This window comes from Burkholderia sp. ABCPW 111, from assembly GCF_000773065.1.
Taxonomy (GTDB): domain Bacteria; phylum Pseudomonadota; class Gammaproteobacteria; order Burkholderiales; family Burkholderiaceae; genus Burkholderia; species Burkholderia savannae.
In genome coordinates, this window is record NZ_JPWT01000065.1 from 1 (window position 1) to 57,047 (window position 57,047).

52 protein-coding genes, 1 tRNA gene and 2 pseudogenes (1 of these 55 running past the window's edge) are annotated in these 57,047 nt (G+C 66.3%); 28 read left to right on the forward strand and 27 right to left on the reverse strand.

The window, feature by feature from the left end; all coding sequences use genetic code 11:
- A pseudogene (locus X946_RS33745) lies at positions 1-103 on the forward strand (3-hydroxybutyrate dehydrogenase); the annotation flags it as partial.
- Positions 104-307: 204 nt separating this feature from the next.
- On the opposite strand, the gene X946_RS12950 reads toward X946_RS33745, so the two are convergent.
- Positions 308-1,507 carry an amino acid aminotransferase gene (locus X946_RS12950; RefSeq protein ID WP_038748148.1) on the reverse strand — a complete coding sequence of 400 codons (1,200 nt, stop codon included), beginning with the start codon at positions 1,505-1,507 and terminating at the stop codon, positions 308-310.
- A 290-nt stretch (positions 1,508-1,797) separates the two neighbouring features.
- Here X946_RS12950 and uvrB point away from each other — a divergent pair, with 290 nt between their 5' ends.
- From uvrB to X946_RS12980, 6 genes are all read left to right on the forward strand, one after another.
- Entirely contained in the window at positions 1,798-3,888 is a 2,091-nt protein-coding gene (gene uvrB, locus X946_RS12955) for an excinuclease ABC subunit UvrB (RefSeq protein ID WP_038748149.1), read from the forward strand.
- 222 nt (positions 3,889-4,110) lie between these two features.
- Positions 4,111-4,662 carry an iron transporter gene (locus X946_RS12960; RefSeq protein ID WP_038748151.1) on the forward strand — a complete coding sequence of 184 codons (552 nt, stop codon included), beginning with the start codon at positions 4,111-4,113 and terminating at the stop codon, positions 4,660-4,662.
- A 59-nt stretch (positions 4,663-4,721) separates the two neighbouring features.
- On the forward strand, positions 4,722-5,051 hold the full coding sequence (locus tag X946_RS12965) for a cupredoxin domain-containing protein (protein ID WP_038748152.1): 330 nt from the start codon (positions 4,722-4,724) through the stop codon (positions 5,049-5,051).
- A gap of 58 nt (positions 5,052-5,109) precedes the next feature.
- Complete coding sequence (locus tag X946_RS12970; RefSeq protein WP_038748154.1) at positions 5,110-5,952, forward strand: FTR1 family iron permease; 843 nt, start codon at positions 5,110-5,112, stop codon at positions 5,950-5,952.
- On the forward strand, positions 5,949-7,349 hold the full coding sequence (locus tag X946_RS12975; protein ID WP_038748156.1) for a 4Fe-4S binding protein: 1,401 nt from the start codon (positions 5,949-5,951) through the stop codon (positions 7,347-7,349). The genes X946_RS12970 and X946_RS12975 overlap by 4 nt, the downstream gene beginning before the upstream one ends.
- 59 nt (positions 7,350-7,408) lie before the next feature.
- Entirely contained in the window at positions 7,409-7,819 is a 411-nt protein-coding gene (locus tag X946_RS12980) for a GlcG/HbpS family heme-binding protein (protein ID WP_038748157.1), read from the forward strand.
- Positions 7,820-8,109: 290 nt separating this feature from the next.
- Here the strand turns inward: X946_RS12980 and hemP are convergent, their stop codons facing one another.
- Positions 8,110-8,292: a hemin uptake protein HemP gene (gene hemP / locus X946_RS12985; protein WP_394335885.1), complete on the reverse strand. Its 183-nt coding sequence runs from the start codon at positions 8,290-8,292 to the stop codon at positions 8,110-8,112.
- On the opposite strand from hemP, the gene X946_RS36835 reads away from it, so the two are divergent.
- On the forward strand, positions 8,240-8,419 hold the full coding sequence (locus X946_RS36835; RefSeq protein WP_394335884.1) for a hypothetical protein: 180 nt from the start codon (positions 8,240-8,242) through the stop codon (positions 8,417-8,419). The genes hemP and X946_RS36835 overlap by 53 nt on opposite strands.
- A 97-nt stretch (positions 8,420-8,516) precedes the next feature.
- On the opposite strand, the gene X946_RS12990 is transcribed toward X946_RS36835, so the two are convergent.
- Complete coding sequence (locus tag X946_RS12990) at positions 8,517-9,002, reverse strand: SRPBCC family protein (protein ID WP_038748161.1); 486 nt, start codon at positions 9,000-9,002, stop codon at positions 8,517-8,519.
- Positions 9,003-9,123: 121 nt separating this feature from the next.
- Positions 9,124-9,996: a pirin family protein gene (locus tag X946_RS12995; RefSeq protein ID WP_038748163.1), complete on the reverse strand. Its 873-nt coding sequence runs from the start codon at positions 9,994-9,996 to the stop codon at positions 9,124-9,126.
- 123 nt (positions 9,997-10,119) lie between these two features.
- On the opposite strand from X946_RS12995, the gene X946_RS13000 reads away from it, so the two are divergent.
- Positions 10,120-11,091, forward strand: a complete 972-nt coding sequence (locus X946_RS13000; RefSeq protein ID WP_038748165.1) for a LysR family transcriptional regulator — start codon at positions 10,120-10,122, stop codon at positions 11,089-11,091.
- Positions 11,092-11,469: 378 nt separating this feature from the next.
- Here X946_RS13000 and X946_RS13005 read toward each other — a convergent pair whose 3' ends face one another.
- From X946_RS13005 to X946_RS13045, 9 genes are all read right to left on the reverse strand, one after another.
- Complete coding sequence (locus X946_RS13005; RefSeq protein WP_038748166.1) at positions 11,470-11,898, reverse strand: ExbD/TolR family protein; 429 nt, start codon at positions 11,896-11,898, stop codon at positions 11,470-11,472.
- A 13-nt stretch (positions 11,899-11,911) separates the two neighbouring features.
- Complete coding sequence (locus X946_RS13010) at positions 11,912-12,643, reverse strand: MotA/TolQ/ExbB proton channel family protein (protein WP_038748168.1); 732 nt, start codon at positions 12,641-12,643, stop codon at positions 11,912-11,914.
- Positions 12,644-12,680: 37 nt separating this feature from the next.
- Positions 12,681-13,421 carry an energy transducer TonB gene (locus X946_RS13015; RefSeq protein WP_038748170.1) on the reverse strand — a complete coding sequence of 247 codons (741 nt, stop codon included), beginning with the start codon at positions 13,419-13,421 and terminating at the stop codon, positions 12,681-12,683.
- Between the two features lie 224 nt (positions 13,422-13,645).
- Complete coding sequence (locus X946_RS13020; RefSeq protein ID WP_038748172.1) at positions 13,646-13,885, reverse strand: (2Fe-2S)-binding protein; 240 nt, start codon at positions 13,883-13,885, stop codon at positions 13,646-13,648.
- Positions 13,886-14,018: 133 nt separating this feature from the next.
- Positions 14,019-14,891 (reverse strand): glutamate racemase, encoded by an 873-nt coding sequence (gene murI / locus X946_RS13025; protein ID WP_038748174.1) that lies wholly within the window; start codon positions 14,889-14,891, stop codon positions 14,019-14,021.
- 44 nt (positions 14,892-14,935) lie between these two features.
- Positions 14,936-15,412, reverse strand: coding sequence for a bacterioferritin (bfr, locus tag X946_RS13030; RefSeq protein ID WP_038748176.1), 477 nt, complete (start codon positions 15,410-15,412; stop codon positions 14,936-14,938).
- A gap of 154 nt (positions 15,413-15,566) precedes the next feature.
- Entirely contained in the window at positions 15,567-17,102 is a 1,536-nt protein-coding gene (locus X946_RS13035) for a fumarate hydratase (protein ID WP_038748178.1), read from the reverse strand.
- A gap of 39 nt (positions 17,103-17,141) precedes the next feature.
- Positions 17,142-17,750 carry a TIGR00645 family protein gene (locus X946_RS13040; RefSeq protein ID WP_038748180.1) on the reverse strand — a complete coding sequence of 203 codons (609 nt, stop codon included), beginning with the start codon at positions 17,748-17,750 and terminating at the stop codon, positions 17,142-17,144.
- Positions 17,751-17,994: 244 nt separating this feature from the next.
- Entirely contained in the window at positions 17,995-18,894 is a 900-nt protein-coding gene (locus tag X946_RS13045; protein WP_038748182.1) for a DMT family transporter, read from the reverse strand.
- A gap of 297 nt (positions 18,895-19,191) precedes the next feature.
- Between X946_RS13045 and acs the strand changes: the two genes are divergently transcribed.
- The 4 genes from acs (at position 19,192) to X946_RS13065 (ending at position 23,821) form a co-directional block, all read left to right on the forward strand.
- Positions 19,192-21,174, forward strand: a complete 1,983-nt coding sequence (acs, locus tag X946_RS13050; protein WP_038748184.1) for an acetate--CoA ligase — start codon at positions 19,192-19,194, stop codon at positions 21,172-21,174.
- A 161-nt stretch (positions 21,175-21,335) separates the two neighbouring features.
- On the forward strand, positions 21,336-21,662 hold the full coding sequence (locus X946_RS13055; RefSeq protein WP_038748186.1) for a DUF4212 domain-containing protein: 327 nt from the start codon (positions 21,336-21,338) through the stop codon (positions 21,660-21,662).
- Positions 21,656-23,671 (forward strand): VC_2705 family sodium/solute symporter, encoded by a 2,016-nt coding sequence (locus X946_RS13060; protein ID WP_038748188.1) that lies wholly within the window; start codon positions 21,656-21,658, stop codon positions 23,669-23,671. Before X946_RS13055 ends, X946_RS13060 begins: the two co-directional genes overlap by 7 nt.
- A gap of 60 nt (positions 23,672-23,731) precedes the next feature.
- Positions 23,732-23,821 (forward strand) — tRNA-Ser (locus tag X946_RS13065).
- A gap of 42 nt (positions 23,822-23,863) precedes the next feature.
- On the opposite strand, the gene X946_RS31075 is transcribed toward X946_RS13065, so the two are convergent.
- Positions 23,864-24,649, reverse strand: a complete 786-nt coding sequence (locus X946_RS31075; RefSeq protein ID WP_226383188.1) for a site-specific integrase — start codon at positions 24,647-24,649, stop codon at positions 23,864-23,866.
- 220 nt (positions 24,650-24,869) lie between these two features.
- Between X946_RS31075 and X946_RS13075 the strand changes: the two are divergent.
- A pseudogene (locus X946_RS13075) lies at positions 24,870-25,355 on the forward strand (integrase core domain-containing protein); the annotation flags it as partial.
- Positions 25,356-25,428: 73 nt separating this feature from the next.
- Here the strand turns inward: X946_RS13075 and X946_RS33755 are convergent.
- Positions 25,429-25,824 (reverse strand): hypothetical protein, encoded by a 396-nt coding sequence (locus X946_RS33755; protein ID WP_152611709.1) that lies wholly within the window; start codon positions 25,822-25,824, stop codon positions 25,429-25,431.
- Positions 25,811-26,767 (reverse strand): ClbS/DfsB family four-helix bundle protein, encoded by a 957-nt coding sequence (locus X946_RS36685; protein ID WP_326929479.1) that lies wholly within the window; start codon positions 26,765-26,767, stop codon positions 25,811-25,813. Before X946_RS36685 ends, X946_RS33755 begins: the two co-directional genes overlap by 14 nt.
- 228 nt (positions 26,768-26,995) lie before the next feature.
- Between X946_RS36685 and X946_RS13095 the strand changes: the two genes are divergently transcribed.
- Together X946_RS13095 and X946_RS13100 are read left to right on the forward strand one after the other, a co-directional pair.
- A complete protein-coding gene (locus X946_RS13095; protein WP_038748196.1) occupies positions 26,996-27,625 on the forward strand; it encodes an NAD-dependent dehydratase in 630 nt (209 codons plus the stop codon).
- A 512-nt stretch (positions 27,626-28,137) separates the two neighbouring features.
- Positions 28,138-28,743: a flavin reductase family protein gene (locus tag X946_RS13100; protein ID WP_038748198.1), complete on the forward strand. Its 606-nt coding sequence runs from the start codon at positions 28,138-28,140 to the stop codon at positions 28,741-28,743.
- 565 nt (positions 28,744-29,308) lie between these two features.
- On the opposite strand, the gene X946_RS13105 is transcribed toward X946_RS13100, so the two are convergent.
- Entirely contained in the window at positions 29,309-30,643 is a 1,335-nt protein-coding gene (locus X946_RS13105) for an aminotransferase-like domain-containing protein (RefSeq protein ID WP_038748200.1), read from the reverse strand.
- Between the two features lie 88 nt (positions 30,644-30,731).
- On the opposite strand from X946_RS13105, the gene X946_RS13110 reads away from it, so the two are divergent.
- Positions 30,732-31,349, forward strand: coding sequence for a DJ-1/PfpI family protein (locus tag X946_RS13110; RefSeq protein ID WP_038748202.1), 618 nt, complete (start codon positions 30,732-30,734; stop codon positions 31,347-31,349).
- A gap of 544 nt (positions 31,350-31,893) precedes the next feature.
- Positions 31,894-32,970 carry an acetyltransferase gene (locus tag X946_RS13115; protein ID WP_081989553.1) on the forward strand — a complete coding sequence of 359 codons (1,077 nt, stop codon included), beginning with the start codon at positions 31,894-31,896 and terminating at the stop codon, positions 32,968-32,970.
- A gap of 278 nt (positions 32,971-33,248) precedes the next feature.
- On the opposite strand, the gene X946_RS13125 is transcribed toward X946_RS13115, so the two are convergent.
- On the reverse strand, positions 33,249-34,352 hold the full coding sequence (locus X946_RS13125) for a serine hydrolase (protein WP_161788664.1): 1,104 nt from the start codon (positions 34,350-34,352) through the stop codon (positions 33,249-33,251).
- A gap of 336 nt (positions 34,353-34,688) precedes the next feature.
- Here X946_RS13125 and X946_RS13130 point away from each other — a divergent pair, with 336 nt between their 5' ends.
- Positions 34,689-35,816 (forward strand): acyltransferase family protein, encoded by a 1,128-nt coding sequence (locus tag X946_RS13130; RefSeq protein ID WP_038748253.1) that lies wholly within the window; start codon positions 34,689-34,691, stop codon positions 35,814-35,816.
- Here X946_RS13130 and X946_RS33775 read toward each other — a convergent pair.
- The gene (locus X946_RS33775; RefSeq protein ID WP_152611711.1) at positions 35,744-36,394 is read right to left on the reverse strand and encodes a hypothetical protein; all 651 of its coding nucleotides are present in this window, start codon (positions 36,392-36,394) and stop codon (positions 35,744-35,746) included. The genes X946_RS13130 and X946_RS33775 overlap by 73 nt on opposite strands.
- On the opposite strand from X946_RS33775, the gene polX reads away from it, so the two are divergent.
- The 9 genes from polX (at position 36,393) to X946_RS13175 (ending at position 46,144) form a co-directional block, all read left to right on the forward strand.
- Positions 36,393-38,237: a DNA polymerase/3'-5' exonuclease PolX gene (polX, locus tag X946_RS13135; protein WP_038748208.1), complete on the forward strand. Its 1,845-nt coding sequence runs from the start codon at positions 36,393-36,395 to the stop codon at positions 38,235-38,237. The genes X946_RS33775 and polX overlap by 2 nt on opposite strands.
- 330 nt (positions 38,238-38,567) lie before the next feature.
- Complete coding sequence (locus X946_RS13140; RefSeq protein ID WP_038748210.1) at positions 38,568-38,966, forward strand: hypothetical protein; 399 nt, start codon at positions 38,568-38,570, stop codon at positions 38,964-38,966.
- Positions 38,967-39,059: 93 nt separating this feature from the next.
- Entirely contained in the window at positions 39,060-39,404 is a 345-nt protein-coding gene (locus tag X946_RS13145; protein ID WP_038748212.1) for a hypothetical protein, read from the forward strand.
- Complete coding sequence (locus X946_RS13150; protein WP_038748214.1) at positions 39,401-41,002, forward strand: TolC family protein; 1,602 nt, start codon at positions 39,401-39,403, stop codon at positions 41,000-41,002. Before X946_RS13145 ends, X946_RS13150 begins: the two co-directional genes overlap by 4 nt.
- Positions 41,002-42,303 carry a copper oxidase gene (locus X946_RS13155; RefSeq protein WP_038748216.1) on the forward strand — a complete coding sequence of 434 codons (1,302 nt, stop codon included), beginning with the start codon at positions 41,002-41,004 and terminating at the stop codon, positions 42,301-42,303. The genes X946_RS13150 and X946_RS13155 overlap by 1 nt, the downstream gene beginning before the upstream one ends.
- Before the next feature lie 63 nt (positions 42,304-42,366).
- Positions 42,367-42,714, forward strand: coding sequence for a copper-binding protein (locus X946_RS13160; protein WP_038748218.1), 348 nt, complete (start codon positions 42,367-42,369; stop codon positions 42,712-42,714).
- Between the two features lie 49 nt (positions 42,715-42,763).
- Positions 42,764-43,150 carry a copper homeostasis periplasmic binding protein CopC gene (copC, locus tag X946_RS13165; protein ID WP_038748254.1) on the forward strand — a complete coding sequence of 129 codons (387 nt, stop codon included), beginning with the start codon at positions 42,764-42,766 and terminating at the stop codon, positions 43,148-43,150.
- Positions 43,150-44,097 carry a CopD family protein gene (locus X946_RS13170; protein ID WP_038748219.1) on the forward strand — a complete coding sequence of 316 codons (948 nt, stop codon included), beginning with the start codon at positions 43,150-43,152 and terminating at the stop codon, positions 44,095-44,097. The genes copC and X946_RS13170 overlap by 1 nt, the downstream gene beginning before the upstream one ends.
- Positions 44,098-44,389: 292 nt before the next feature.
- Positions 44,390-46,144, forward strand: a complete 1,755-nt coding sequence (locus X946_RS13175) for a methyl-accepting chemotaxis protein (protein WP_038748221.1) — start codon at positions 44,390-44,392, stop codon at positions 46,142-46,144.
- A 303-nt stretch (positions 46,145-46,447) separates the two neighbouring features.
- Here the strand turns inward: X946_RS13175 and X946_RS13180 are convergent, their stop codons facing one another.
- The 8 genes from X946_RS13180 to X946_RS13215 form a co-directional block, all read right to left on the reverse strand.
- Entirely contained in the window at positions 46,448-47,740 is a 1,293-nt protein-coding gene (locus X946_RS13180) for an NAD(P)/FAD-dependent oxidoreductase (RefSeq protein WP_038748222.1), read from the reverse strand.
- 402 nt (positions 47,741-48,142) lie between these two features.
- Positions 48,143-49,426 (reverse strand): FAD-dependent oxidoreductase, encoded by a 1,284-nt coding sequence (locus X946_RS13185; RefSeq protein WP_081989554.1) that lies wholly within the window; start codon positions 49,424-49,426, stop codon positions 48,143-48,145.
- A gap of 610 nt (positions 49,427-50,036) precedes the next feature.
- Positions 50,037-51,053, reverse strand: a complete 1,017-nt coding sequence (locus X946_RS13190; protein ID WP_038748224.1) for a Glu/Leu/Phe/Val dehydrogenase dimerization domain-containing protein — start codon at positions 51,051-51,053, stop codon at positions 50,037-50,039.
- 2 nt (positions 51,054-51,055) lie between these two features.
- Positions 51,056-53,953, reverse strand: coding sequence for a type I polyketide synthase (locus X946_RS13195; protein ID WP_081989555.1), 2,898 nt, complete (start codon positions 53,951-53,953; stop codon positions 51,056-51,058).
- Positions 53,954-53,965: 12 nt separating this feature from the next.
- Positions 53,966-54,541 (reverse strand): allene oxide cyclase barrel-like domain-containing protein, encoded by a 576-nt coding sequence (locus X946_RS13200; protein WP_038748225.1) that lies wholly within the window; start codon positions 54,539-54,541, stop codon positions 53,966-53,968.
- Positions 54,528-55,574 carry a pyridoxal-phosphate dependent enzyme gene (locus X946_RS13205; protein WP_038748227.1) on the reverse strand — a complete coding sequence of 349 codons (1,047 nt, stop codon included), beginning with the start codon at positions 55,572-55,574 and terminating at the stop codon, positions 54,528-54,530. Before X946_RS13205 ends, X946_RS13200 begins: the two co-directional genes overlap by 14 nt.
- A 45-nt stretch (positions 55,575-55,619) precedes the next feature.
- On the reverse strand, positions 55,620-56,384 hold the full coding sequence (locus X946_RS13210; RefSeq protein WP_038748228.1) for a thioesterase II family protein: 765 nt from the start codon (positions 56,382-56,384) through the stop codon (positions 55,620-55,622).
- Positions 56,381-57,047, reverse strand: the end of a protein-coding gene (locus X946_RS13215) for an AMP-binding protein (protein WP_038748230.1). The gene runs 956 nt beyond the window's last position; the window shows 667 of its 1,623 coding nt (coding positions 957-1,623); its start codon lies off the right edge, out of view; its stop codon occupies positions 56,381-56,383. The genes X946_RS13210 and X946_RS13215 overlap by 4 nt, the downstream gene beginning before the upstream one ends.

Sequence of the window (57,047 nt, forward strand, 5' to 3'; positions counted from 1 at the left end):
CGTCGAGGACGTCGCGAAGACGGTGCTGTTTCTGTCGGCGTTCCCGAGCGCGGCGCTCACCGGCCAGTCGTTTGTCGTCAGCCACGGCTGGTTCATGCAGTAAGCCGTGTCCGAAACGGCGAGTGTCGGGCCGCGGCTCGGCTTCGCGTCGTTTCGCCTTGGTTCTCGCGTTGGCGCCCGCCCGCGGTTGACGACGCGCGGCTCGCGCCGCACACGACCATAAAAAACGCGCTCCATCAGGAGCGCGTTTCTCATTCCGGCGGTGCAGCCCCGCAGCGGCTCAAAGGCCGCGGCGTCGGCGTCCGGCTTACTTGAGCACCGTGGCAATCGCGCTCGCGACGACGTCGAGGTTGCGCGTGTTGAGCGCCGCGACGCAGATCCGGCCCGTGCTCACGGCATAGATGCCGAACTCTTCGCGCAAACGGTCGACTTGCGCCGACGTCAGGCCCGAGTACGAGAACATGCCGCGCTGCGCGTTGATGAAGCCGAAGTCACGCTCGATGCCGGCGGCCTTCAGGCGCTCGACGAGGCCGTTGCGCATCGCGCGGATGCGGTCGCGCATTTCGCCCAATTCCTGCACCCACGAGGCGCGCAGGTCCGGCGAAGCGAGCACCGCGGCGACGATCGCGCCGCCGTGCGTCGGCGGGTTCGAGTAGTTCGTGCGGATTACGCGCTTCAACTGCGAGAGCACGCGTGCGGCTTCGTCCTTGCTGTCGGTGATGATCGACAGCGCGCCGACGCGTTCGCCATACAGCGAGAACGACTTCGAGAACGACGACGACACGAACACGTTCAGATCCGCCGCCGCGAAGAGGCGCACCGCCGCCGCGTCGGCTTCGATGCTCTCGCCGAAGCCTTGATAGGCGATGTCGAGGAACGGCACGAGCTTGCGCGCCTTCACGACTTCGACGACCTGTGCCCATTGCGCTTCGTTCAGGTCGACGCCCGTCGGGTTGTGGCAGCACGCGTGGAGCACGACGATCGTGCCCGGCTCGTAGCCGTTGAGCGCGGCCAGCATGCCGTCGAAGTTGACGCCGTTCGTTTTCGCGTCGTAGTACGGATACGCGACGACCTCGAAGCCCGCCATTTCGAACAGCGCGCGGTGGTTTTCCCAGCTCGGGTCGCTGATCGCGACCTTCGCCTTCGGATTCAGCGTGCGCAGGAAGTCCGCGCCGATCTTCAGCGCGCCCGTGCCGCCGAGCGCTTGCGCCGTCACGACGCGGCCGGCCGCGATCAGCGGCGAATCGTCGCCGAGCAGCAGCTTCTGCACGGCGGCGTCATAGGCCGCGATGCCGTCGATCGGCAGATAGCCGCGCGGCAGGCCGGCTTCCACCCGCGCCTTTTCCGCGTCGCGCACCGCGCGCAGCAACGGAATCTTGCCGTCCTCGTTGGTGTAGACGCCGACGCCCAGATTCACCTTGGTCGGGCGCGTATCGGCGTTGAAGGCTTCGTTCAGGCCCAGGATTGGGTCGCGGGGGGCAAGTTCGACAGCGGAGAAGAGCGACATGATTGATTCGCAGCAGTTGTGAAAAGAGGGTCAGCTTCGGGCGCCGATGCGGACCGGGCGGGCCGTGAGGCGAAGCGCGGCAAAGGGCGGCGGCTCGGCGCGAAAAGCGAAGCGCGGCAACGCATCATTGTAGCGAATTCGACGTCTCCTTTCGGTCAATGTCGCGGCCGCGCACGCGCTTTTTTGCGCATCGGGCCTGCGAATCGCGAGCGCGGCGGGGCGGAGCCGGCCGAGCGTCGACGCGCTAGAATGATCTTTTGCTCCGCTTCGGCCCGCCGCCTCGCATCCACATGTCCGAACATCATCCCGACACCCGCGACGATCTCGACGAATCGAAATTCGTGACGTTCGACGGATCTCCGTTCCAGCTATACCAGCCTTACCTGCCCTCGGGCGACCAGCCGAGCGCGATCGCGACGCTGGTCGAAGGCGTCGAGGACGGCCTTTCGTTCCAGACGCTGCTCGGCGTGACGGGCTCGGGCAAGACCTACACGATGGCGAACACGATCGCGCGGCTCGGCCGCCCGGCGATCGTGTTCGCGCCGAACAAGACGCTCGCCGCGCAGCTCTATGCGGAATTCCGCGAATTCTTCCCGCGCAACGCGGTCGAGTACTTCGTGTCGTACTACGACTACTACCAGCCGGAAGCGTATGTGCCTCAGCGCGATCTCTTCATCGAGAAGGACTCGTCGATCAACGAGCACATCGAGCAGATGCGGCTGTCGGCGACGAAGAGCCTGATGGAGCGTCGCGACGTCGTGATAGTCGCGACGGTGTCGGCGATCTACGGCATCGGCAACCCGTCCGAGTACCACCAGATGATCCTCACGCTGCGCACGGGCGACAAGATCGGCCAGCGCGAGGTGATCGCGCGACTGATCGCGATGCAGTACACGCGCAACGAGCAGGACTTTCAGCGCGGCACGTTCCGTGTGCGCGGCGACACGATCGACATCTTCCCGGCCGAGCACGCGGAAATGGCGGTGCGCGTCGAGCTGTTCGACGACGAGGTCGATTCGCTGCATCTGTTCGATCCGCTGACGGGGCGCGTGCGCCAGAAGATTCCGCGCTTCACCGTCTATCCGTCGTCGCACTACGTGACGCCGCGCGAGACCGTGATGCGGGCGGTCGAGACGATCAAGGACGAACTGCGCGATCGCCTCGAGTTCTTCCATCGCGAGAGCAAGCTCGTCGAGGCGCAGCGCCTCGAGCAGCGCACCCGCTTCGACCTCGAGATGCTGCAGGAGCTCGGCTTTTGCAAGGGCATCGAGAATTATTCGCGGCACTTCTCCGGCGCGGCGCCGGGCGAGCCGCCGCCGACGCTCGTCGACTATCTGCCGTCCGACGCGCTGATGCTGCTCGACGAATCGCACGTGCTGATCGGCCAGCTGAACGGGATGTACAACGGCGACCGCGCGCGCAAGGAGAATCTTGTCGATTACGGGTTCCGGCTGCCGTCGGCGCTCGACAACCGGCCGCTCAAGTTCCCGGAGTTCGAGCGCAAGATGCGCCAGGTGGTGTTCGTGTCGGCGACGCCCGCCGATTACGAGCAGCGCGTGTCCGGCCAGACCGCCGAGCAGGTCGTGCGGCCGACGGGGCTCGTCGATCCGGGGATCGAGGTGCGGCCGGCGAGCACGCAGGTCGACGACGTGCTGTCCGAGATCACGGAGCGCGTGAAGGCGGAAGAGCGCGTGCTGATCACCGTGCTCACGAAGCGGATGGCCGAGCAACTGACCGAATTTCTCGCCGATCACGGCGTCAAGGTCCGCTATCTGCACAGCGACATCGACACGGTCGAGCGGGTCGAGATCATTCGCGACTTGCGGCTCGGCACATTCGACGTGCTGGTCGGGATCAACCTGCTGCGCGAAGGCCTGGATATCCCCGAAGTGTCGCTCGTCGCGATTCTCGACGCGGACAAGGAAGGCTTCCTGCGCGCCGAGCGCTCCCTGATCCAGACGATCGGCCGCGCGGCGCGCAACGTGAACGGCAAGGCGATCCTGTACGCGGACCGGATCACCGATTCGATGCGCCGCGCGATCGACGAGACCGAGCGGCGCCGCGCGAAGCAGATCGCGTACAACGAAAAAATGGGCATCACGCCGCGCGGCGTCGTGAAGCGGATCAAGGACATCATCGACGGCGTCTACAACGTCGACGAAGCGCGCGCCGAGCTGAAGGAGGCGCAGCAGCGCGCGAAGCTCGAGGACATGTCCGAGAAGCAGATCGCGAAGGAGATCAAGCGGCTCGAGAAGCAGATGGCCGATTACGCGAAAAATCTCGAGTTCGAGAAAGCCGCGCAGACGCGCGACCAGCTCGCGTTGCTGCGTGAGCGCTTGTTCGGCGCGAACGTGGGCGATCACGTGAGCGGGGTCGAATGAGGGCTTCGCGGCCCCCCGCCGCATTCGTTAATCTCGCTGTAAGCCTTGTCAGATCAGGGATTTAGCGGCATCTCCATTTGTTTCGGAGGCCGTTCGGTGCTACACTTGCGCCTGTATTGAGAATAGTTCGCATTAACGTTCTTCATCGCTTTCTTGTCTTTCCCCCGGGTTCCGGGTCCGCGCGGGCGGGACGTGTATCACGAGATAAAAACAGGAGTGTCAATGTTGCGTGCTTCCTTTGTTCGCAGCGGTATCGCGTTGGCGGCCGCGTGCGCTGCGCTGTCGGCGACGGCGGCGGAATACCCGATCGGCAAGCATCAGATTCAAGGCGGGATGGAGATCGGCGCGGTGTATCTGCAGCCGATCACGATGGACCCGGAAGGGATGATGCGCAAGGCGTCGGATTCGGACATCCACCTGGAAGCCGATATCCATGCGGTCAAGAACAACCCGACGGGCTTCGCCGAAGGCGACTGGATGCCGTACCTGCAGGTCACGTACAAGCTGACGAAGCAGGGCGACGCGAAGTGGAAGGCGCAAGGCGATCTGATGGGCATGGTCGCGAGCGACGGTCCCCACTACGGCGACAACGTGAAGCTGGCCGGCCCGGGCAAGTATCACCTGACGCTCGTCGTGAAGCCGCCGATGCAGGCGGGCCACACGGCGTTCGGCCGCCACGTCGACAAGGAAACCGGCGTCGGCGCGTGGTTCAAGCCGATCACGCTCGAATACGATTTCCCGTTCGCCGGCATCGGCAAGAAGGGCGGGTACTGATCGCAGAAGCAGCAAACGGACGGCGCGCGACGAGCGCGCTGTCCTTTTAGAGAAATACGATGAAATTCCCCAGAGTATTCGCATTTGCCGCCGCGATCTTCGTCGCAGGCGCCGCGCATGCGGCCGATCTGCCGACCTTCAAGCTCGAGATGGCCGACGGCAAGCTCAATCCGGCGCGCATCGAAGTGCCGGCCGGGCAGCGCATCAAGATCCAGATCCGCAATACGGGCAAGGGCGCCGTCGAGTTCGAGAGCGTGCAGCTTCGCAAGGAGAAGGTGCTCGCGCCGGGCGGCGAATCGTTCGTCGTGATCGCGCCGCTGTCGCCGGGCGAGTACAAGTTTTTCGACGATTTTCACCAGCAGGCGCAGGGCGTCATCGTCGCGAAGTAACGGTTTTCGCGTTTGACGCGCGGACAGGCCGCGCGGCGGGCGCCGGGAGGTAAAAACAATGGGTCAGATCTTGTTCATCGTCTGGCGAGAGAGCGTCGAGGCGTTGCTCGTCGTCGGCATCCTCTATGCATGGCTGAAGAACGGCGACGACGATGCGCGCCGCGGCCTGCCTTATTTGTGGGCGGGCGTTCTCGCCGGCCTGCTGATGGCGGTCGGGCTCGGCGCCGCGCTCGTCGGCTTCACCGAAGTGTTGTCGGGCGACGCCCAGGACTATTTTCAAACCGCGATGGTGCTGATCGCGTGCGTGCTGATCGTGCAGATGGTGCTGTGGATGAAGCAGCACGGGCGCTCGCTGAAGCGCGACATGGAGCGCTCGTTGCAGAAGAGCACGCAGGACGCGAACTGGTGGGGCGTCGCGGTGCTCGTCGCGCTCGCGATCGCGCGTGAAGGCAGCGAGACGGTGATCTTTCTCTACGGGCTCGGCTTCGGTCAGTCCGGACATGTCGACGGCGGCCAGATGCTCGCCGTGCTGATCGGCCTCGGCCTCGCATTCCTGACGTTCTACGTGCTGCAACTCGGCGGCAAGTACTTCTCGTGGCGGCACTTCTTCCGCGTCACCGAGATCATGCTGCTGTTCCTCGGCGCGGGCCTGTTCCAGACGGGCATCGACAAGCTGATCGACAAGGAGATCCTGCCGCTCGGCATCGCGCAATTGTGGGATACGTCGGCGATCCTCGACGATTCAAGCACGTTCGGCTCGCTCGTCGCGACGCTGACGGGCTACCGCGCTCATCCGTCGCTCACGAACCTCGTCGCGTACGCAGTCTACTGGGCGGTTGTCTATCTGCTGCTCAAGCGCGCGGCGCGACACCCGGCGGCGACTGCGGGCCGGCCGGCATGAGCGCTGTCGTCGGCCGTCGCCGCACGAGCCTCGTCGCGGAAGCCGGGCACTGGATGCAGCGCCACGGCGCGCTGATCCGCGGCATCCAGTGGATCGTGGTACTCGTCTATGCGTTCCTGATCCTCGTGCCGGCGTTCACGCCGCTGCCCGACGACACCGCGCATCTATGGAGCAACCTGACGCTCGCCGCGCAGTTCGTGTTTTGGGGCATCTGGTGGCCGTTCGTGCTGCTGTCGATGGTGATGCTCGGCCGCGTCTGGTGCGGCGTGCTGTGTCCTGAGGGCGCACTGAGCGAATTCGCGAGCAAGTTCGGCCGCGGTCGTGCGATTCCGCGCTGGATGCGCTGGGGCGGCTGGCCGTTCGTCGCGTTCGGCTTGACGACGATCTACGGCCAGATGGTCAGCGTCTATCAGTATCCGCGTGCGGTGCTGCTCGTGCTCGGCGGCTCGACGCTTGCCGCGATCGTGATCGGCTTTCTGTACGGGCGCGAGAAGCGCGTGTGGTGCCGCTATCTGTGTCCCGTGAACGGGGTCTTCTCGTTGCTCGCGCGCCTCGCGCCGCTGCGCTACAAGGTCGATGAACAGGCATGGCGCCGTTCGTACAAGAAAGGCGAACACGGCCACCGCGTGATTCCGATCAACTGCGCGCCGCTCGTGCCGCTTCGCAACATGAAGGGCGCGGCGGCGTGTCACATGTGCGGCCGCTGCAGCGGCCACCGCGGCGCGATCGAGCTGACGGCGCGTTCGCCGTCCGAGGAAGTGGTCGCGCTCGGCGACAAGCAGGCGAGCGGCTGGGACACGGCGCTCATCCTATACGGCCTGCTCGGCATTGCGATCGGCGCGTTCCACTGGACGGTGAGCCCGTGGTTCGTGCAGATCAAGCAGTGGCTTGCGGGCTGGCTGATCGACCACGACATCATGTGGCCGCTCGACACGAACGCGCCGTGGTTCGTCTTCACGCACTACCCCGAGCACAACGACGTGTTCTCGTGGCTCGACGGCTCGCTCGTCATCGCGTACATCTCCGGCACGGGTCTCGCATACGGCACGGCGCTTGCCGTGCTGCTCGCCGGCGCGGTCGCGATGCTCGGCCGCTTCGAGCGCGTGCGGCTGCACCATCTCGCTCAGGCGCTGATCCCGCTTGCGGGCGCCGGCGTGTTCCTCGGCTTGTCGGCGACGACGTTGTCGCTGCTGCGCGCGGAGCATGTGCCGCTCGGCTGGGCATCGGGCGTTCGCATCGCGATTCTCGCCGGCGCGAATCTGTGGAGCGCATGGCTCGCCTGGCAGGTCACCGGCCGCTATGCGGGCTGGACGCGCCGGCTGTTCGCGATGGCCTGGTTCGGCGCCGCGCTCGCGGTGATCGACAGTGCGTGGTGGCTGATGTTCTGGGGATTCTGACGCGCTTCGAGCGCTATGATGCAGCCGTCGATGGGCTCTCATCACGAAGGAGTGTCGAGATGAAAACCAAACCCGTTTTGACGAGCGATGACGTGAAGAAGATGGCGACCGCCGCCGAGGCGTTCGCGGTTGCGAACCAGTGGTCCGTGACGGTTGCGATCGTCGACGACGGCGCGCATCTGCTGTATCTGCACCGGATGGACGGCGCCGCGCCGAGCACCGTCGAGATGGCGATCAGCAAGGGCCGCACGGCCGCGCTCGGTCGTCGCGAGAGCAAGGTCTACGAAGATATCGTGCTGCAGGGGCGCGTGTCGTTCCTGAGCGCGCCGCTCGTTGGCCTCGTCGAGGGTGGCGTGCCGATCATCGTCGAAGGCGAGACGGTCGGTGCAATCGGCGTGTCCGGCGTGAAATCCGAGCAGGACGCGACGGTCGCCCGCGCGGCGATCGCCGCGCTGATAGGCGCCGGCTGACCCCGACGGCGGCATTTCATTCGTCGGCATCCGCTCAATCGTCGGCACGAGCCGGCGGCGGCCGTTCGCGCGTTTTCGCTTCGCAAGCCGTGCAAGCAAAAAAAGCGACGCGCCATCGGACGCGTCGCTTTCTCTTTCACGCAGTGAGAACCCCAAAAAAAGCGGCTTGGCTTGCTATAACGGCTGCTTGAATATGTTTGCACGAAGGGGTCTAGACTCGCGTGCAAGCCGTCATGGCTGGCTAATGCCCAACACCTCTCGTAGAGGTGGTCCCCACAATACTCGGTTCGTTACTTCGTCAGAATCAGCTTGCCCAGGCGGGTGGCCCGCAACTGGTAGGTTTCGCCGTTGTGCGCGATGCTCACGTGGCTTTGGCCTTGCAACAGCGCATCGCTGCTCACCACGCGCTGCCCGGCGTTCGTGGCTGCCGCGGGTTTCGCTGCGGACTTCACCGGTTCCGCCGGCGTCGTCACGGCCGCCTTGGGGCGGCTGCTGGATGCGGTGCCGCCCGGGCGGCGCAACGTAAGCGTATTGGAGCGCATAGGTTCGGTCATTCAGGCGATTGGTGAGTTGCGATTCGATGGAATGAATTCTAAATGATAACCATTCCCATTTACAACGTAAGTTTATTGATCGGAACCTGGATGTCGATAGGCATGGGCAAAGAGGGCGACGGATACGCCGTCGCCAGGCATGGTCAATGCAGCGGGTCCGGGTCCTTGCGGCCCTGCGTGTACTCGCGAATCAGGCGGACGGTATCGATGTCGGACGTGCGGTAGGCTTCCTTCACGATCTCGTGCGTCTGGCGCGCGTCTTCGCTGTCGTTGCTGACGGGCAGCGTCGTCCGGTATTCGAAGCGCAGGAATAGTTGCTGATCGTCGCGCTCTTCGATTGTCATCGTCAGCGAGCCGCCGATCTCGCCGTCGGCCGCGTGGATGTCGTAGCGCACCTGCTCGTTCGGCGTGAACGTCACGCGGTCGCGGACCGTCGCTTTGCCGTAGTGCAGCTCGCGCTCGAGCGTCGTCTCCGTGCGTTCGTGGACGATGCAGCGGTCGAGGCCGATCACGAAAAGCTGCGGCTGCTCGGCGCGCAGCACGAGACCTTCCCATAGCTGCGCGCGAGTCAGCGTCGGCAGGGCCGGGTTGTCGGCGGCGTTAATCTGGATCAGATGTTCGAAGTTCAAAGCGGCGGATTCCTTCTGTAGTGCGGCCCTTGCCGGGCGCGAGAAGATATTGTGACGTAAATCCGCTGTAGTGGCGGACGTTGCCGCCCTCCGTCGTTTGGCCGACGCGCGCCGCCGGTGCCTAGGCGGGAATGCGGCCCATGCGGCCCGTCTGATAATCGACGACCGCCTCGCGGATTTCGTCCTCGGTGTTCATCACGAACGGGCCGTAGCGCACGATCGGCTCGTTGAGCGGCGCGCCGCCGATCAGCAGCAGTTCGAGCGGCGTGTCGCCCGCGGCAAAGACCACGGTGTCGCCGTCTTCCGCGTACACGACCATGTGGCGCGCGTCGACCGCCGTCCTGTCGGCGCCGTAGAATCCGCCGCCCTCGATCGGATAGGCGAACACGCGAAAGCCAGCCGGCACGGGCTGCTCGACGAGCGCGCCGGGCGACAGCGTGAAATGCAGATAGAGCATCGGCGTGCGCGTCTCGATCGTCGCGCGCGCGCCGAATGCATCGCCGGCGATCACGCGAACTTTCGCGCGGCCGTCGGCCGATTGGGCCGTGGGAATGCGCGCGGCCGGGATGTCCTGGTAGCGCGGCGCGATCATCTTGTCGCGGCGCGGCAGGTTCACCCAAAGCTGGAACGCGTGCGCGTGGCCGCCCCGGCGCGCGAATTCGGGGTCGGGCAGCTCGCTGTGGACGACGCCCGCGCCCGCCGTCATCCATTGCACGTCGCCGGGGCCGAGCGCGCCCGCGTGGCCCGCCGAATCGCGATGACGGAACCAGCCGTCGAGCACGTACGTGACCGTTTCGAAGCCGCGATGCGGGTGGTCGGGGGCGCCTTTCGCATCGCCCGGCGCGTAATCGACGGGCCCCATTTCGTCGAGCAGCAGGAACGGGTCGAAATCCGTCAGCAGGCGGGTCGGAAACGGGCGGTGAACCACGAAGCCGCCGCCTTCCGTGGTGCGAAGCGAGGGGTAGGTGCGCTGGATCGAGCGGGCGATAGTCATGGGAGGGCTCTAGGAATGGCTGGGAATAGCGATATTTTTGCAACGTAAGGCTATTATATTGAGCGAATTGCCGATTAAATCTGCTCGATTCGCAATGGATCGTTGTGGAATTGGAACGATGAAATGACTATCGACGCACATAACCTGAACGACTTGATGTACTTCTCTCAGGTGGTCGAGCACGGCGGCTTCTCGGCCGCGGAGCGCGTGCTCGGAATCTCGAAGTCGCGCCTGTCGCGGCGGCTCACCGAGCTCGAGGCGACGCTCGGCGTGCGCCTGTTGCAGCGTTCGACTCGCAAGCTCGCGTTGACCGAGGCGGGGCAGCTTTTCTATCAGCATTGCCAAGCAATGTTGTCCGAAGCGCAGGCCGCGATGAATGCAGTGCAGCAACTACGCTCGGCGCCGCGGGGCACGGTGCGTGTGAGCGTGCCCGTTACGTTGTCGCAGACGATGCTTTCGCGTCTGCTGCCGGAATTCCTGCGCCGCTATCCCGAAGTGCGCGTGCAGATTCGCGTGACGAATCGCGTGATCGATCTCTTCGAAGACTCGATCGACGTCGCGCTGCGCGTGCGATCCGAGCCGCCGCAGAACGCGAACATCGTCGTGCGGCCGCTGTGGCGCACCGAGCAGATGCTCGTCGGCGCGCCGAGCCTGCTGCAGCAGAACGCGCCGCCTCTCGTGCCCGACGATCTGTCGAGATTCGACACGCTCGATACGCCGTCGGGCGACGGCCGTCACGTATTCAACCTGATCGCGCCGGACGGCACGCGCCACGCGCATGAGCACGAGCCGCGCCTCGTGACGGCGGATCTGATGTCGATCCGCGAAGCGGTGCTCGACGGGGTCGGAATCGCGGCATTGCCGGAGTCGATGTACGGCAATGCGCTGCGAGCGGGGCAACTGTCGCCGGTGATGCCGGGCTGGACGCTGCCCGTGCCGCAGCTCTACGCGGTGTTCGTGTCGCGGCAGGGGATGCCGCCCGCCGTGCGTGCGTTCGTCGACTATCTCGTCGAGAAGCTCGACAGCGAAAACTACAAGGAGCCCAGCTGCCCGGAGCGCGGCGCGAAGGACGCGGACATGAAGATTTCGATCTGACGAAATCGGAAGCTCGCGTGTGCATCGGTTTTGGCATTTGACGCGCGTCACGCAATCGGTAGTTTCAATCGTCGGCTGCTTGAATGCGTGCGCGGCTAGGCCTATATTGGAATCCCATTTCGTGAGGGAAGGTGCCAAGCGAAACAAGGTGGCCGCATATGTTGCGAGCCAGATAGGGCAGACCGCGCTAGTCCGTGCAGACCACGGCATGTCGCATCGCGTTGCTCGGCGTGCAGCAGTCAGGCCGTCGGGTCCGCCGCCCGAAGGCGCCCGTGCGCGCATGAAAAAAGGCCTTCATCTGGCGATGAGGGCCTTTTACTTTGTGCCGCGTGCGTTTGTGCCGCGTGCGTTTATCGCACGCGGCATGCAACACGGCGATTACTTCGCGTTCGACTTCGGCTCGGTCACGAAGCCGAGCTTCGTCAGGCCGCCTGCCTGCGCGGCCGACATCACTTCAGCGACCTTTTCGTACGCGACCTTGCGATCCGCGCGCAGATGCAGCTCCGGCTGCGGCGTCGTTTGCGCGGCTTGCGCGATTCGCGCCTGCAGATCGGTTGCGTTCACCGGATGGTCGTCCCACAGAACCGTGCCGTCGCTTTCGATCGCGACGTCGATCGTCTTCGGCTTCACTTCGACCGGCTGGCTGCTCGCGCGCGGAAGGTCGATCTTCACGGCGTGATGCATCGCCGGAATCGTGACGAGGAAGATGATCAGGAGTACGAGCATGACGTCGACGAGCGGCGTCATGTTGATCTCGTTCATCAGGCCGTCGTCGTCATCGTCGCCGAAGCTGGTGTTCATTGCCATCGCGAACCTCCGCTCAGTTCGCGCGCGCGGCGAGGCGCAGCCCGTCGCGCTGGGCCGACGACGCGAGGCGCGCGCCCGTCACGAAGTAGGCGTGCAGGCCATGCGCGAAGCGGCGCAGGCGGCTCACGATGCTCTTGTTCGCGCGCGTGAGCGCGTTGTAGCCAAGCACGGCGGGAATCGCGACGAACAGGCCGAACGCGGTCATGATCAGCGATTCGCCGACGGGGCCGGCGACCTGATCGATCGACGTCTGGCCCGTCGCGCCGATCACGAGCAGCGCGTGATAGATGCCCCACACGGTGCCGAACAGGCCGACGAACGGCGCGGTGCTGCCGATCGACGCGAGAATCGCGAGCCCGCTCTGCATTCGCGCGATGCCTTCGTCCATCGTGTCCTTCAGGCAGCGCGTGACCCAGTCGGACACGTCCATCCGGTCGTGCAGGTGCGGCTGTGTCTGATGGTGATGATCGGCGGCCTCCTGGCCGGACAGCGCGAGCGCGAGGAACGGGTTGTCCTGCGTCGACGACGATGCGCGGCCGAGCTTCTTCACGCCTTCCTCGAAATCGTCCGAATGCCAGAACGACTGCTCTGCATCTTTCGACAGACGCTTCAGGCGAATCACGTTCCAGCCTTTGATGACGATCACCATCCACGACAGGATCGACATCACGAGGAGTGCGATCGCGATGAACCGCGTAACGAAGTCACCTTGCGCCCACACGTGCGCGATTCCGTAGCTTTGCATTTCCTTTCCTTGTTGTTTCTTTCGGGTGTTGCCGAGATTAGTCGGTCAGAGTGAAGTCGTAGGGCTGCGTGTAGGCGGCGCGCATCGGCTGCCCGTTCTGCATGTATGGCTGGCACGGCGACGAGCGGATCGCGTCGAGCGCCGCGTCGTCGAGGCGCGCAAAGCCGCTGCTCTGGACGACTTGCGCGCTTTCGATCTTGCCCGTCAGGCCGACGACGAAGCGCACCTTCACGACGCCCGTCTCGCCGCGGCGCTTCGACAGCGTCGGATATGCAGCCTTCGCGATTTGGCAGGTCAGATGCGCGCCTTCCTTCGGCGCGACGATTTCCATCGTCGGGCGGCTCGTCGGCGCGCCGGCGGGCGGCGCTGCCTTCGCGCTCGTGTCGGCGGGAGCCGCGGGCGCGGGCGGTGCGGGTTCCGGCGCGGTGATCGCGTTCGGCGATGGCTCGTGCGACACGGGCAGCGGCGTCGGACTCGGTTTCGCGACCGGCCGGGGCGCGGGCGCCGGCTTCGGCTTGACCTTCGGGACGGGTTTCGGCGGCTCGGGCGTCGGCGCCGACTGGATGCCGACCGGCTGTGCGACGGGCGCGCTCAGCAACTGGGCGGTGATCGTCTTCGACTCGAGCGATCGATGCGGTGCGTCGTTGCGCATCAGCAGTGCGCCGGTCAGCAGGATCGCGTGTCCGGCGAGAACCGCCACGGCAGCGGTGACGACGCGGGGATTCATACGGGGAAAAACCGGCGCGGAGGCGGCCGGCAGGGAATTCGAAACCTGCATGTTAGCTTCGTAGCGCGGCGGCGCGCGTGATGTACGCCGCGAAGTGCGGCATCACTTGCGGAAGATCAGCAAAGAGATGCACACAGTAGTCACGAATCCGATCAGCAATTCCATTACGGGCTCCTTCGCAGGTAGGCCGTTGGCTCGCGCGGGCAGGCTTGCTGACGGGCTGGTAAAACGAGAGCGCGGCGCGCGCGGTGCCGCGTGCGATCCTGGCGCGCCGGTCAGGCCGCCTTGCGTTCGTAGAACGCGATGGGAACCGGCACGGCGGCGTGGTGCTCGACGCCGCAGCGGCTCGCACAAACGCCCTGTTCCGCCATGATGTCGCGCACGGTTTCCTCGCACTTGCCGCAGCACGTAGCGACCCCGAGTTCGAACTGGAGTTCGTCGAAAGTGTCCACGCCTTCCGCGAGGGATGCGCGAATCTTCCGATCGGAAACGGACTTGCACACGCAGACGATCATGATGGAGCGCGATAGCTAACGTTAATGCGAATTATTATCATTATATTTGTGGGGCTTGGCAAGCGCGGTCCCGGGTTTTTTGTAACAAAACCAGGCGCTTGGAAGGGTTTTCGGGCGACGGCGGGCGGCGCGGCTACGCCGGATGGGCGGCGGGCGCGGCCGTGCTCGGGGAGGAAATGGTGACGGATTCGGCCGGCACGTCGAGCCCGAGCAGTGTCGCGGCGAGAGACTGCAGTTGCCGGCCATCGCCCGTCGAGCAGAGGCGCGGCGGCGGTGCCGGCCGGGAGCCGGCCGGCGCGCGCAGATCGCGCTCGTCCAGTATCCGCGAAAGCTGGCGGGCGATCGCGTCGCTCGTGTCGATCAGATGCAGGCGGTTGGACGTTACGTCGCGGATCGCGGCGTCGAAGAACGGGTAGTGCGTGCAGCCGAGCACGAGCGTGTCGGCGCCCGCCGCAAGCATCGGCTCGAGGTAGCCCGCGAGCAGCGCGCGCAGCTCGGGCGAGCCGGTGTCGCCGCGCTCGACCGCCTCGACGAGGCCATGCCCCGCCTGACAGATGAAGCGGCAGTCGGCGGCATGGCGCGCGATCAGCGCGCCGAAGCGCGCGCTGCGCAGCGTCGCCTGCGTCGCGAGCACGCCCGCGATGCGCGTCTTCGAATGCTGCGCCGCCGGCTTGATGCCGGGCTCGACGCCGACGAGCGGAATCGGCAGGCGCTCGCGCACGAGCGCGATCGATTGCGCGGTGGCGGTGTTGCACGCGACGACGAGCGCCTTCGCGCCTCGTGCGGCGAGCCATTCGCCGATCGCGAGCGTGCGCTCGACGATGAACGCGTCCTCGCGCGGGCCGTACGGCGCATGACGGGAATCCGCGACGTAGACGAGCGCCTCGTCGGGCAGCCGCTCGCGCACCGCGCGCAGCACCGACAGGCCGCCGAGCCCCGAATCGAAGATGCCGATCGGCGCATGGGCGGGCGATGCGCGGAAATCGGATGCGGGCGGCGGCGTCATGTCGGCGAGCGAGCGTGGATCGAATAGAAATCGAACGGGAGGAATTACTCCGGCGAGCCCATCATCGACTGCTGATAGTTCTGAATGCCGACCTTGCCGATCAGGTCGATTTGCGTTTCGAGCCAGTCGATGTGCTCTTCGGTATCGTCGAGGATCTTCTCGAAGATTTCGCGCGACACGTAATCACGCACCGATTCGCAATATGCGATCGCTTCCTTGCACGTCGACTGCGATATCTGCTCGAGCTTCAGATCGCATTTCAGGATTTCCTCGGTTTCCTCGCCGATCAGCAGCTTGTGCAGATCCTGCAGGTTCGGCAGGCCGTCGAGCATGAACACGCGCTCGATCAGCCAATCCGCGTGCTTCATTTCGCCGATCGATTCGTCGTATTCGTGCTTGCCGAGTTTTTCGAGACCCCAATGCTTGTACATCCGCGCATGCAGGAAATATTGATTGATCGCGGTCAGTTCGTTCTTCAACTGGGCGTTCAGATATTCGATGACTTTCTTATCGCCTTGCATGTTCGTTCCTTGTGACGTGTGGGGGCTTGAATTTCTGAACGATAAACGCTCGTTCCTGAAAAGCCAAGGGCGAATTCGTTCGAAATCCGAAAGGTGAACGAATTCGCCGCATCGAAAAGGCCGGATTGAAATCCGGCCTGAAAATCATTCTTATTTACGCGTTCGCGACAGGAATCTTGCCGATTTTCGCCTGCCATTCCTTCGGCCCCGTTTGGTGGACCGACGTGCCTTGCGAATCGACGGCGACCGTCACCGGCATGTCCTGCACGTCGAACTCGTAGATCGCTTCCATGCCGAGATCCTCGAATGCGAGCACCTTCGCGCCGCGGATCGCCTTCGACACGAGATACGCCGCGCCGCCGACCGCCATCAGGTAAGCCGCCTTGTGCTTCTTGATCGCGTCGATCGCCACCGGGCCGCGCTCGGCCTTGCCGACCATCGAGATGAGGCCCGTCTGCGCGAGCATCGTCTCGGTGAACTTGTCCATGCGCGTGGCCGTCGTCGGGCCGGCCGGGCCGACCACTTCGTCGCGCACCGGATCGACCGGGCCGACGTAGTAGATCACGCGGTTCGTGAAATCGACGGGCAGCTTCTCGCCCGCGGCCAGCATGTCGGCGATGCGCTTGTGCGCGGCGTCGCGGCCCGTGAGCATCTTGCCCGACAGCAGCAGCGTCTGGCCCGGCGCCCAGCTGGCGACTTCTTCCGGCGTCAGCGCGTTCAGATCGACGCGCTTGCTGGTTTCGGTGTTCGGTTCCCACTGGACCTTCGGCCACGCGTCGAGCGACGGCGCTTCAAGCTTGGCCGGGCCCGAGCCGTCGAGCACGAAGTGCGCGTGGCGCGTGGCCGCGCAGTTCGGGATCAGCGCGACCGGCTTCGACGCCGCGTGCGTCGGCGCGGCCATGATCTTCACGTCGAGCACGGTCGCCAGACCGCCGAGACCCTGCGCGCCGATGCCGAGCGCGTTGACCTTCTCGTGCAGCTCGACGCGCAGTTCCTCGACCCAGTCCTTCGGCCCGCGCGCGATGATCTCCTGGATGTCGATCGGCTCCATCAGCGATTCCTTCGCCATCAGCATCGCTTTCTCGGCGGTGCCGCCGATGCCGATCCCGAGCATGCCGGGCGGGCACCAGCCCGCGCCCATCGTCGGCACGGTCTTCAGCACCCAGTCGACGATCGAGTCGGACGGGTTCAGCATCACGAACTTCGACTTGTTTTCCGAGCCGCCGCCCTTCGCCGCGACCTGCACGTCGACCTTGTCGCCCGGCACGATCTCGTAGTGGATCACGGCCGGCGTGTTGTCCTTCGTGTTCTTGCGCGCGCCTTCGGGCGGATTCACGATCGATGCGCGCAGCACGTTGTCCGGATGCGTGTAGCCGCGGCGCACGCCCTCGTTGATCATGTCGGTGACGCTCATCGTCGCGCCGCCGTTTTCACTTGCCCAGCGCACGTCCATGCCGACCTTCACGAAGATCGTGACGATACCCGTGTCCTGGCAGATCGGGCGGCGGCCTTCCGCGCACATGCGGCTGTTCGTCAGGATCTGCGCGATCGCGTCTTTCGCGGCCGGGCTTTCCTCGAGCTCGTATGCGCGGCCGAGCGCCTCGATGTAGTCGAGCGGGTGGTAGTAGCTGATGTACTGCAGCGAATCCGCGATGCTCTGGATCAGGTCTTCCTGTTTGATGACGGTCATGGCTGAGACTCTGTGAGGACTGTGGGTATGGGAATCGACTCAGGCCGACTGTTGCGCCGGCTCGCGCGGCGCCGACGGCTGCGCCGGCGCTTCGTGGTAATGCTCGGGGTGCGTGTGCGTCGTCAGGCGGTCGACCCATGCCATCACGAGCGCCGACACGAGGAACGCGACGTGGATCAGCACCTGCCACATGATCGCGTGCACCGTGTGCTGGTCCGGATTGATGAACGTCTTCAGCAGGTGGATCGACGAGATGCTGATGAGCGCCATCGACAGCTTCACTTTCAGCACGCCCGCGTTCACGTGGTCGAGCCATTCCGGTTCGTCGGGGTGGCCCTCGACGCCGAGGCGCGACACGAACGTTTCATATCCGCCGACGATCACCATGATGAGCAGGTTCGAGATCATCACCACGTCGATCAGGCCGAGCACGGCGAGCATGATGTTTGTCTCGTCGAGGCCGGCCGCGTGCGACAGCAGGTGCCAGACTTCCTTCAGGAACAGGAACACGTAGATCGCCTGCGCGACGATCAGGCCCAGATAAAGGGGCACTTGCAGCCAGCGGCTCATGAAGATGACGGCGGGCAGCGGGCGCATCTTGCGGCGGGCCGGGCGGGCGGGGCGCGGATCGGTTGGGGCGGCGGACATGGTCGGGCGAAGCGGGGACGCGGGGATATGGAACGTTTTTGAAAAAAAGCGCGTTATTGTAACGCGTCGGCCGGACCGCTTGCAGCGGCGCAGCATCGCGGCCAGGCGCGCTCGACGCGCCCGCCGGCGGCGCGCCGAGCGCGTGCGCGGTGCGAATGTCGTGTGGTGCGGTGTGTGCGCGGTGCGCTTGCAGCGGTAAAGGTGCTTCGTCGCACGGACGGCGCGCCGCCCGCGCGGCGCTCGCTCAGGGCGAGACGGGCGGCGAGCGCCGCACGCGCAGGCTCGCGAGCACGATCCCCGTCACCACGCACGCGAGCGCGAAGCCGTGCGCGAGCGTCGGCCGTTCGCCGAGGAACAGGATGCCGTAAATCGCGGCCGAGATCGGCAGCACCGCGCTGAACACGCCGGCGAGGCTGCCCGGCACGTGGCGGATGCCCTTCATCCACAGCCAGAACGAGAAGATGCTCGCCGACAGGCCGTACCAGACGACGAGCGCCCAGATGCCCGCCGGCACGCTCGCGTAGTCGAAATGCCAGAGCGCGCCCGCGCCGAGCGGCAGCATCAGCAGCAGGCCGAACAGGTGCGTGTACGCGCAGATGTCGATCGGCGCGAGCGTTTGCGTGAGGCGCCGCGACAGGATCACGTAGATCGACTCGCAGCAGACCGCGCCGAGCATCAGCAGATTGCCCGAGAGCGAGCTCGCGTGGCCGCCGCCTTCGCTCGCGCCGCTGTTCGCGAGATTGATCGTCACGACGCCGACGATCGCGAGCGCGATCGACACGAGCGCACGCCCGTTCGGTTTCTCGCGCAGGAAGAGCCACGCGAACAGCGCGACGACGGCCGGAATCGTGCTCGTGATGACGCCCGCCGCGACGGCGCTCGTGCGCTGCACGCCGTTGAGCATCAGCAGCGTGAACATGAACGTGCCGAAGAACGCCTGCAGGAACAGGTTCAGCCACTCGCCGCGCTTGACGGTGCGCATCTTGACCGGGCTGAAGAGCGGCCAGAGCACCGCGTTCGCGATGACGAAGCGCAGCGTGGCGAGAATGGCGACGGGAACGAAGGCGACGATCGATTTGCCGATGCCGACGTTGCTGCCGACGAGCAACATCGACACGATGAGAAAGAGGGCGTAGCGATTCAAGCTGGAATCCGGGCGACGAGTTAGTTAGCATTGTAGGGTCGCGTGAAAGCTAGCGTAAAGCAGCATCGGCGCGCTCGTCGCGTAAGTGACGGGTAAGTTCCGGCGCTTATCGTGAAACGTCTGCATCGCTTCGCCGCGGCCGGTTGGCGTGGTGCGATGCAGCATCGCGCGCCGCGTGAGCCGCATGCGGTGCGCAGGGTGGGAGACAGGCGCATTGCGCGCCGAATTAGACACGGCGCGCCCGATCGCGCCGGCATGTAGTGTGTAGTGGATTCCATGTTCACCAAGGGGTAGTCGATGTCTGCGATTGAATCGGTTCTGCACGAACGCCGCCAGTTCGCGCCGCCCGCCGCAGTGGAGAAGGCGGCGGCCATTTCCAGCATGGCGGCTTATCGGGCGCTCGTCGAAGAGGCTGAGCGCGATTACGAAGGATTCTGGGCGCGCCTCGCGCGCGAGACGCTCGAATGGCGCAAGCCGTTCGGCAAGGTGCTCGACGAGACGAACGCGCCGTTCTACAAGTGGTTCGAGGACGGCGAGCTGAACGCGTCGTACAACTGTCTCGACCGCCACGTCGCCGCCGGCCTCGGCGAGCGCGTCGCGGTGATCTTCGAGGCCGACGACGGCACCGTCACGCGCGTCACCTACGCCGATCTGCTCGCGCGCGTCTCGCGCTTCGCGAACGCGCTGAAGAGGCGCGGCGTCGGCCGCGGCGACCGCGTCGTCATCTACATCCCGATGTCGGTCGAGGGCATCGTCGCGATGCAGGCGTGCGCGCGGATCGGCGCGACGCACTCGGTCGTGTTCGGCGGCTTTTCGTCGAAATCGCTGCACGAGCGCATCGTCGACGTCGGCGCGACCGCGCTCGTCACCGCCGACGAGCAGATGCGCGGCGGCAAGACGCTGCCGCTCAAGAGCATCGCCGACGAGGCGCTCGCGATGGGCGGCTGCGACGCGGTGAAGACCGTCGTCGTCTATCGCCGCACGGGCGGCCGGGTCGACTGGCACGAAGGCCGCGACGTCTGGATGCACGAAATCGTCGCGAACGAGGCCGACCAGTGCGAGCCCGAGTGGGTCGGCGCCGAGCATCCGCTCTTCATCCTGTATACGTCCGGCTCGACCGGCAAGCCGAAGGGCGTGCAGCACAGCACGGGCGGCTACCTGCTGTGGGCCGCGCAGACGATGAAATGGACGTTCGACTGGAAGCCGACCGACGTGTTCTGGTGCACGGCCGACATCGGTTGGGTCACGGGCCACTCGTACATCACGTACGGCCCGCTCGCCGTGGGCGCGACGCAAGTCGTGTTCGAGGGCGTGCCGACGTATCCGAACGCCGGCCGCTTCTGGAAGATGATCGGCGACCACAAGGTGTCCGTGTTCTACACCGCGCCGACCGCGATCCGCTCGCTGATCAAGGCCGCCGAAGCCGACGTCCACGTGCATCCGAAGAGCTACGATCTGTCGAGCCTGCGCATCATCGGCACGGTCGGCGAGCCGATCAATCCGGAAGCGTGGATCTGGTATCACAAGCACGTCGGCCAGGAACGCTGCCCGATCGTCGATACGTGGTGGCAGACCGAAACGGGCGGCCACATGATCACGCCGCTCCCCGGCGCGACGCCGACCGTGCCGGGCTCGTGCACGCTGCCGCTGCCGGGCATCATGGCCGCCGTCGTCGACGAAACGGGGCAGGACGTGCCGAACGGGCAGGGCGGCATTCTCGTCGTCAAGCGCCCGTGGCCGGCGCTGGCGCGCACGATCTGGGGCGACCCGGACCGCTTCAAGAAGAGCTACTACCCCGCCGAGCTCGGCGGCAGCCTGTATCTGGCGGGCGACGGCACCGTGCGCGACAAGGAAACCGGCTACTTCACGATCATGGGCCGCATCGACGACGTGCTGAACGTGTCCGGACACCGGCTCGGCACGATGGAGATCGAGTCGGCGCTCGTGTCGCACGAGCTCGTCGCGGAAGCGGCGGTCGTCGGCCGGCCGGACGACACGACGGGCGAGGCGGTCGTCGCGTTCGTCGTGCTCAAGCGCTCGCGTCCGGAAGGCGAAGAGGCGGCCACGCTCGCGAAGGCGCTGCGCGACTGGGTCGGCAAGGAGATCGGGCCGATCGCGAAGCCGAAGGACATCCGCTTCGGCGACAACCTGCCGAAGACGCGCTCGGGCAAGATCATGCGGCGCCTGCTGCGCTCGCTCGCGAAGGGCGAGGCGATCACGCAGGACACGTCGACGCTCGAGAACCCCGCGATCCTCGAACAGCTCGCCGAAGTGCGCTAAACGCGTGCGGCGCGCGGCGTGCGATTGAGTGCGCGCCGCGCGAGCCCCTGCGCGGCAATCCCGATTGCCCGCGCAGGGGCTTTTTGTTACACAAGCGCATGGCCGCTTCTTCTTCAGGTTCTTCTTCGCCGACGCCGACGCATACCGCCGAGCCGCCGTTCGTGCCGGCACGGCTCGCGCGCGCACACGCGCGCTACTGGCGTTTCAACGTCGCGCTGATCGCTGTGTTGATGACGATCGGCTGCATCGTATCGTTCATCGTGCCGCTCTTCGCGCCGGCGCTCGAGCCTCTGCGCTTCGCCGGTTTCAGCCTGCCGTTCTACGTCGGCGCGCAAGGCGCGATTCTCGTCTATCTCGCGTTGATCGCCGTCTACATCGTGCTGATGCAGCGCGCCGACCGAATCCTGCGGCGCGACTACGACGCGTGTGCGGGCGAGGCGAAGCGTGACGACGCCCATCCGCATCCGACGGACGCCGACGCATGCTGACGAATCGGCTGGTTCGGGCGTATGCGCTATACACGATCGGCTTCGTCGCGTTCGTGCTGCTGCTCTGGCGGATCGAGCGCGCGACCGGACCGGGCGTGTGGATCGGCTACGTGTTCCTGTTCGTGCCGATCGCGGTGTATGCGGTGATCGGGCTGCTGTCGCGAACGTCGGATCTCGTCGAATACTACGTCGCCGGGCGGCGCGTGCCGTCCGCGTTCAACGGCATGGCGACCGCCGCCGACTGGCTCTCCGCCGCCTCGTTCATCGGCCTCGCGGGCTCGCTGTACGCGACCGGCTACGACGCGCTCGCGTACCTGATGGGCTGGACGGGCGGCTTCTGCCTTGTCGCGTTCCTGCTCGCGCCTTACGTGCGCAAGCTCGCGCGCTACACGATTCCCGATTTCCTCGGCACGCGCTTCTCGAGCACGCTCGTGAGGGCGCTTGCGGCGATCGCCGCGATCCTGTGCTCGTTCGTCTACCTCGTCGCGCAGATACAGGGCATCGGCCTCATCGCGACGCGCTTCATCGGCGTCGATTTCTCGATCGGCATCTTCTGCGGACTGGCGGGGATTCTCGTTTGCTCGTTTCTCGGCGGGATGCGCGCGGTCACGTGGACGCAGGTCGCGCAGTACATCATCCTGATCATCGCGTTCCTGCTGCCGGTTTCGCTGATCTCGATGAAGAACGGCCTCGGGCCCGTGCCGCAGTTCAATTACGGCCATCTGATGTCGCGCGCCGAAAAGCTCGAGGCGCAGATGCGCGACGCGCCGCAGGAGCGGCAGGTGCGCGACGCGTATCGCCGGCAGGCGGCCGAGATCCAGGCGCAGCTCGATAGGCTGCCGGCGTCGTACGACGACGCGCGCGCGCGGCTCGTGGCAGAAGTGGCCGCGCTGCGCCGGCACAACGGGCCGCTGCGCGAGATCAACCAGCGCGAGCGCGAGCTCGCCGAATTTCCGCGCGATTCGGCGGCGGCGCGGATTGCGTGGGAGCAGGCGCGCGACGATCTGCTCGCGCGCGCGGCCGATCCGGTGCCGATGCACGAGCCGTTTCCGGCCGCGAGCGACGACGACCGCCGGCCGCGCGAGCGCAACTTCCTCGCGCTGCTGCTGTGCCTGTCGCTCGGCACGGCGAGCCTGCCGCACATCCTGACGCGCTACAACACGACGACGTCGGTCGCATCCGCGCGGCGCTCGGTCGGCTGGACGTTGTTCTTCATCGCGCTGTTCTACCTGACGGTGCCGGTGCTCGCGGTGCTGATCAAATACGAGATCCTGACGAACCTGGTGGGGCGGCCGTTCGCCGATCTGCCCGCATGGATCACGCAATGGCATCGATTCGAGCCGGGGCTCATCAGCGTCGTCGATCAATTGCGCGACGGCATCGTCCACTGGTCCGAGATCCAGATGCAGCCCGACATCGTCGTGCTCGCGGCGCCGGAGATTGCGGGGCTGCCGTACGTCGTGTCGGGGCTGATCGCGGCGGGCGCGCTTGCCGCGGCGCTGTCGACGGCGGACGGGCTGCTGCTGACGATCGCGAACGCGCTGTCGCACGACGTCTACTACCACATGGTCGCGCCCGACGCGTCGAGCCAGCGGCGCGTGACGATTTCGAAGGTGCTGCTGCTCGGCGTCGCGCTGTTCGCGTCGTATGTCGCGTCGCTGAATACCGGGAAGATCCTGTTTCTCGTCGGGGCGGCGTTTTCGCTCGCGGCATCGAGCTTTTTCCCGGTGCTCGTGCTCGGCGTGTTCTGGAAGCGCACGACGACGCGCGGCGCGGTGGCGGGGATGGTGACGGGGCTGGGCGTATGCGTTTATTACATCGTGTCGACGTATCCGCTCTTCACGCAGATCACGGGCTTTGCGGGACCGAGCTGGTTCGGCATCGAGCCGATCAGTTCCGGCGTGTTCGGCGTGCCGGCCGGGTTTGCGACGGCGATCGCCGTGAGCCTGCTGGATCGGCGGCCGGACGCCTATACGAACGCGCTCGTCGACTACATCCGGCATCCGTGACGCGGGTTTTGCCAAGGGGTGGCGGTGCGGTTCCGGAATTTGCTATACTTGCCGTCTTCCGGAGAGATGGATGAGTGGTTTAAGTCGCACGCCTGGAAAGCGTGTATAGGTGAAAGCCTATCGGGGGTTCGAATCCCCCTCTCTCCGCCAGAATTCCTTTATAATTCAAGTACTTGGCGAGGCGGGTGGCGATTAATTGCCTTGATTTCCTGCTGTTTTCTGTACGGAATCGCAACTTAATCGCAACGTCGATTCCGCAAACTTCTCCACTGCTTTTCCGCCCGCATCGGGGTCCGCCGTAGGCATCCACCTAGCGTAGATTCGAACGGTTGTGTTCTGGTTCGAATGGCCCATTTGGCGAGCTACCCACATTGGATGCTCCCCAGCGGAGAGCATCATAGATGCGTATGTATGGCGTGTCTGGTAAGGCTTTCTGTACCTGACCTGTGCCTTCTTTAGTCCCCGAGTCCACACTATCCGGATGGGGGAGTCCCCGGACCATCGAGCATCGTTTCGCGGGTCCTGGAATACTTCCCGGCCTTGTAGATACGTGTGAGCCTTTTGGGCGACTAGCGCAGACATGGCAGGCGGCAAGAGCTTTACCTCCCGGCGACTTGAACGTGTCTTCGTGTCCTCTGCCTCCTTTGCGGTCTGGGTCAATGCCCGTTTGACGACTATCACGCCGCGCTTCCAATCGATGTCCGTCCAATTGAGCGCGACAAGCTCCGAAGTACGTAGCCCGGTCCAAAACGCGAACCGAAACATATTTGCCGCCTGTGGAGGCATGGCTGCGACAATTTCCCGTTGCTCGTCCGCAGTGAATGGGTCTACGTCGTCCTCCTCCTTCGGTGCCTCCTTCTTCCGGTATGTCCACCCGTGGAGGGGATTGGCGGTCAACAACTCATCCTGTACCGCGTCTTCGAGTGCCTTTCGTACAACACTCTGGATGTTGGCAAGACGTTTGTTTGTACATTCCATCTTGTCCAGCCAGTCCCGGAAATCGTTTCGCTTGAGGCTGCCAAGCTCCCGTGAACCGAAGGTCGGAACAAGGTGACCAGTCCTTATCGAGCACGCCGCGCTTGAGCGCTACGGCAGTCCGTGCGACTCGGGGCAGTGAGCCCCATATGTAGAAGACCGACAACACGATAGACGCAGCCGCCGCGTAGCTGCTGAGGGGGAGGGACGAGAGGCCGTAGAGTGCAGTCCCCGTCGACGCGGCGACGGGCGGGCGTTGAAGATGCTTTGCGTGATCGATGAATACACTCGCGAATGCCTGGCGATCGAAGTCGGTGCCAGCTTGCGGTCGCAGGATGTGATCTTGACGCTGTCGCGACTGATGCGGCTGTACGGCAAGCCTGCATTCGTTCGGTCTGACAACGGCGCTGAATTTACTGCTGCCAAGGTCATGCGCTGGCTGCGAGACGCTGCAATCGGTCCGGCCTTCATCGCGCCTGGCAGTCCGTGGCAAAACGGGTTCGTCGAGAGCTTTAACGGCAAGCTGCGTGACGAATTGCTGAACCGGGAATGGTTCCGCAGCCGTGCCGAGGCCAAGGTACTCATCGAACGCTGGCGGCAGTTCTACAACGAGCGCCGGCCCCATAGCGCGCATCGCTATCAACCTCCGGCCACGGTCCGTCGAGCCTGGTTGGATTCCGATAATATCGACGCGAAACTCACTGCCTGATTGGCTACAAAATCCCGCCGCAGGTCAATTCGACGCGGAGAGGAATTCGGGTGCGGGTGGGTGAGATGTGGCGTTAATCGAGGATGTTGTTTTGCTTGATGATTTCGTCGCTGGGGCGGCGCTTTTTTGGAATCGTGTGCGAGATAGCGCGTTCGAATTCGGGGGAGCCGGACTGAGCGGAATGAGCGAAATTTTGAATGACGAACATTCCGGCGATGGGCAGCTGTTCGTTCATCACTTGTTCACGGAGCTTCGGAGCCTTGAAGCGCTTGCGGTGACGAAGGCGCGCGGTCGCGTGGCTCGGCATGGCGATTCCGCCAAAACGGCGCACGACGACTTTCGCGGTGACGGGCGTAAAACATGTCGGAAACGGGGGCGTCGTATCGTTCGATGTCGAAAATCTGCATCGCATTGCAGCAGCCCATGCCGGCCGCGACCTTCCGAGAAATTCGCCGTCAGGTGATCCCATGGGCTTTCTTCCACTTGCGCAAACGCGCGCGCGCATTGGCATACGGCGACGACGTATTGAATTGGATCATCCGTCCCAGTGTGTATTTCTCGTACCAGCGCGCGCCATACAGAGATTCGTCGGTTTCCCGCTCGACGAGCGACACGATGCGCGCGTGCACGTCGGCGAACCGGTGCAGCAAGGCGGGATAGTCGTCATGGGCATGATCGGCATAGAACGTCTGTGCCAGGCGCCCCAGTTCGTTCCACTTGTACCCGGTATCGGGAAAATCCACCGGCCGGCCGTGCGCGCTGGCGTCGCACCATTTCAGCACCAACTGGTTCCAGCCGATCAGGTAGGCCACCAGATCGGCCGCGCTCATCCGCGTGCCTCGTGCGTGGCCTTCCAGGGTAGCCTCACGTGCGCGTTCCGGCGGCACGCCGGCAAGGTCCGCCGCCAGCTTTTCGTAAGTGGTGCGGATCGCATCCAGCAATTCCTGCCTGGTTTGTGGGATAGCCATGTCGTGTGAATCCCGCGCGTTGTCGAATGCGTTCGGATGCCGACGGACGACGGCCCGCCAGGCAGGGAACAATCGTTTTGGTTCGGCGGCGGCTACGTCGCCGCTGCAAGATAGCGGAAGTTGTCCCGTGCGGCGGCCGAGCCGAGCATCCGGCGCTCGTATCATGCGCAAGGCAACCGCGCGCCGATCCGTTTCGATTGTGAGCGCGTTGCGCGCGCGTCGGCAATGGTCAATCAACGTGCGAACTCGTTGGGCTTTCGCTTGTCGATTCGCCACAACGTCGAGGCGCTTGGCGCGATCGATCTTGATCTCTTTCGCTCGCGCCGCAGATTCGCCGGCGCAAGCCGCTTTCGATCGGCGAAATCGCGGCGATGCCGTTCTTCTCGATACGGCTCGCGCAGGACTTGCCGGCCGATTTTCGACGTTCGATCCGAATCGCTGCACACAGTTCAAAATCCCTTATCCTGCGTTTCTGGCGTCGATCGTCCGGGCGGCAACGGACACGAACACCTGGAACGGTCGTCCGGCTTCGCGCCGGGCGTTCGAGCAACGGAACGGAATGCATCGGCGCGACGGGCGACGGCATGGCCAGCCGCCCGGCAAGAGAATCGCCGGGCGATGTGGCAAGGCCGCCGTCGTCGCCGATGCACGCCACGCACCGAGGAATTCAGGATGAAGCTGCTTCTCGTCGGATCGACCGGGCTCGTCGGCCGACACGTGCTGGACCTGGCGCTTGCCGATCCGCGTGTCGACGGCGTGGTGGCGCTCGCGCGCCGCGCGCTGCCTGCACATCCGAAGCTGCACGCGCCGCGCGTCGACTTCGATCGCCTGCCCGACGACGCGCCGTGGTGGCGCGCGGACGCGGTGATCTGCACGCTCGGCACGACGATGCGCGCCGCGGGCTCCCGGCCCGCGTTCAGGCGCGTCGATCACGACTATCCGCTCGCGGTCGCGCGCATCGCGCGGCAGCACGGCACGCCGACCTACGTGCTCAATTCGGCCGTCGGCGCCGATCCGTCGTCGCGCTTCTTCTACAACCGCGTGAAGGGCGAACTGGAGCGGGATCTGGCCGGTCTCGGCTTCGCTTCATTCACCGCAGTGCGGCCGGGGCTGATCGGTGGGCAGCGCGGCGAGTTTCGCGCCGGCGAGCGGGCCGCGGTGCTCGCGCTGACGCTGCTCGGGCCGCTGCTGCCGCGCGGCTGGCGGATCAACCCGGCGCCGCGGATCGCCCGCGCACTGATCGAGGCGGCGCTGGTTCCGGAGCCGGGCGGGCATGTCGTGGCGTCCGATCGATTGACCTGACCGCCACGCACGTCGGCCCGAACGTCGGCCGGTGGCGCTTGCGCGCCACGGGCGCCGTCAGCGAAGACGGCTAACGAACGCTATCCTTGCGCTTGTGCGAGCGCTGCCGGTAGTCGTCGGGCGATGGACGATGAGCGATGGGTTACGGGTTACGGGCGTCGGCGTCGGCGTCGAAAGACGCATCGTCGAGCCGATCGGTGGCCGTTGCGTCGCGCCGCGCTTGCAAGTGCATGTCGGTCGGCTCGCCGCCGTCGCTTGGGCGGCGCAGGCGAGGTTGGAAGCGATGGATGCGATGCGCATGGCGACCGCATCGAAGCGAGGCCGTCGGCGCATCGGCGACGCATGGCAAGCAACGCGCTCCGGGCGCGCGGCGTGCGGTGCGCAGCGTGTGGCATGAGGTATGTGGCGTGAGGCGCGCGGCGCCAAGCACGCGGCGTCGGCGAATCGATCACGTCCGAACGGTTGCAACCCGCCCGGCATCATCCCGTGGCAATTCTCTTTGTGGAGTCTGAATGGACAGTCATATCGCTGCGGTCGAGCTGAAAAAAGCTTATCGACTCATCAATCACGGTCCGACGGTGCTCGTGTCCGCGCGCCACGACGGCGTGGACAACGTAATGGCGGCGGCATGGGCGTGCGCGCTGGATTTCTCGCCGCCGAAGCTGACGGTGGTGCTCGACAAGGCGACGAAAACGCGCGAGCTCATCGAGAAGGGCGGTGGCTTCGTCGTCCAGGTGCCGACGGCGGCGCAGTTGCGACTTACGCACGAGGTCGGCAGCCATAGCCTGTCGGACCAGCCGGACAAGCTGCAGCGTGCCGGCGTGCAGCTGTTTTCGATCGACGGCCACGACGTGCCTTTCGTCGCGGGCTGCTCCGCGTGGCTCGCGTGCAGGCTCGTGCCGGAGCCGCATAACCAGCAGGCCTACGACCTGTTCATCGGCGAGGTCGTAGCCGCATGGTCCGATACGCGCGCGTTCAAGGACGGGCATTGGCAATTCGAACAAGCGGAGCCGGCGTGGCGGAGCCTGCATCACGTCGCGGGCGGCCACTTCTATGCGATCGGCGACGCGCTCTCGGTTCGCGAGACCGGCGAGCAGCGCATCGAGGAAGCGTTGTAGGCACACGCGGCGCGCGCGAGGCGGGCGCGCTTCGTCGTGGGCTCGGCCGGCGAGCGCATGCTGAGTTTGCGTGCGGGCAGGCAATGAGAAGAGGGGCGATTGAATGGCGGCCCAGACACAAGCGGCCCGGAAGCGGGACACCGATCCAAGCGGTGAGCCGCCATTCAATCGCTCCTCTTCTCATTGTGGCTTGATCGTCTTCGGCCCAGCGCCGCTCGGGTGTGCCGACGAAGCCGCGCGTTACCGAAGTTTTCCCGCTCGGCTGAACCGGCTGGCGTGTTCCCGAGACGACGGCGAACCGACCGCCGGGCCGCGCGCCTGAACAGGCGTCTCTCGCCGATCGTCACGGCAGCGCGGCAAACGGCAAACGGCAAACGGCAGACGGCAAAGGCAAAGGCAAAGGCAAAGGCAAAGGCGCTGGCCGCCGGGCGGTTCGGGGCCGCTTCCGATCGCGTTCGTCGCCGCGCGGTCAAGTGTTCGCACGGTGCGGCGGTCGCTCGCGTATCCGCGACCGGCGCGTGCTTTGTCGGCCCGACCGCCGTTCCGTCCGGCGCTCTTCCGGGTCCTAAAAAGAATATTCGCCGATGATTCGCCTCACCTTGCGCAGCGCGTCGCGCAGCGTTTCCGGATCGACGGACCCGAGCGCGACGCGGATCGCATGCGGCACGTGCGCGGACGTCGCGAACGGCTCGGCGGTCGACACCGACACCTGCTCGCGCATCAGCGCCATCGCGACCTGATCGGCCCGCGCTTCGTCGGCGAGCGGCAGCCACACGAAATACGATGCCGGATGACGAACGCAGCGCAGCCCCGCGAGCGCGTCGGTCGCGATGGCCTGCCGCGCCGCCGCGTCGCGGCGCTTGTCGGCCTCGAGGCGCGCGACGGTTCCGTCGTCGAGCCAGCCGCATGCGATCGCCGTCATCACGCCGGGCGTGTTCCACGTGGTGCCGCGGATCGCGCGCTCGATCGCCGGCACCCACTGCGCGGGCGCCGCGACGAAACCGACGCGCAGCCCGGTCGCGACGTTCTTCGACAGCCCGGACACGTAGACGGTCGCCTCCGGCGCGAGCGCCGCGATCGGCGCGGGCGGATCGCCGGCGAGAAACGCGTACGCGGCGTCCTCGATGATCATCAGCCCGTGGTGGCGCGCGATCGCGACGAGCCGCCGCCTGCGATGCGCGCTCATCACCCAGCCGAGCGGATTGTGCAGCGTCGGCATCGTGTACACCGCGCGCACCCGACGCGTTTCGCACAGCCGCGCGAGCGCGTCGAGGTCGGGGCCCTGGCCGGACGCCGGAATCGGCGCGAGCTCGAGGCGCTGCGCGTTCGCGACGACCTTGAAGCCCGGATAGGTCAGCGCGTCGGCGGCGACGACATCGCCGGGCTGCAACAGCGCCATCGCCGTCACGGCGAGCCCGTGCTGAGCCCCGCTCACGATCGTCACCTGCTCGGCGTCGACCGACAGCCCGCGGCACGCGAGATGGCGCGCGACGGAGGCGCGCTCGTGCCACCGCCCGCCGTGCGGCTGGTAGCGCAGCAGCGCATCGAGGTCGCCCGACGATGCGAGCTGCCGCAGCGCGCTTCGCAGCAGCTCGGTCTGCTCGGGCAGCGACGGATAGTTGAAGCCGAGATCGACGACGCCGGAGGCGGCCGCGTGCTGGTCGACGCCGAGCCCGCGCGGCAGCGCGGTTTCCCGCACGAACGTGCCGCGGCCGGCTTCGCCGCTGACGAGCCCCATCGCTTCGAGTTCCGCGTAGACGCGCGTGGCTGTGACGAGCGCGAGCCCTTCTGCGGCCGCGAGCTTGCGATGGGTCGGCAGGCGCGTGCCGGGCGGCAGGCGGCCCGAGCGAATGTCGGAGGCAAGTGCGTCGACGAGGCGTTTGTAACGGGCGCGGGCCATGCCGATGTATCCATGACAATTATTTGATTGTAGTGATTATCGGGCATACGATGCGTCGTCGCAATCGATCACTGACGGAGACGACTTCATGCATATCGCCATTCTCACTTTCGAAGGCTTCAACGAGCTCGATTCGCTGATCGCGCTCGGCATTCTCAACTGTGTGAAGACGCGGGGCTGGCGCGTGTCGATCGCGAGCCCGACCGCGCGCGTGAGGTCGATGAACGGCGTCGAGATCGACGCGCAGGCGTCGCTGCGCGACGCGAGCGACGCCGATGCGGTGCTCGTCGGCAGCGGCGTGCGCACGCGCGAAGTCGTGGCCGACGACGCGCTGCTCGCGCAACTGCGGCTCGATCCGTCGCGGCAGCTACTCGGCGCGCAATGCTCGGGCACGCTCGTGCTCGCGCAGCTCGGGGTGCTCGACGGCTTGCCGGCGTGCACCGATCTCACGACGAAGCCGTGGGCGCAGGAGGCCGGCGTCGACGTGCTGAATCAGCCGTTCTTCGCGCGCGGCAACGTTGCGACGGCTGGCGGTTGCCTCGCGTCGCAGTACCTGGCCGCGTGGGTCATCGCGCGCCTCGACGGGCGGGAAGCCGCGGAGCGTGCGCTGCATTACGTCGCGCCGGTCGGCGAGAAGGAGGCGTATGTGTCGCGGGCGATGGGACATGTCGCGCCGTATTTGACGGAGACGCCGACGGCTGCATGAGCGAATGGAGGCCGGAGACGGCTGGCGGAAGAGGCGGCCGGCCGCGCGCCCTTTGCGTCTTGACGCGGGCTTGGTTCGGATCGGGCGCAGGCCTAAGATGAAGCTTCGAGCGCGGCGGACAACGGGCGTTGCGCGGGCAGTGGCGTGACGGGGCCGGCGTTGGTCGAGGCGGAGGCGAGGTCGTGGTCGCGGCGGTGGCTGGCCGTGCGGCGCGGCCGGCGAGGCACGCGGCGCGCGACGTAGCGGTGCAGCGTTTCGTGCAGCGAAGCGGTTGATCGACGGCGAAACGATACAATCGCGGCGCTTCGATTCGTCATGCGAGGCGCGATGAACTGTGAGTGCGCGCATCGCGCTTCGAGCATCGAGCAGGGATAATCGGCCTGCCGAAGCCGAAGCCGAAGCCGAAGCCGAAGCCGAAGCCGAAGCCGAAGCCTGACGTCGAACGTCGAACGTCGAACGGGGCCCTCCTCGTCACTTCATGCATAGGCCACGCTTCATCCCGGCGAAGCACTTCGAACACCGATCGATCGCTTTCTGGAGACCCATGTCGAATTTCGGAATCGCACGCGGCGGGCATCGAGGCCCGCAAGCGGCCCTCCACGAAACGGCGGACGGCGCGGCGAGCCGCGACGCCGGCCGTCCGCCGCCCGCGCGGATCTTCGCCTTCAATGGCGACGCGGACGGCCTGTGCGCGCTGCAGCAGCTGCGTCTTGCCGAAGGGCCGGGCGGAACGCTCGTGACGGGCGTCAAGCGGGACGTTCGATTGCTGGACCGCGTGTCGGCCGCCGCCGGCGACGAGATCACGGTTCTCGACGTGTCGCACGACCAGAACCGCGCGGACGTCGAGCGGCTGCTCGCGGCCGGTGCGCGGCTGCGCTACTTCGATCACCACTTCGCGGGCGCGCTGCCCGACCATCCGAATTTCCACGCGTACATCGACACCGCCGCCGACGTCTGCACGAGCGCGATCGTCGACCGATTCCTGAACGGGCGTCACGCGCGCTGGGCAATCGTTGCGGCGTTCGGCGACGCGCTGCCGCAACTCGGCGAAGCGCTTGCGCGCGCGCATCGCGTCGAGCCGGCGGCGCTCGAGCAATACGCGCGGCTCGGCCGGTGCCTGAATTACAACGCATATGGCGAGCGCGTCGACGATCTGCATTTCGATCCCGCGGCATTGGCGGAGACGATGCAGCCGTTCGCGGACCCACTCGGCTTCATCGACGGAACCGACGTGCTGCGCGTGCTGAGCGACGGTTACGAAGACGATCTGGGCCGAGCGCGCGCGGTGCGCCCGGAGGTGGCGACGTCCCGCGCGATGATGCTCGTGCTGCCGTCCGAGCGCTGGGCGCGCCGCGTGACCGGCGTACTCGCGAACGAGCTCATGCGCGAGCATCCGGCGTGCGCGCTGGCGATTCTGAGTCCGAGGACGGACGGCGGCTACGTCGTCAGCGTGCGCGTGCCCGAGAACGACGCGATCGGGGCGGACGATTTTTGCCGAGGCTTCGCAACGGGCGGCGGGCGAAAGCGCGCGGCGGGCGTCAATCATCTGCCGGCCGATCAGGTCGACCGGTTCGCCGCGCAATTCAGGGCGACGTTCGACGGGCGCGGCAAGAGCGCGTGAGACGCGCGAGCGGCCGGCTGTTGGGGAACGCGAGCGGAAGGGCGATCGGAGCGGGCTGCCGCAGGGCGGCGAACGTGGATTGCGCGAGCCGGCGCTCGCGCATGCGGCGGCATTGCCGAAGCGCGTTGAGCGGCGGTGCGCGGCGCGCTCGCCGCATCGTTCGGTTCCGCGCGACGCGCGTCACGGTCACGAAACGGTTTCGCCGCCGGGCGCCGACTCGCGAACCGCGCCCGTGACGAACCCGCTGCCCCGCTCGTTCCGGCGCTCCGCGCCCCGGCTCAGCCGCCGCTCGCCGAATTCGCTTCCGTCACGCGCGCGCCGCCCGTCGTCAGCATCGCGCGCAGCCGCGCGGCGTCGAAGAAATCGGAATGACGCCCGGCGGAATCCAGCAGCACCATCACGACATCGCGCCCGTCGATCGTCGTCTGCATCACGAGACAAATGCCGGACTCCTTGATATAGCCCGTCTTCTGCACGCCGATGTTCCAGCCCGCGTCGCGCAGCAGGATGTTCGTGCTGTGGTAGTAGAGCGTGCGCAGGCCCGTGTCGACCTCGTATTTCAGATCGGTCGAATAGTCGCGGATCAGCGGATATCGATAAGCCGCCTCGACCATCTTCGCGAGATCGCGCGCGGTCGACATGTTGTATTTCGACAGCCCGGTCGGATTCTCGAAATGCGTGTCGACCATGCCGAGCGATCGCGCTTTCTGGTTCATCGCTTCGACGAATGCCGGGCGGCCGCCGGGGTAGTAGCGCGACAGCGCCGCCGCCGCGCGATTCTCGGACGCCATCAGCGCGATGTGAAGCATGTCGTCGCGGCTCAGCGCCGAGCCGATCGCGAGGCGCGAGCCGGTGAACTTGTCCTGGTCGCGATCGTCGTCGGTCACTTCGATCCGCTCGTCGAGCGGCGCCTTCGAATCGAGCACGACCATCGCGGTCATCAGCTTCGTCACCGACGCAATCGGCACGACTGATTGCGCATTTCGCTCGAACAGCGTTTCGCCGGTGTGCTGGTCGATCATGTAGGCGATGTTCGAACGGAGTCCGAACGGTTGCGACGTGCCGCGCGGCTCGAACGGGCGAGCGCCGAGCGGCGCGCGCGGCGAGAACGCGATGCGGTGCACGCCGCTCGCCAGCCGGTAGCGGCCGGCCTTTACGTGGTGCGTGGCGAGCGGCGCATGAGCCGATTGCGGATGAAAGCTCGCTTTCCTGATGAACACGGACGTGGCGGGATGCCGCTTCGGCACGGCGGAATTCGCGTGCGCGTCGAACGACGGGACGGCGAGTGCGGACGCGAGGGCGATCGGCAACGCCGCCCACTTCGATCGACGAAGTACGGTTCTGCACATCGCTTTCAACGAGGAAAACGGTGTCGTTTTCATGACGCCCCAATTATTGGATTGCCGCTTTGGAACGATTATAGTAACGGCCTATTACGTTAGCAATTACAGTGGGATAGGGAATTTTCCTCATCAAAATTATTGGAATTGAAACGGTCGTTTTTTCAATCCTGCTGGATGAAGATTCTCGACGCCTCGAACGAGGGCTCGGCGTCGATCGCAACGTATCGCATCCAGGCGACGCGCGTGATCACGCAGGCGATTCGGCGTGCGCGCGCCGGTGCGGCGGCGGCGTTCAGGTTCGTGGCAGTCCGAAAAAATCGAAGAAAACCGGCGCACGCGGCAAGCCGGCCGACACCTGCATGGAATCCGGAAGCAATGGAATCGAAAACAAGAAGCGACGGCGTCGACCTGATGCGCGGCATCGCGATCCTGCTCGTGCTGATCCTGCATTTCCATCTGACGTACCGGCTGAACGTCACGCCGATCGATTCGCCGTTTCTGTCGGACGCGATCAAGGCCGTCGCGCGAAACGGCAATTACGGCGTCACGATGTTTTTCGCCGCGTCCGGGTTCCTGATCACGTCGACGTCGATCCGGCGCTTCGGCTCGCTCGGCGCGATCGAGCCGGCGACGTTCTACGCGTATCGCGCGTCGCGGATCTTGCCGAGCCTCGCGCTCGTCCTCGTCGCGATCGTGGCGCTCGGCTCGCTCGGCCTGCGATCGTTCGTCGACAAACCGGACACCGCGAGCACGTTTGTCGCGGTGCTGTCGGTGCTGACGTTCTGGCACAACGTGCTGATGGCGAAGGTCGGCTATTTCAATTACGCGATGAATATTCTGTGGTCGCTGTCGGTCGAGGAGGTGTTCTATCTTGCGTTTCCGATCCTCTGCCTGGTGCTGCGCCGCCGGCGCCGCATCGTCGCGTTCCTGTGCGTGCCGATCGTCGCCGGTCCTCTTTACCGAAGCCTGCATGCGCAGGACGAAATTGTCGCGCTGTACGGCTACGTGTCGTGCTTCGACGCGATCGCGATGGGATGCTGCGCGGCGCTGCTGCCGTTTCGCCCGCTTCCGCGCGGCTGGAGCCGGGCGCTTCGGACGGCCGCCGCCGCCGCGATCGCCGCCGTCTACCTGAGCGGGCCGATCATGCGCAACGTCGTCTGGGGCGTGACTGCCGTCGCATTCTGCTCGGCGGTGCTGCTATACGGCTGCAGGGACGATGCGCGCGACGACGCGCGCGCGCCGCGCGTCGCGTCCCGCGTCATTCGCTGGTTCGGACAGCGGAGCTACGAGCTGTACCTGTTCCATATCGTCGTGCTCGGGATCTTGCGCGAGGTCGTCACGCGCGAGACGATCGGCGCGGGCGCGAAGCCGATGTGGCTGGTGTTTTACGTGAGCGTGTCGGCGCTCGTCGCGCAATGCGTGTTCCGGTTCTATTCCGAGCCGTTGAACGACGCGCTGCGGCGGGGCGCCGCGCGATTTTCGCCGGGATATCCGCAGAAGTGACCCATGCCGCGGCGTTTTTTTTTCGGGCGCGATCGACGATTGGCCGCGGCGGATCGCGGATCGACGAACCTCGCCGGCCACGATTCGAAGTCGATATCGCGGCCGGTATCGCGGCCGGTATCGCGCGTTGCGGCGGCCGCAGTGGCTTCCTCGTGAAACGGTACAAGAAACCGGGCGGATGCGATTCTCCAGTTCTGGAATCGATTCCGGCGTCGCTTGCCGCAGGTCGGCGCGCATGTTCCGTACAGCTTGGCTTCGTGCAGCAACGCGCACATCATACGTAACGGCTGCCGCGAGCGCGCACGAAATTTGCGGCGTGCATCCGGTTGATCCAACGCAACGACACGCGCCGCGCCCTGCCTATGCTGAGCCTGTCGTGCCGGACGTCGAGCGGACGGATCGCGATGCCGGCAGCCGGCATGCGCCGCCGCCGGCGTCCGCGCACGGCCCCGATGCGCGTCGTGGTCTAAGCTGAAAAGGCGCGATGGCTGCGCGCGGTTGCGCGGCTGCGCGTCGGGCCGCGCGGCGTGACCGCGCTGCGTCGCGCGCCGACGCCGATGTGACGCGAGGTCGAACATGCCGATCCACAATGCCGATTTTGCGGCGGTTTTTGCTGAGATCGCCGATCTGCTCGAGATACAGGGAGCCAATCCGTTTCGCGTGCGCGCCTATCGGAACGCGGCGCGCACGGTCGGCGGGCTCGGTCGCGACATCGGAACGATGATCTCGGAGGGCCGGAACCTCGACGACATTCCGACGATCGGCCCCGATCTCGCCGCCAAGCTGCGAGAAATTGCGACGTCGGGCACGTGTGGGCTGCAGCAACAACTGCGCCAGGCGTTGCCGCCCGCGATCGTCGAGCTGCTCGGCGTGCCGGGGCTCGGCGCGAAGCGCGTGCGCGCGCTGCACGACGCGCTGCACGTCGAGACGCTCGAGCAACTGAAGGAGGCCGCCGAGAACGGCAAGATTCGCGGGCTGCCGGGTTTCGGCGAGAAGACCGAGGCGCACATCGCGGAGGCGACCGGCGCGCGGCTGCGGCGCAAGTCGCAGCGCTTCCTGCTGTCGTTCGCGACGCAGTATCTGACGCCGCTCCTCACGTATCTGCGCGAGACGCCGGGCGTGAGCGAGGCGCTTGCGGCCGGCAGCTTCCGCCGCAGGCGCGAGACGGTCGGCGATCTCGACATTCTCGTGACCGCGAGCGATCCGGCGAAGGTGTCGGCGCGCTTCGCCGAATACGACGAAGTCGCGCGCGTGCTCGCGAGCGGCGACACGCGCTCGAGCGTCGTGCTTCGCTGCGGAATTCAGGTCGACTTGCGCGTCGTCGCGCCGCCGTCGTTCGGCGCGGCGCTCGTCTACTTCACCGGGTCGAAGGCGCACAACATCGCGATGCGCCGCATCGCGCAGGCGCGCGATCTGAAGATCAACGAATACGGCGTGTTCCATGGCGAGCGGCGCATCGCGGGCGCGACCGAGGAATCGGTCTACGCGTCGATCGGCCTTGCGTGGGTGCCGCCCGAATTGCGCGAGAACCAGGGCGAGATCGAAGCCGCTCGCGAAGGCCGCTTGCCGCATCTCGTCGAGCGCCGGGACCTGCGCGGCGATCTGCATGCGCACACGAGCGCGACCGACGGCCGCGACGGCTTGAAGGACATGGCGCTCGAGGCGAGCCGGCGCGGCCTCGAATATCTGGCGATCACCGATCATTCGCGCCGGCTCGGCGTCGCGCACGGGCTCGACGCCGCTCGCCTCGCGAGACAAATCGACGAAATCGATCGGTTGAACGAAACGCTCGACGGCGTCGTGCTGCTCAAGGGCATCGAGGTCGACATCCTCGAGGACGGCGGTCTCGATCTGCCCGACGACGTGCTCGCGCGGCTCGACCTGGTGGTCGGCGCGGTGCACGGCCGTTTCGATCTGTCGCGCACGGCGCAGACTGAGCGGGTGCTGCGCGCGATGGATCATCCATATTTCACGATCCTCGCGCATCCGTCGGGACGGCTGCTCGGCGAGCGCGACGCATACGACATCGATCTCGCCCGCGTGATCGAGCATGCGCGCGCGCGCGGCTGCCATCTCGAGCTGAACGCGCAGCCGCAGCGGCTGGATCTTGCCGATGTCTGGTGCAGGCAGGCGGCGCAGGCCGGCGTGCTCGTGTCGATCGATTCGGACGCGCATCGCCGCGAGGATCTGATCCATCTCGGAATCGGCGTCGATCAGGCGCGCCGCGGCTGGCTTACGAAGGCACAGGTGCTGAACACGCGCACGCTCGCACAGTTGCGCCCGCTGCTCGCGCGGACGATGGGCGGGCGCGCCGCGTCGGCGGCGCGTGGCTCGGAGAAGCGTTCGACGGGCGAGCGCGAGCGAAGTGCCGGCGAAGGCGACGCGCACCGCACGAAGAAGGGCGGGCGCGCGCCGGCTTGAGCGCGGTGCGGCGTCACGGACGGCCGCGAACGGTTCCCGCCCGCTCTCGTTTGACCTCGTTCGCTTTTGTTCGCTTTCGTTTCGTCGCCGTTTTCGGGCAGGACGCAGCGCGTGCCGCGGGCGCGCGCGAATCCGCGGATTCGTCAGCCGTGCCGATGCCGAGTTGCACCGCGCCGCGCCGCGTTGCGTTGCGTTGCGTTGCGTTGCGTTGCGTTGCGTCCGCCGAGCGCCGGCCGGCTCTGCCAGCGCGGCAGCGCCGCGCCGCCGCATTTCGTTCGACGTGCAGAAAGCGCTTACGGCCGTCGTCGACGCATGTTAGACTCCGCCCCTATGTCATATTGGCGCAAGCTCCTCGTTATCGTGCTGTTGGCCCTGAGCCTCCCGGTTCAGTCGCTGGCGGCCGTCTCGATGAATTGCGAACCCGCGCGCGGCGACGGCGGCGCGCCTGCCCACCATCTGCCGCAAGCCGCGGCGGAAAACGGTCACGGTGCGAACGACGCGGCCGTGGCCGCCGACGATCATCGGCACTCCGATCCGCGCGGCGCGCATCACGCGCACCCATGCGCGACCTGCGTATCTTGCTGTGTGGGCGCGGGCTTGCCGGCCGGCTCCGTCGCGTCGGCGTCGTTCGACGCGACGCGCATCGCGCTTTTCCTTCCTCACGACGCCGGCGCGGTGTCGTTCCTGACGGGCGGCATCGAACGGCCGCCTCGAATCTCTCTCGTCTGATCCCTCGGGTCGCGGCGCGCTTGCCGCGATACGCAAACTCGTCCTGACGGCGCGCACGCGCGCCGCCGGGATGCCTGACGACGAGACAATTTCATGCGAAAGATTTCCGCAGCGCTGCTCGGCGCGTCGGCGGCATGGCCGGCGCTCGTGCACGCGACGACGACGTTCGCCGACCCGGCGGACGCCGCGGCGTCGGTGCCCGCGATCGTGGCGCCGTCCGCACTCGACGGCTACCGCCGCTACCGCGACGAAGACGGGCCGACCTGGCAGCAATTGAACCGCGCGGTGGCCGAACCGCCGCGCCGCGCGGCCGCGAAACCCATCCGAGCGGGTGACGACGCAGCAGCCGGACAGGCAGGACATGCAGGACATGCAGGACACGGCGGTAGCGACGGCCATGGCGGCCATCGTGCGATGCACGAAGAGGCGGCCCAATGACGACGCGCCTCACTTCTCTGCGGATCGGCGCCGCGGCCGCGGTGCTGGCGTTCACCGCGGGCTGCACGACCTTTTCGAAGGACGGCGGCTTCGACGCCGTCTCGGCCGCGGCTTCCGATCGGCTCGGAAAAGACGCGGCGCTGGTGAAGACCGACGCCGACCGCGACGCGGCCGCGCGCCGCACGCAGGCGCTGCTGTCGAAGCCGCTCGGCATCGACGACGCGGTACAGATCGCGCTCCTGAACAATCGCGGGCTGCAGGCTTCGTACGCGGAGCTCGGCCTGTCCGAGGCCGATCTCGTGCAGGCGGGCCGGCTGCCGAATCCGGGCTTCACGTTCAGCCGCACGCACTCGAGCAACGACTTGAGCATCGGCCGAACCTTTTCGATGGGCGTCCTGAGCATTCTGACGCTGCCGCTCGCGACGAGGATCGAGGGGCGGCGCTTCGAGCAGACGAAGCTCGAGACCGCCGACGCGATGCTCAATGTCGCGGCTAATGCGCGCCGCGCGTACGTCGAAGCGGTCGCGGCCGCGCAGGCGGCGGCCTACGCGGAGCAGGTCGCGGATTCGGCGGATGCCGGCGCGGAGCTTGCGCGCCGGATGCGTCAGGCGGGCAACTTCAGCCGGCTCGACGATGCGCGCGAGCAGGCGTTCTATGCGGACTCGGTCGCGCAACTCGCGAGCGCGCGGCTGCGCGCGGTCGCGGCGCGCGAGAAGCTCACGCGCGCGATGGGCCTGTGGGGCGCGTCGACCGCGTACGAGTTGCCCGATCGCTTGCCCGATCTGCCCGCCGAGCGGCCGCAGCTCGACGGCGTCGAGCGCTTCGCGATCGCGCACCGCCTCGACATCCAGGCAGCGAAGCTGAGGACGCAGGGCGTCGCGACGTCGCTCGGCCTCACGCAGGCGACGCGCTTCGTCAACGCGCTCGAAGCCGGCTACCTCGACAACTACGAGACCGACAAGGGCCACGAGCACGGTTACGAGATCAGCGTCGAGATTCCGTTGTTCGACTGGGGCGGCGCGAAGGTCGCGCGGGCGAAGGCGACTTACCTGCAATCGGCGAACCGGCTCGCGCAGACCGCGATCGATGCGCGCTCCGAAGTGCGCGAATCGTATGCGGCCTACGTGACGCGCTACGACGTCGCGAAGCACTACCGCGACGAGATCGTGCCGCTGCGCAAGACGATCTCCGACGAAATGCTGCTCCGCTACAACGGGATGCTCGTCAGCGTGTTCGAGCTGCTTGCCGACTCGCGCGACCAGGTCGGCGCGGTGAACGGCTACATCGAAGCGCTGAAGGACTACTGGCTCGCGCAGACCGATCTTCAGCAGGCGATGGGCGGGCGCTTGCCGCGCGGCGCGCAGGCGGCGGGCGAGTCGCAACCGGCCGCACCCGCCGCGGCGTCGGCCGGGCGCGCTTCGTCGGCTTCGTCGTCGGCATCCGCTTCGGCGATCGCGGCGCCGGCATCGCCGGCTTCAGCGCCCGTCGCGCCGGCATCGTCCGCCGCGCCGGCCGCGCCCGCGCCCGCATCACACGCACAGGGGCAAGCTCCCGCGCTCGCGGCGCCGCCCGCGTCATCCACGAATTCGGAAGGTTAATGAAGATGGTGTCACGTCGAACTTTTCTCGGCGGCTCCGGAGCCGCGCTGCTGGGCGCGGCGCTCGTCAGCAAGGCCGGCGCCGCGTCGCTGCCGGAGGCGCCTACGATGGCGAAGGCCGCGACCCAGCCGCCGCTCGCGCCGCCGAACGGCCGCCCGTACACGCCCGTCGTCACGCTGAACGGCTGGACGCTGCCATGGCGGATGAAGAACGGTTGGAAGGAATTTCATCTGATCGCGGAGCCCGTCGTGCGCGAACTGGCGCCCGGGATGAACGCGAATCTGTGGGGCTACAACGGACAGACGCCGGGGCCGACGATCGAGGCCGTCGAAGGCGACAAGGTCCGCGTGTTCGTCACGAACAAGCTGCCCGAGCACACGACGGTCCACTGGCACGGGATGCTGCTGCCGTGCGGGATGGACGGCGTCGGCGGCCTCACGCAGCCGCACATTCCGCCCGGCAAGACATTCGTCTACGAGTTCCGGCTCGAGAAACCCGGCACGTTCATGTACCACCCGCATTCGGACGAGATGGTGCAGATGGCGATGGGAATGATGGGCACGTTCATCGTGCATCCGAAGGATCGCGGCGCGATGCCCGTCGATCGCGATTTCGTGTTCCTGATGTCCGCGTACGACATCGATCCCGGCAGCTTCACGCCGCGCGTGAACGAGATGACGGACTTCAACATGTGGACGTGGAACGCGCGCGTGTTCCCGGGCATCGATCCGCTGCCGGTGCGCGCGGGCGACCGCGTGCGGATTCGTTTCGGCAACCTGACGATGACCAATCATCCGATTCATCTGCACGGCTACGCATTCGAAGTCGCGGGCACCGACGGCGGCTGGATTCCGCCCGCCGCGCGCTGGCCGGAGGTCACGGTCGACGTCGCGGTGGGCCAGATGCGCGCGATCGAATTCGTCGCGGATCGTCCGGGCGACTGGGCGTTCCATTGCCACAAGTCGCATCACACGATGAATGCGATGGGGCATCAGGTGCCGAACCTGATCGGCGTGCCGCAAAAAGATCTCGCGAAGCGGATCAACAAACTCGTGCCCGATTACATGGCGATGGGCAGCACGGGCGGCGCGATGGGCGGGATGGAAATGCCGTTGCCCGACAACACGCTGCCGATGATGACGGGCACCGGGCCGTTCGGCCCGCTCGAGATGGGCGGGATGTTCACGGTCGTGAAGGTTCGGCAGGGTCTCGGCCGCAACGACTACCGCGATCCGGGCTGGTTCAGGCATCCGAAAGGAACCGTCGCGTACGAATACACCGGCGAATTGCCGGACAACTGAGTTTTACCGGGCCGGGCGGCGGCGTCCGGTTCGTTTTCCACCCCCAACGAAGGAGATGACACCATGAAGAACGTATTGGCGACGATCGCGATCGGATGTGCGCTTGCCGTTCCGGCCGCCGCGCAGGCGGCGGGCGAGATGAGCGGGATGGACATGCAGGGCGGCGCGCAGCGGGCGGGCGCCGCGAACGCCGGCATGTCGCACGGCGAAATCAAGAAGATCGATGCGGCCGCGGGCAGGCTGACGATCAAGCATGGCCCGCTCGAGAACCTCGGCATGGACGCGATGACGATGGTCTTCAAGGTCAAGGACCCGGCGATGCTGTCGCAGGTGAAGACCGGCGACAAGATCGATTTTGTCGCCGAAGAGGTGAACGGCGCGCTCACCGTCGTGAAGCTGCAAAAGCAATGACGGCACAAGTATGACGCCGCTTCGCCACGATTATTCAGGATTGGAAATCATGAAGAGATTCACTTACCCGCCGCGGCTTCGATTCGCCGCGATCGCGGCCGCTGTCATCTCCGCCGCCGCGGCGCCCGCCGTCGCGCTCGCGCACGGCAAGCTCGAGAGCGCCGTGCCGGCGGCGGGCAGCACCGTCGACGCGGCGCCCGACGCGCTGCGGCTCACGTTCAACGAAAGCCTCGAATCGACGTTCAGCACGGTGAAGGTTGCCGATGCGAACGGCGCGCCCGTCGCGGCGGAGAAGGCGCGCGTCGACGCGGCGAACCCGCGCGTGCTGACGCTCGCGGTGCCGAAGCTCGCGCCGGGCGCGTACACCGTCCAGTGGACGGTGATGACGGCCGATGCGCACAAAACCAAGGGCTCCTACGTGTTCAAGGTGAAGTGATGAACGACGGTTTCCTCGGCATGTTGCGGCTGGTCGGCGTCGCGTTGCAGAGCGCAGCCTTCGCGGTCGTCGTCGGCGCGCTGCTCGGCGATCAGTGGCTCGCGCGCGCCGCGTCGCCCTGGCAGGCGCAAGTGAGTCGCCGGTTGATTTGCGCGCTGCGGATCGCGGCGGTGGGCATGCTGCTGTCGAGCGTGCTTGCGTTCTGGGTGCATTGCGCGCTGATGAGCGAATCGGCGCTGTGGGACGCGTGGCCCGCCGTCCGCTCGATGCTCGTGGGAACCGGCTACGGCCACGCATGGCTCGTCAGCGCGGTGCTGATGCTCGCGGTCGTCGGGCTGTCGCTGTCGAAGTCCGGCGGCGACGCCCGTTTCCCGTTCGCGCTGTGGTTCGTGCTCGCGGGCGTCGCGCTCGCGCGCAGCAACGGCGGACATCCGGTCGACGCCGGGCTGTTCAGCGTGCCGGTGTGGGTCGACTGGCTGCATCTGCTCGCGATCAGCGCGTGGGTCGGGCTCGTGGCGATCGCGACGTACGTCGTCGTGCCGCAACTCGCCGATGCGCCCGGCGCGGATCGGCGCAACGGCGCGGCGTTCGTGCAGTCGCTGTCCGATGCGGCGACGTTCGCACTCGTCGTGCTGTTCGGCACGGGCGCGTACAACGGCTGGAGGGGCGTCGGCGCGGCCGCGAATCTGCTCGGCTCGACGTACGGGCAGGTGCTCTTGCTGAAGCTCGCGCTCGTGGCGATCGCCGCGGCGCTCGGCGGACACAATCGCTTCTTCGAGATGCCTTCTCTGCTGACGACGCTCGACGGCTCCTCGCCGAAATCGAACGCATTCGTCCGACCATTGCGGCGCTTCGGCATCGTGCTGCAGATCGAATCGCTGGTGCTGATGGGCGTGCTCGCGACAGCCGCCGTGCTCGCGTCGAGCCCGTTGCCGGGCACGATCTGAACGCCCTGAAAATGTAGACGAAAAGCCGCGGATGCGGCACGCGTGTCGACGTCGATCGCGTATCGACGTCGAATCTGATGCGCAGCACTTCAGTACATGCCCACGCGTGCCGTATACCGGGCTAACGGTGTCGGATAGCTATGCGCAGAATGCGTTCGAACCATACAAATGCATGACGGAAGCACGATCAATTTTCACACGATTGGCATCCGTCGTCGAACGCGCCTCTGTCTTGCAGTTGTCCGAATCGTTGCCCCCACAGTTACCCGCGTCTGCTACTCGCGCCTGAAAAATGAAACTCTTTTACGACATGAAGATCGGCGCCCGGCTGATCGTGCTGATTCTCGCCGCGCTCGTCGCCTTGTGCGCCATCACCGGCTTCGGCATCTACGAGAGCCGCCGCGTCTACACGGCCGCCAGCTATTCGACGGTCAATACGGTGCCGAGCTTCGTCGTGCTCGACGACGCGCAGCGCGCATTCGATTCGATGCTGCTGCTCGTGAATCAGCACGTGCTCTCGACGAATGCCGATCAGGCGAAGGATTTCGAACAGAAGATCGCGCAGGAACGGCGCAACGTCGACGATCAGTTCACGAAGTACGAACCGCTGCTGTCCAATGACAAGGACAAGGAGATGCTCGCGACCGACCGCGCGCTGATGAGTCAGCTCGACGCGGTGCGCGACAACGTGCTCGCGTTGTCGCGCAACGGCAAGAAGCAGGAGGCGGGCGACCTGATGGGCACGCGGATGATCGAGATCGCCAAGCAGATGGACTCGGCGCTCGCCGCGCATCGCGCGTTCAACGCCGATCTCGGGCAGGCCGGCTCGAACGAAGCGAAGGACATCATCGATCGCGCGGTGACGCTCGAGGTGTCCGCGGCGGCGGCCGTGCTCGCGGTCGTGCTGTGGCTCGGCGTGCTGATCTCGCGCTCGATCACGAAGCCGATGGGCGATGCGGTGAAGTTCGCGCGCACCGTCGCCGACGGCGATCTCACGACGCGCATCGACACGACGTCGAAGGACGAGACGGGCCAGTTGCTGAAAGCGCTCGCCGACATGAACGGCAGCCTGAAGGGCATCGTCGAGCGCGTGCGCATGGGCAGCGATGCGGTCGCCACCGCCTCCGGGCAGATCGCGGCCGGCAACCTCGATCTGTCGTCGCGCACCGAAGAGCAGGCGGCTTCGCTGCAGGAGACCGCATCGAGCATGGAAGAGCTCACGTCGACCGTCCGGCAGAATGCGGACAACGCGCAGCAGGCGAGCGGGCTCGCGTCCAATGCGTCGGACGTCGCGCTGCGCGGCAGTTCGGTCGTCGGCCAGGTCGTCGACACGATGACCGACATCAGCGAGCGCTCGTCGAAGATTGCCGAAATCATCGGCATCATCGAAGGGATCGCGTTCCAGACCAACATCCTCGCGCTGAACGCGGCCGTCGAGGCGGCGCGCGCGGGCGAGCAAGGGCGCGGCTTCGCGGTGGTCGCGGGCGAAGTGCGCAGCCTCGCGCAGCGCTCGTCGAGCGCGGCGAAGGAAATCAAGGATCTGATCAGCGCGTCGGTGCAGAAGATTCGCGACGGCTCCGCGCTCGCGGGCGAAGCGGGCAAGACGATGGCCGAAGTCACGCAGGCGGTCGCGCGCGTGACCGACATCATGGGCGAGATCGCGGCGGCGTCGGCCGAGCAGAGCCGCGGCATCGAGCAGGTGAATCTCGCGATCACGCAGATGGACCAGGTCACGCAGCAGAACGCGGCGCTCGTCGAGGAGGCGGCGGCCGCGTCGCATTCGCTCGAAGAGCAGGGGCGCGAGCTGAAGCAGACTGTCGCGTTTTTCCGGCTCGACGGCGCGTCGGCGGATTCGGCTTCGCATCGACGGAGCGCGTCGGCGTCCGCGACGTCGACGTCGACGGTGACCGCGCCGCGCGCGGCGCATGCGGTGCGCGTGGTCGACGCCGTGAAGCCGGCCCCGTCGGCGGCCCCGGCCGCGCCCGTCGTTCCGGCTGCGCGCGCAGCGGCTGCGGCGGACGCGACCGCGGACTGGGAAACGTTCTGATCGAACGATGACGGCGTGCGCGGTTGATTGCGCGACGGCATCGGCCGAAGCAGTCGCGCGGCGGCTGGAATGCAGGCTGCCGCGCCGTGCATCGCATGTTCGTTGCGCATGCAAGCAATCTCGCAAGCGGCGCGTGCGTCCATGTTCTACATCGATTCGACGGCATGCGCGGTGTTCGAATCGTCCGTCCGGCGCCGACTATGTGCGGCGGGCGGCGACCGGTCGCGCCGTCACGCCGTATCTAGCGGCGGCCCAGGGCGTCTGGCGCGCTCGCGTGCGCCCGCTCGCCGGCGCGACGCGCCATCACAGCAGATCGCGCAGCCGATGCCACGCCATCGCAAGCACGAGCGCCGGCGTCCTGAGCGCCGCGCCGCCGGGAAAGTCGCGATGGCGGATCTTGCCGAACACGTCGAAGCGCGCGGCCTGTCCGTCGATCGCCTCGGCGATCAGCTTGCCCGCGAGCCCCGTCGTGTTGACGCCGTGTCCCGAGAAGCCCTGCGCGAAATAGACGGTCGGCGACAAGCGGCCGAAGTGCGGCGCGCGATTCATCGTGATGTCGACGAAGCCGCCCCACGCGTAGTCCACCTTCACTTCCGCAAGCTGCGGGAACGTCTTCAGCATGTCGCGGCGCATCGCTTCGGCGAGATCGCGCGGCTCGAGTGTCGAGTAGCTGACCTTGCCGCCCCATAGCAGCCGCGTGTCGGGCGCGGGGCGGAAATAGTCGAGCGCGAAGCGGCTGTCGCAGATCGCCGCCTGCGCGGGCATCAGCGCGTGCGCGCGCGCCTCGCCGAGCGGTTCGGTCGCGATCACGTAGGTGCCGACCGGCATGATCTTGCGCGACAGTGCGGGTGCGAGCGCGCCGAGAAACGCATTGCACGCGAGCACGACGAACTTCGCGCGGACTTCTCCGCGCGCCGTCGATACGACGTGCGCCCCGGCTTCGCTCGCGATGCGCGTGACGGCGCTGTCCTCGTAGATGCGTGCGCCTTGCCCGACAGCCGCGCGCGCGAGCCCGAGCGTGTAGTTGAGCGGATGCAGATGGCCGCTGTCCGGATCGAAGAGGCCGCCGAGATAGCGGTCCGATTGAACGTATTGCGCGAGCGCGTCGCGCTCGACGTAACGCAGGCGATCGTAGCCGAAGCGGCGCGCGGCTTCGTCGCGCCAGCCGCGCAGTGCGCGAACGTCGCGCGGCTTGTTCGCGGCGCTCAGATGGCCGGGCACGAGCGCGCAGTCGATCGCATGCTTTGCGATCCGCTCCTTGACGATCGAAAGCGTTTCGAGCCCCATGTCCCACATCAGCCGGATTTCGCCGGCGTTCAGGTACGGCCCGAACGCGTCGATTCCGCATGCGAAGCCGCCGATCATCTGGCCGCCGTTGCGCCCGCTCGCCGCCCATCCGACTTTCGACGCCTCGACGACCGCGACCGAATGGCCGCGCTCGGCGAGATTGAGCGCCGCCGACACGCCGGTGAGGCCCGCGCCGATCACGCAGACGTCGGCGTCGATCGGGCCTTCCAGCGACGGATGGCGAGTGGTGTCGTTGAGGGTTGCCGCATAGTACGACGCGGCGTGCGGTTGGTTGACGAATGTGAGCATGACGTGTTGGACGATACGTGAGTGTCGGCCGGTACCTCGTCGCGATGACGGTACACAGGAAAGCTCGTATCAAAATGCGTCGCGAGCTGGCGATCGATGGGCAAATGAGTGGATGCGGCAACGCGAAAGCGCCGTGTTGGACCCGCGACGGGCGCGCGAGTTGCACGCCGAGACGCGGATATGCCGGCGGCGCGGGGGCAGGCCGATCGTCCGGATGCCGGCACGTGGCGCAGGAAGGGGGGGTTCCGCGTCGTGCTTCGTGCGGCGGCGATATGTTTCTCTTCGTATTCCGGATTGACGCCGTGTGCCGAGGGATTCCACCCTGCGCTCCGCCCATCGGCTCGAGGTGGCCGCCGCCCCGTCACGGAGCCGATCTTCCATGGAGGCGGGGCGTGCGTCGTTCTAGCGGTTCAACGAATCGAACAGGCCATCGCGCGTGGGCGAGAAGATTTCCAGATCGCTTTGATAGCGGGAATGGCCGTCGACGGCCAGCTCGACCAGCACGCGGCCGAACAGCGGGGCGTATTTGAATGCCCGGCCCGATTCCATGATGCACATGGCGGCGCGGGCATGGTACGACTCGCCGCGCGGCTGCGTCGGAATTCGGCCGATGACGAGCTTGCCGTCCGGGCTCATCGAGTAGAGGCACGTGCCCGCGTGCTGGTAACGATCCGCATCGATGACGTCCGGGTCGATGAGCTGCCCGAGATGCTCGGTGAGCTCGCGCATCAGTCGATCGCTCACGGTGGCCCGGATGGCCGAAGGTTCGTCGAAGACGTCGTAGGTGTAGTCCGCGCTCATCTTCACCATGTTGTGCATGGCCGGCGAGAAATCCAATTGAGGAAATCCGTAGAACGTTCCCCGGTCGCTCGCATCGACGTTGCCGAACTCGAACCAGATGGGCATCTTGGGATGGCTTGCCTTGAGGTCCCAGTACGCATAGTTCATCTGCCAGATTTTCCAGCGTCCGCTCTGTTTGAGCCCGAGGCCGCGCAGCACCGAATCCGCCCATACGCCGGGGCACGCGATGAGGTGGCGTCCATGTACCGTCATCGACGCACCGTCGCTCTGCGTGTGAAGCGCGTACGCGCAGTCGGCCGCCTGTTGGTGATGTTCGACGTTCACGACCGTTTGTCCGTCGAGCACGTGGAGACGACCGGTGCGCTTCGCGCCAAGCAGGAAGGTTCTCGCCGCCGCCTGCACGTTGATCGAGGCGCTGGCGGCCTGGACGAGCCCCACGTAATCGCGGGGCAGGGGGGCGAGATTGAAGATCGGAAAGCGCCGATGGATTGCCTCGGGCGAATCCAGATATTCATACGGCATTCCCATGCCGTCCATCGTTTTCCGGACCTGGGCGACGTTGCCTTCGGTGGTCATCGGGGCATCCCGGTGCCCGAAGAACAGGAGGTCGTCCATCGCGAGCAGGCGCGTACCCGTTGCGAGCTGGATTTCCATCCATAGCGCGAGCGACGCCTCGGCAAGCCGCGCCTCGGATTCGTTGTCCTGCATCAGCCGGAACATGCGCTCGACGCCCTTGGAGCTGTTGACGTCGTTCCGTACGCCAAATTGATCGACGATCAGCGTGCTCAAGCCTCTGGCCGTCGCGTAATAGGCGCTCGCGAGCCCGAGAATGCCGCCGCCGACGATCAACACGTCGTAAGTCGAACCGGGTTTGATGGATTGCATGGTAGCTTCCTGAGAGGTTATCGAGTGCGTGTGGTGTTCTTGCGGGAACCGTTCGGGCAGCGCGCCGCGCGTGACGGCGCCCCGGCCTCAAGCGCGCAGGGACGGTCGCGTCCTGTTCGAGCCCGGCCGGTAGCCGGGTTGATGCGCAATGGGCGGGAAACGGCCGTGAAGCTCGCGAGTCGGTTCGTCGGCCCCCAACCGCCGACGCCTACGAAGGGAGCGTCGGCGCGCAACAGGGGCATCGCATGCGCCAAGGTGCCGTCGCCGAGCAATCGGCGGCGCATCGGCCGCCGGACGCGGACGCCGCGGCCGGCGATGTCCATGGCGACAGCGGCTTGCGCGGCGGCCCCCAAGCGTGTGGAGCGAACGCCGGCATGGCTGCGGCGAGCGCACGGCGCAGCGGCGTTCGACGTTGCGGCGAAACGCCGGTCGACATGCTGTTTCGCGATGAAAGCGGACCGTCGGGACGAGCGGCCCGGACGGATAAGACGTGCGGCTGGGAGCGGGCCGGCCTGCTCGACGGACGCGGCGCCCGGCCAAGCCGCTGTTTCGCGCGCCGCGCCCCGATCGCGGGAATTCGGTACGACGGCGGTGCGCGTGCATGGCTTGCTCAGTGGACGCGCGACAACAGCGTATGCACGTCGCAGCCGAGCAGTCGCGCGCGCCTGAGCAGCTCCCCGGTCTTGGTGCTGATCAACGCGCCCGTGTATTCGTTCGCCTGCGCCTGCGTCATCGTCTGAAAGATGTCCGGGAACGACCGCTCGACGCTATCGCATATCACGGCTCCCGCGTTGCAGACGTAATCGGGTAGATATTGGACGCCGTTCGCGAGCAGTTTTGCCTGCGCTTCAGGGCTCGCGAAGGGCGAGTTGGAACTGCTCACGACCCAGCGCGTGCGGATGCGATCGACCGTATCGGCATCGAGTACGCCGGACAGCGACGCAATGCACAGCACGTCCGACGCGTGCGTCCAAAACGCGTCCTCGTCGTCGAGCATCGACACGCCTGCCGGAATGTCGTCGCTCGGCCGTATGTCATATCCGATCACGTCGTACCCATGCGCGAGACATTGCCGTGCGACTTCGCGTCCGACCTTGCCCATCCCGTGAATGGCGACGAGCGGCGCATCGTCGCGGCCGGGCGACTGATCGAGTATCGCCCTCAGGGCGCTCCAGACGCCGTAGCCGGTCGCGATCGAGGTATTGATCTGCGGGCTTTCCATCGCATCCAGTATCCATCGCGTGGATTTTCTGAGGTAGGTCATGTGGGTGCTGCTCGTGTTGATGTCGCAGCCCGTGTACATCGATCCGTCGTACCGGTTGAGCACCTGGCCGATGGCGTCGAGCACGTGCGGCGCTTCGTCGGGCCCGACTTTGCTGTTGACGACGATCTTGCCGCCGCTGAAGCCTGTCCGGTAAAGGCCGTGCTTCAGGTCCATCGCGTGGGCGAGCATGATCGCCTCGTCTTTCTGCCGCTCGAGCGACGGATACCGGTGCCACCGGATGCCGCCGTTGCTCGGCAGCAGATGCCTGCGCGGCGAGCAGGCAATGGTGAACGAGCTCTTGTCGTCCACCACGACGGTTTCGACTTCGTATTCGCCGAACCTGGGATGGTTGATGATGGCCATGATCAAATCTCCTTTCCTGAACTGTGTGCATCGATGACGTTGGCGGCGCCCGCGGCGGCGAGGCAGGCGCGCAATCCTGTTGGGGTGGGGGTGCGCATGAAGTCCGACAGACTCATTTCGACGCCCAGCTCCGACTCGGCCAGCACGACGAGCCGGATTGCCGCCAAGGAGTCGCCGCCGTCTTCGCTGAACGGTTGATGAGGGGCCGATGGCGCGATTCCGGTGGCCTTTTCCCAGAGTGCGTCGGCCGCCGCATCGAGCGTCGCGTAGCGTCCGGCGGGTGGATGCGCAGCCGCCACGCGCGCCGATCGGGTTTCCGCATCCATGTCGGCGCCGGCGCCGTGCCGCTGCCTGTCGAACGGATAATGAGGCAACCTGACGTTCTCGCCCGGTTCGTTCCACGAAGGGCGCCAGTCGAGATCGAGGCCCGCCATCCACAGTTTGCGCAGCGCCGTGTGCCAAACCTCGCCGTCCTCCGTTTCGTCGCGTTCGCTCCGCAGTGTGCGCACCGACGCATCCTTGGGGCGCGACGACAGGCTCAACGCGGTCAGCGTGGCGCCCGGGCCGACTTCGACGAAAACCGTCTTTCCGCGATCGGGCAGCGAATCGAGCGCCTCGCGGAACCGCACGGGCTCGCGGGCATGGCGTGTCCAGTACGCGGCGTCCAGCCGCGCGCCCTCGGCGAGTTCCGCGCCCAGCAAGGTCGAGTGGAAGCGGATGTCCGGCGCCGCCGCGGAGCTTGTCGGCGCCACTGACGCAAGCTCGGGCAACGCCGGGTCCATCATCACGGAATGGAACGCGTGGGACACCGCCAACGTGCGGCAGCGAACGCCGCGCGCCTTCAAGGCCGATTCCGTCCGGCCGATCGCCGCCGGTGTGCCGGAAAGCACGCAGGCCTCGCTGCCGTTGACGGCGGCGAGCGACACTTCGTCGGACAGCCACGCGCTGCACGCTTGCTCGCTCAACGCGACTGCGAGCATCGCGCCGCCGGGAAGCCGGGACATCGACCGGCCCCGCTGCGCGGCGAACAGCAGCGCCTGCTCGTCGGTCAGCATGCCGGCGATGCAAGCGCCGGCGATCTCGCCCAGGCTGTGACCGATCACCGCGTTGGGGACGACGCCATGTTGCATCAGCAAGCGCGCCATCGCGATCTGAACCGCAATCAGCGCCGGTTGCGCCGTCGCCGTATCCGACAAGCCGGCAGGCTTGCCGCCGGCGTTCAGCAGGAAGGAAACGTCGACGTCCGCGCATGCGCGCAGCAGGCTCACCTGTCGACGCACAAGCGCGGCGAAGGCGTTGTTCGACTGCGCGAGACCCGTGGCCATGTCGACGAACTGGCTCCCTTGGCCGGGGAACTGAAACACGACGCGCGGCCCGCGGCGGCCCGTGTCGCGAACGTTCTCGATCGGCTCCAGTGCGCCTGCGGAATCGACGTGCAGCATGCCGCGGTATCTCTGCGACCGACGGGCCGTTTGCGCGCTCCAGGCCAGGGCATCGGCGGGCGAGCCGGAGAGTTCCGACCGGTAGGTCTGCATCAATCGATGGCACGCGGACTCGCTGCGCGCGGACACCGGGATGGCCGACGGATAGTGGAGCGGACGCGGCGCCGCGCGGCGATCACTCGCGCCGGGGCGGGCGAGCAGCACGTGTGCGTTGGTGCCGCCGATGCCGAAGGCGCTCACGCCGATCGCGTTTCGCGGGTCTGCCGCGTCCCATGGTTCGGCGGCCGGCGGTAGGTAAAACGGGCTGCCATCGAGCGCGATGCGCGGATTCACCTCGCCGACATGGATCTGCGGCGTGATCCAGCCGTGACGGATTTCGAGCACGGCTTTGACGAGCCCCGCCATGCCGGCGCAGGTTTCCAAATGGCCCACGTTCGCCTTGACCGAGCCCAACGCGCATTGGCGGCCGGCCGGCCCCTGCGCCACAAACAGCGCGTTCAGCGCATCGAACTCGATCGGATCGCCGGCGATCGTACCCGTTCCATGTGCTTCGATCGCCCGTATGTCGGCGGGCGCGAGGCCGGCGTCTCGCATGGCTTTGTCGATGAGCGTGCGTTGACCCGAGACGCTCGTCGCGGTGAAGCCGACCTTGTCGGCGCCGTCGTTGTTGACGGCGCAGCCTTTGATCACCGCCAACACGCGCTGCCCGTCGGCCAATGCCGCCGAAAGCGGCTTCAGCACCACGAGCGCCACGCCGCTGCCGAACACGGTGCCGCTTGCGTCTCGCGAAAAAGGCATGCAGTGGCCGTTCTTGGCGTAGATCATCCCCTGCTGCGCCCGATAGGGCGCGCGCTGAGGCAGGCGCACCGTGCAGCCGCCCGCCAGCGCGATGCGGCAGCGGCCGGCCCGCAGCGCCTCGACCGCCTCTGCGACGGCGACGAGCGACGTGGCGCAGGCGGCTTGCACGCCGAGCACGGGCCCCTCGATGCCGAGGTGCCAGGCGGCGCGGCTCGCGAGGTAGTCCTTATCGTTGGTGATCTGCAATTCGAACTCGGACGGCTGGAACTTCTCCATCAGTTCCGATCGCTGCAGTTCGTGCAGATACGACGAGCTGCTGCAACCCGCGAAAAGGCCGGCGTCTTTCAACTGCGCGGGCATCGTTGCGCTGTCTTCCAGCGCATGCCACGCGCATTCGAGGAACAAGCGGTGCTGCGGGTCCATCAACGCCGCATCGCGATGGCCGACGCCGAAGAACGCGGCGTCGAAAGACAGGACGTCGCAGTTGAGCGGCGCGGCGAACGGAACGGCATGCCTGTCGGGCGGCGCAACGCCGAGCTCGACCACGGATTCGACGCCGTTGATCAGGTTGTGCCAGTACTCGTCGGGATCGTTCGCGCCGGGAAAACGGCAGGCCATTCCGATGACGGCGATATCCCGCTCGCAGAGCTGATTGCGCATGGGGCACCTGGTTCAGTCGGCCGCGAATCCGCGCAGGATGCGGTCTCGCAAAGACGCGTCGGCGGCTTCGATCGGAATGAGCAAGACGAAGGACCTGTAGCGCATGCGCGGAACTTCCTGGTACAGCTGCCGGACGCCGAACATGCCGGTCACCGCTCCGCTGACGCCGGTGGCGAAAAGCGATTGCCAACGGCTCTGCCAGATCGCGGAGGAATTCCAGATGCCCGCCGTTTCGATTCTGCCGAGCGTCGTCTCCGCGGTTTCGCGATAGTAGGAGATGACGTCTTGCCCGATGCTCGCGATCTTCCATCCTTCGCCGCGCACCGTGCCCAGTTCGATGCCGTCGTCGCCGATCCACCGGTCGGTATGCGAGTTCACGTCGCCGACGCTGGGCCGGTCGTCGGCCTGGGCTTTGAACTTGATGTCGCACAACTCGAGCGCCGGAAGGATGACGATGTTTTCGCTGCCGATCCGCTCGGCGATCGTCCGGCGCGCGGCTTTCATTCCCGCGCCGTCATCGAGTCGGGTTCGCGCCAGATTGGCGAGGCCGACGAGGGTCGACATCATGTCGTTGTCAGGCAATGGCATGGCTTGCGCTCCCGGTTTCACGTCGTTCGATTGCGATCAATTGGCGACCGCGTTCGCGGTCGGCATCGTTGCCTGCGTCCGCGAACACGGTGACCACGTTCGCGTCCTTCCCCAGCCGTTCGGCGACGCTGCGCGCGACGAGCCAGTTCGCGGCCGAGGAGCCGCCGATCGGGATGCCGGTTGCTTCGAAGAACGCGTACATCGCCTTCAGCGATTCCTCGTGCGACACCGACTGGAAAGGCACGCTGAAGGGAATCAGCGAGACGAAAGGCTGACGGAATCCATAGCCCAAGCCGCCTGCGCCCGCGAATCGGGCGTGGCCGTTGGGCGGCTCCAGCGTGCCGAACGGCATTTCGCGCGGCGTGCATCCGATCACGCGCACATCGGGGTTCTGCTCCGCCAGCGCGGCATATACGCCTGCGAGCGTGCCGCCGGTGCCGACGGCCGCGACCCAGACGTGCGCGCGCATGCCGTCGAGTTGGCGGCGTATCTCCGCGCCCGTATGGTGCTGATGCACCGCGGTATTCACCTGGTTCAGATGCTGGGACAGCAAGGTCCACTCGGGTTCTTCGCTGGCGATCTGCTGGCTCCGCGCGATGATCCCGAGCAGGAAATGGTTGCGGTCCACTTTCGTGACGATCGCTTGGCTTTCTTCCAGCGATCGGAGCAGTTCTTCCGACGACGAGTCCGGTATCACGACCTGCACCGTCAGCCCGCACAGATGACCCAGATGGGCGAGCGCCTTCGCCATGTTTCCGCCCGACGAATCGAGCAATTTCAGGGGCGCCTGGCTGAAGTCGTGGGCATTGATCGCGTCGCAAAAGAGGCCGAAGGCGACGCGATCCTTGATGGAGCCCGACGGATTTTTTGACTCCAGCTTGGCGAAAATGCGGCCTCCGTTCTTCGGCCCCGGGACTTCCAGCAGCGGGGTGTTGCCGAGCGCGTCGCTATAGCGCTTGAGTCGAGGGAACATGGCCAGCGCCTTGCTGGGATCGGGGGCGAACGGCTGAGCATTGAACAGATTGAAATCCATAATGACTCTCCCGTAACGGGTTTGAAATGGGCGTAAATGCGGCATCTACGCCGCGAGTGATGCGCGATGCGGCTTCAGGAGGGCGTCAACCACTGCTTGAACCTGATCGCGGTGATAGAAGTGGCCTCCTGGAAACACTTCCATCCCCGCGCTTTGCGGCAGAAATCGCGACCAGTCGGCAAGCGCGTCGGCGCTGATCAGCGGATCGTCCCGGCCGCCGAAGATGCGTGTCGGCGCAACGTCGCCGACGGGCAGTCTCGCCAGCTGTTGCAACAAACCCAGATCCCGTGCGACGGCCGAAGCGACCGCCGCGCGCAGATCCGCATCGAGTCTCGCGGGGGCCGTCACTTCACCCAGGCCGAGCGCGCTTTCCGCGAGGCGCTCGAGGTCTTGCGCCGTTCGCAGCGTTGCCTGCAGCGCGGGCGGCGTCATCTGCGATGAAAGGACGAGCTGCGCCGCGCGGAATCTGGACGACGTCAGCGCCGACGCGACATGCAGGGCGAGCAGTGCGCCCATGCTGTGGCCGAAAAGGGTGATCGGCGCGATGCCCAGCAGGCAGGCGAGCCCTCGCATGCAGCGCCGGATCGCCTCGCGCGGATCGCTCCAGGCCGGGAACGCGTCGCTTCGCGTCGGTCCCGGATACTGCATGACGATCAGATCCACGTGCGCCGGAAGGCAGTCGCGCCATGCGCGATACATGTCGACGCCGCCGCCGGCGTGAGGGAACACCACCAGTTGATGCCGCACGGGGGCCGTCGCGGCCACGCTGAATCTCACCGCCCCTTCGGCAAGGGTCTGCAGGCGCCTCATACTTGTCCCGTCCGGCAAGCGGCCGCGACGGCCGGTGCGTTCGCGCGGGCGCTTGCTCGCAACGCGGCGCGATCGATCTTGCCGATGCCTTTTCTGGGGATCTCGTCGATCAGCACCAACTGTTCCGGCAGTTTGAACGCGGCGACTCCGGCGGCTTCCAGATGCCTCCGGAGTTCCGCGAGCGACACCTGTTCACCGTCGCGTGCGACGGCGAACAGGCAGGAAACCTCGCCGAAGCGGCCGTCAGGCATGCCGACGCAAGCGGCGTCCTTCAATTTGGCGTGCCGCTTCATCAACGCCTCGAGTTCTTCCGGGCAGAATTTTTCGCCGCCGCGATTGATGGTGTCCGTGACGCGCCCGTCGATATAGACGTTGCCCGCCGCATCGAGATGGGCGACGTCTCCCGTGCGGTAGTAGCCGTTCGGCGTGAATGCTCGGCGCGAAGCGTCCGGATCGTTGAAATACTGTTCGATGGTGTAAGGGCCGCGGGTGAGCAACTCGCCCGATTGGCCGCAGGGAAGCGGTTCGTCCCGATCATTGACGATGAGGATCTCGTCGGCGTCCGAAAGCGGGCGCCCCTGGGAGTTGAAGCGGATCGCGTCGGGATCGGTGAAGCGGGTGAAGCAAAGCAGTCCCTCGCTCATGCCGTAGCACTGCTGGATG

Bases quoted from the DNA above. Each gene is read 5' to 3' on its own strand.
- X946_RS13175 (WP_038748221.1), top strand. From the start codon at position 44,390: ATGAAACTCTTTTACGACATGAAGATCGGCGCCCGGCTGATCGTGCTG.
- X946_RS13130 (WP_038748253.1), top strand. From the start codon at position 34,689: ATGGAATCGAAAACAAGAAGCGACGGCGTCGACCTGATGCGCGGCATC.
- X946_RS13005 (WP_038748166.1), bottom strand. From the start codon at position 11,898: ATGGCAATGAACACCAGCTTCGGCGACGATGACGACGACGGCCTGATG.
- X946_RS12960 (WP_038748151.1), top strand. From the start codon at position 4,111: ATGTTGCGTGCTTCCTTTGTTCGCAGCGGTATCGCGTTGGCGGCCGCG.
- X946_RS13205 (WP_038748227.1), bottom strand. From the start codon at position 55,574: ATGGATTTCAATCTGTTCAATGCTCAGCCGTTCGCCCCCGATCCCAGC.
- X946_RS13210 (WP_038748228.1), bottom strand. From the start codon at position 56,384: ATGAGGCGCCTGCAGACCCTTGCCGAAGGGGCGGTGAGATTCAGCGTG.
- X946_RS12970 (WP_038748154.1), top strand. From the start codon at position 5,110: ATGGGTCAGATCTTGTTCATCGTCTGGCGAGAGAGCGTCGAGGCGTTG.
- X946_RS13015 (WP_038748170.1), bottom strand. From the start codon at position 13,421: ATGCAGGTTTCGAATTCCCTGCCGGCCGCCTCCGCGCCGGTTTTTCCC.
- uvrB (WP_038748149.1), top strand. From the start codon at position 1,798: ATGTCCGAACATCATCCCGACACCCGCGACGATCTCGACGAATCGAAA.
- X946_RS12995 (WP_038748163.1), bottom strand. From the start codon at position 9,996: ATGACTATCGCCCGCTCGATCCAGCGCACCTACCCCTCGCTTCGCACC.
- X946_RS13180 (WP_038748222.1), bottom strand. From the start codon at position 47,740: ATGCTCACATTCGTCAACCAACCGCACGCCGCGTCGTACTATGCGGCA.
- X946_RS13150 (WP_038748214.1), top strand. From the start codon at position 39,401: ATGACGACGCGCCTCACTTCTCTGCGGATCGGCGCCGCGGCCGCGGTG.
- X946_RS33755 (WP_152611709.1), bottom strand. From the start codon at position 25,824: ATGGGATCACCTGACGGCGAATTTCTCGGAAGGTCGCGGCCGGCATGG.
- X946_RS13145 (WP_038748212.1), top strand. From the start codon at position 39,060: ATGCGAAAGATTTCCGCAGCGCTGCTCGGCGCGTCGGCGGCATGGCCG.
- X946_RS13190 (WP_038748224.1), bottom strand. From the start codon at position 51,053: ATGGCCATCATCAACCATCCCAGGTTCGGCGAATACGAAGTCGAAACC.
- X946_RS13160 (WP_038748218.1), top strand. From the start codon at position 42,367: ATGAAGAACGTATTGGCGACGATCGCGATCGGATGTGCGCTTGCCGTT.
- X946_RS13115 (WP_081989553.1), top strand. From the start codon at position 31,894: ATGTCGAATTTCGGAATCGCACGCGGCGGGCATCGAGGCCCGCAAGCG.
- X946_RS13195 (WP_081989555.1), bottom strand. From the start codon at position 53,953: ATGCGCAATCAGCTCTGCGAGCGGGATATCGCCGTCATCGGAATGGCC.
- X946_RS13035 (WP_038748178.1), bottom strand. From the start codon at position 17,102: ATGACCGTCATCAAACAGGAAGACCTGATCCAGAGCATCGCGGATTCG.
- X946_RS12975 (WP_038748156.1), top strand. From the start codon at position 5,949: ATGAGCGCTGTCGTCGGCCGTCGCCGCACGAGCCTCGTCGCGGAAGCC.
- murI (WP_038748174.1), bottom strand. From the start codon at position 14,891: ATGACGCCGCCGCCCGCATCCGATTTCCGCGCATCGCCCGCCCATGCG.
- polX (WP_038748208.1), top strand. From the start codon at position 36,393: ATGCCGATCCACAATGCCGATTTTGCGGCGGTTTTTGCTGAGATCGCC.
- X946_RS13110 (WP_038748202.1), top strand. From the start codon at position 30,732: ATGCATATCGCCATTCTCACTTTCGAAGGCTTCAACGAGCTCGATTCG.
- X946_RS12965 (WP_038748152.1), top strand. From the start codon at position 4,722: ATGAAATTCCCCAGAGTATTCGCATTTGCCGCCGCGATCTTCGTCGCA.
- X946_RS13105 (WP_038748200.1), bottom strand. From the start codon at position 30,643: ATGGCCCGCGCCCGTTACAAACGCCTCGTCGACGCACTTGCCTCCGAC.
- bfr (WP_038748176.1), bottom strand. From the start codon at position 15,412: ATGCAAGGCGATAAGAAAGTCATCGAATATCTGAACGCCCAGTTGAAG.
- X946_RS13095 (WP_038748196.1), top strand. From the start codon at position 26,996: ATGAAGCTGCTTCTCGTCGGATCGACCGGGCTCGTCGGCCGACACGTG.
- X946_RS13185 (WP_081989554.1), bottom strand. From the start codon at position 49,426: ATGCAATCCATCAAACCCGGTTCGACTTACGACGTGTTGATCGTCGGC.
- X946_RS13100 (WP_038748198.1), top strand. From the start codon at position 28,138: ATGGACAGTCATATCGCTGCGGTCGAGCTGAAAAAAGCTTATCGACTC.
- X946_RS13000 (WP_038748165.1), top strand. From the start codon at position 10,120: ATGACTATCGACGCACATAACCTGAACGACTTGATGTACTTCTCTCAG.
- X946_RS13020 (WP_038748172.1), bottom strand. From the start codon at position 13,885: ATGATCGTCTGCGTGTGCAAGTCCGTTTCCGATCGGAAGATTCGCGCA.
- X946_RS13200 (WP_038748225.1), bottom strand. From the start codon at position 54,541: ATGCCATTGCCTGACAACGACATGATGTCGACCCTCGTCGGCCTCGCC.
- copC (WP_038748254.1), top strand. From the start codon at position 42,764: ATGAAGAGATTCACTTACCCGCCGCGGCTTCGATTCGCCGCGATCGCG.
- X946_RS13155 (WP_038748216.1), top strand. From the start codon at position 41,002: ATGAAGATGGTGTCACGTCGAACTTTTCTCGGCGGCTCCGGAGCCGCG.
- X946_RS12950 (WP_038748148.1), bottom strand. From the start codon at position 1,507: ATGTCGCTCTTCTCCGCTGTCGAACTTGCCCCCCGCGACCCAATCCTG.
- X946_RS13040 (WP_038748180.1), bottom strand. From the start codon at position 17,750: ATGTCCGCCGCCCCAACCGATCCGCGCCCCGCCCGCCCGGCCCGCCGC.
- acs (WP_038748184.1), top strand. From the start codon at position 19,192: ATGTCTGCGATTGAATCGGTTCTGCACGAACGCCGCCAGTTCGCGCCG.
- X946_RS13060 (WP_038748188.1), top strand. From the start codon at position 21,656: ATGCTGACGAATCGGCTGGTTCGGGCGTATGCGCTATACACGATCGGC.
- X946_RS31075 (WP_226383188.1), bottom strand. From the start codon at position 24,649: ATGGAATGTACAAACAAACGTCTTGCCAACATCCAGAGTGTTGTACGA.
- X946_RS13170 (WP_038748219.1), top strand. From the start codon at position 43,150: ATGAACGACGGTTTCCTCGGCATGTTGCGGCTGGTCGGCGTCGCGTTG.
- X946_RS13125 (WP_161788664.1), bottom strand. From the start codon at position 34,352: ATGAAAACGACACCGTTTTCCTCGTTGAAAGCGATGTGCAGAACCGTA.
- X946_RS33775 (WP_152611711.1), bottom strand. From the start codon at position 36,394: ATGTTCGACCTCGCGTCACATCGGCGTCGGCGCGCGACGCAGCGCGGT.
- X946_RS13140 (WP_038748210.1), top strand. From the start codon at position 38,568: ATGTCATATTGGCGCAAGCTCCTCGTTATCGTGCTGTTGGCCCTGAGC.
- X946_RS12980 (WP_038748157.1), top strand. From the start codon at position 7,409: ATGAAAACCAAACCCGTTTTGACGAGCGATGACGTGAAGAAGATGGCG.
- X946_RS13010 (WP_038748168.1), bottom strand. From the start codon at position 12,643: ATGCAAAGCTACGGAATCGCGCACGTGTGGGCGCAAGGTGACTTCGTT.